The organism is Pseudomonas sp. 20-5 (assembly GCF_056782835.1).
In genome coordinates this window covers 224,835-279,933 of record NZ_CM165584.1, presented here as the reverse complement: position 1 = coordinate 279,933, position 55,099 = coordinate 224,835, and the positions used below count along the sequence as shown (strand labels likewise).

The window sequence follows — 55,099 nt, the reverse complement described above, 5'->3', positions numbered from 1 at the left end:
CATCGACCTCAAGCGCCTGAGCGGCGGCAAGACGGTGATGGTCTACGGCCAGACCGAGGTCACCCGCGACCTCATGGAGGCCCGCGAAGCCTGCGGCGCCACTACCGTCTACCAGGCCACCGAGGTGCGCCTGCACGACCTGCAAGGTGAGCGCCCCTACGTGACCTTCGAACGCGACGGCGAACGGCTGCGCCTGGATTGCGACTACATCGCCGGCTGCGATGGCTTCCACGGCATCTCGCGGCAATCGATCCCGGCGGAGCGGCTGAAGGTCTTCGAGCGGGTCTATCCGTTCGGCTGGCTCGGCCTGCTCGCCGACACCCCGCCGGTCAGCCACGAACTGATCTACGCCAACCATCCGCGCGGCTTCGCCCTGTGCAGCCAGCGTTCGGCGACCCGCAGCCGCTACTACGTGCAGGTGCCATTGTCGGAGAAGGTCGAGGACTGGTCCGACGAGCGCTTCTGGACGGAACTGAAGGCGCGACTCCCGTCCGAGGTGGCGGAGAAACTGGTGACCGGACCTTCGCTGGAGAAGAGCATCGCGCCGCTGCGCAGCTTCGTGGTCGAGCCGATGCAGCATGGCCGGCTGTTCCTCGCCGGCGACGCCGCGCACATCGTGCCGCCCACCGGCGCCAAGGGACTGAACCTGGCGGCCAGCGACGTCAGCACGCTCTACCGGCTGCTGCTGAAGGCCTACCGCGAAGGGCGGGGCGAACTGCTGGAACGCTACTCGGCAATCTGCCTGCGGCGGATCTGGAAGGCCGAACGCTTCTCCTGGTGGATGACTTCGGTGCTGCATCGCTTCCCCGACACCGACGCGTTCAGCCAGCGCATCCAGCAGACCGAACTGGAGTACTACCTGGGCTCCGAGGCGGGCCTGGCGACCATCGCCGAGAACTATGTCGGCCTGCCCTACGAGGAAATCGAGTAGGCCGCGCCACCCCGGCGCAACGCCGGGGCACCTTTCCCAAGGCGGGACGCAACGTTGGCGCAGGCGGATATCGACGAAAGACGGCCCACGGATCGATTCTCCCCGGCACCTGTCCTACCCCAGGCGCAGTATGATGCCCGCTGCCTTCGCGTTCCGTCCGCCCCAGGTGCCGTCTTGTCCGATCTCGCCCAGAACCCGCCCGCCGTCCGTACCGTCCTCGCCGGCCTGATGCTGTCGATCTTCCTCAGCGCCCTCGACCAGACCATCGTCGCCGTCTCCCTGCCGGCGATCTCGGCCGACTTCGCCGACCTCGACCTGCTGGCCTGGGTGATCTCGGCCTACATGGTGGCGATGACCGTATCGATGCCGATCTACGGCAAGCTCGGCGACCTCTACGGCCGCCGCCGTCTGATGCTCTTCGCCATCGTCGTGTTCACCGCCGCCTCGCTGCTTTGCGGGCTCGCGCAGAGCATGGGCCAACTGGTGCTGGCGCGAGTGCTGCAGGGGATCGGCGCGGGCGGGCTGATGGCGGTGAGCCAGGCGATCATCGGCGACATCGTCCCGCCGCGCGAGCGCGGCCGCTACCAGGGTTACTTCAGCAGCATGTACGCCATCGCCAGCGTCGCCGGCCCGGTGCTCGGGGGCCTGCTCACCGAGTACCTGTCGTGGCGCTGGGTATTCTGGATCAACCTGCCGATCGGCCTTCTCGCGCTGGCCATCTCGCGGCGAACCCTGGTCGGCCTGCCGGTGCCGCGCCGGCAACCGGTGATCGACTACCTGGGCATCGTGCTGATGGTGGTGGGCCTCACCGCGCTGCTCCTGGCCATCACCCAGATCGGCCAGGGCGCAGCCTGGAGCGACCCTGCGCTGCTCGGCCTGTTCGCCCTGGCGGCGCTCGCCCTGCTGCTGTTCGTCGCCCAGGAGCGGCGCTTCCGCGAACCGCTGGTGCCGATGCAACTGTTCGCCGTCCGCGCCGCCACCCTCAGTTGGCTGGTTGCGTTCTTCGCCAGCTTCCAGGCCATCTCGCTGACCGTGCTGGTACCGCTGCGCTACCAGAGCGTTACCGGCGCCGGCGCCGACAGCGCCGCGCTGCATCTGCTGCCGCTGGTCATGGGCCTGCCGCTGGGCGCGTACTGCTGCGGGCGGCTGACCGCCAGCCTGGGACGCTACAAGCCGCTGATCCTGCTCGGCGCCGTCCTGTTGCCCTGCGGCATCGCCGGCCTGGCCCTGGTCCCGGTCGGCGACCACTGGCTGTCCGGGCTGTGCATGCTGCTCACCGGGATCGCCATCGGTACCCAGTTCCCGACCAGCCTGGTGGCCGCGCAGAACGCCGTGGAGCAACGCCACATCGGCGTCGCCACCAGCAACGCGACGTTGTTCCGCTCCCTCGGCGGGGCAGTCGGGGTGGCGCTGATGTCGGCGATCCTGCTGGCCCTGCTCAAGCACCTGCGGATCGGCGGCGGGCTCGACCAGGGCTTTTCCGAGAGCGCCCTTCTGAGCAGCCTGGACGCCGCCAGCGGGCCGGCCCGGGTGATCCTCCAGCATGTCCTCGCGGATGCCTTCAAGGTGCTCTTCCTGGTCAACGCGGCGGTGGCGCTGCTCGGCCTGGCGGTGGCCTCGGCACTGCCCGACATGACCCTGCGCGGCCGCGGCGCGACGCAACCGACGGCAGGCGAGTGAGCGGACGCCGATAATCGAACGCTTTCGTCCCGTCGGCGACGGCGTCCGGTTTACAAAAGTAACCGTTCGGTACATTTTCCCGGCATCGATGACATCATTGCTGTGGAGGCTGCGCCATGACGCGCACGGTACTGGTCCTGAACGGCCCCAACCTGAATCTGCTCGGCACCCGCGAGCCACAGACCTACGGCCGGCAGACCCTGGGCGAAATCGCCGACGAATGCGCGGCCTTCGCCGAGACGCGCGGCTTCGCCGTGGACTTCCGCCAGACCAACCAGGAAGGCCAACTGCTCGACTGGATCCACCAGGCCCGCGGCCGGGTCGCCGGCATCGTCATCAACCCCGCCGCCTGGACCCACACCTCGGTGGCGCTGCGCGACGCCCTGGCCGCGGTGGAACTGCCGGTGGTCGAAGTGCACCTGTCCAACGTCCACCAGCGCGAAGCGTTCCGCCACCACTCCTACGTCTCGCCGGTGGCGCTGGGAGTGATCTGCGGATTCGGCAGCCTCGGCTACCGCCTGGCCCTGGAACATTTCGCCGAGCGTTTCGAGGCGGCCGCATGAGCGCGCCGCGATCGGTTCTCGCCGGCCTGATCGGTGCCGGCATCCAGGCGTCGCGGACCCCTGCCCTGCACGAGCGCGAGGGCGACGCCCAGGGCATCCGCTATCTGTACCGGCTGATCGATCTCGACCCGCTGGGCAAGTCGGCGGACGACCTGGAGTTCCTGCTCGCCGCCGCCAGCGACCTCGGCTTCACCGGGCTGAACGTCACCTTCCCCTGCAAGCAGGCGATCATCCCCCTGCTCGACGACCTCTCCGCCGAGGCACGCGGCATCGGCGCGGTGAACACCGTGGTGCTGCGCGATGGCCGGCGCATCGGCCACAACACCGACTGCCTGGGCTTCGCCGAGGGCTTTCGGCGCGGCCTGGCCGGCGCGCCGCGCCAGCGCGTGGTGCAGATGGGCGCGGGCGGCGCCGGCGCGGCAGTGGCCCATGCGCTGCTCGCCGAGGGCGTCGAGCGGCTGGTCCTGTTCGACGTCGACCCGGCGCGGGCCCAGGCCCTCGCGGACAACCTCAACCAGCACTTCGGCGCGCCACGAGCGCTCGCCGGCAGCGACCTGGCCGGCGCCCTGGGCGACGCCCAGGGATTGGTCAACACCACCCCGGTGGGCATGGCCAAGCTACCCGGCATGCCGGTGCCGGCGGAACTGTTGCGCGCCGACCTGTGGGTCGCCGAGGTGATCTACTTTCCGCTGGAAACCGAGCTGCTGCGCCAGGCCCGCGCCCTCGGCTGCCGCACACTGGACGGCGGCACCATGGCGGTGTTCCAGGCGGTGAAGGCATTCGAACTGTTCAGCGGGGTGGCGGCCGACGCCGCGCGCATGCAGGCGCACTTCGCCAGCCTGGGCGACTGAATGGCGCCCCTCTCCCGCCAAGGGGAGAGGGGACCGGAGTCAGGCACGGATGTAGCGCAATACCGCCTCGCCAATCATCCGCCGGTGCCGCTGGCGAACCTCGGCGTCGTGCAGGTCGGTGCGAAAGATCCGCGACACGGTGTAGCGATTGGACACCCGGTAGAAGCAGAACGAACTGATCAGCATGTGCACGTCGAGCGCCTCCAGCCCGGCGCGGAACACCCCTTCCGCTTCGCCGCGGCGGAGAATCTCGGCGATGCTCTGGACGATCGAGCTGTTGACGCTCTGCACCAGTTCGCTGCTGGCGATGTGCTCGCCCTTGTGGATGTTCTCGATGCTGATGATGCGCACGAAATCCACATGCCGGTCGTGGTAGTCGAAGCTGAACTCCACCAGCTTCTCCATCGCCTTGGCCGGCGGCAGCGCGCCCAGCCGCAGGGTGCCCTCGATACCGCGGATGTCGCTGTAGAGCTTCTCCAGCACGGCCTGGTAGAGCTGCTCCTTGCTGCCGAAGTAGTAATAGATCATCCGCTTCGAGGTATGCGTGCGCTCGGCGATGGCGTCCACCCGCGCACCCGAGAGGCCCTGGGCGACGAACTCGTCGATGGCGGCGCGGAGGATGTCCTGGCGGGTCTTCTCGGGATTGTTCTTGCGTCCCTTGCCGCGCGGAGCGGATTCCTCCACGACGGCGGGATCAGGCTTGGACATCGGTGACTCACTCGTGGCCGGCGGGAATTGCGGCCGATTATGCGGGGCCCGCCCGGCTGTAGGAAGAGCACCTGCCGGAGCCCCGACAATTCTCACAGCTTGACCCGGCGCACACCCCGCCGCGCTTGCGCCATCGCCGCCAGGCGCACCGGCACGTTGGCCGCGCCGTAGCCGGCGTAGCCGTGGCGGCGCTGGAGGATCTCGAAGAAGAAGCGCTCCTCGAACGGCTCGGTGAACACATGGAACAGCTCGCCGCCCTGGGCGTCGCGGTCGTAGAGGACGTTGTAGTAGGCCAGTTCGCTGAGGAACTCGTCGTCGAAGTCGAAGCGCGCGGCGAGGTCGTCGTAATAGTTCAGCGGGATTTCCAGCAGTGCGACCCCGGCCTCCTTGGCCTGGGCCACGGCGGCGAAGATGTCGGCGCAATCGAAGGCGATGTGGTGCACGCCGGAACCGCGATAGCTGGACAGCGAACGGGCGATGGCGGTGTTGCGGTCCTCGGAAATGTTCAGCGGCAGGCGCACGCTGCCGCAGGGGCTACGCACGGCGCGACTGGTGACCAGGCCATAGGGGTCGGGCAGCACCACCTCGTCATCGGCGCCGAAGTCGAACAGGCTCTTGTAGAACAGCACCCAGCTGTCCAGGCCTTCGGCGGGCAGCGCCAGGGCCACGTGGTCGACGCGCCGCAGGCCGAGGCCGGAGGTGTCGGCGTCGTTCGTCACGAAGTCGCTGTCGTAGATGCTGCGGCCCTCGGTGTGCCGCTCGACCAGATACAGCAGGCTGCCGTCGAGGGCGCGCACCGCCGGGATTTCCCGCTCGTTGGGGCCGAGCAGTCCGCGGTACGGCTGGCCTCCGTACGCACGAGCGCGCTCCAGCGCCTGGCCGGCGTCACGCACGCGCAGCGCGGTGGCGCACAAGGACGGTCCGTGGGCCTCGAAGAAACCGTGGGCGAAGGAATAGGGCTCGGCGTTCAGTACCAGGTTGATGTCGCCCTGGCGCAACAGGCTGACATTCTTCGAACGGTGCTCGCCGGCCCTGGCGAAGCCCAGTCGCTGCAACCACTGGCCAAGGCGCGCGCTGAGCGTCTCGTCGACGGCGAACTCGAGGAACTCGATGCCGTCGCAGAGGCTCGCCGGCGGCGGCGCGAACAGCTCGTCCACCGCCACGTGCGGCGTCTGGCGTTGCAGGTGCTCGCGGGTCTTCTCCTCGAGGTAGAGCAGCGAGCGCAGGCCGTCGACGGCGTTGGCGCGGGTCGGCGCGGCGCGGAAGCCGTCGTTGAAGACCTCCAGCGACAGCGGACCGCGATAGCCGGACGCGACGACCGGCGCGAGGAAGCCTGCCAGGTCGAAGCCGCCCTGACCCGGGAAGCAGCGGAAGTGCCGGCTCCATTCCAGCACGTCCATTGCCAGCAAGGGCGCGTCGGCCATCTGCACGAAGAAGATCTTTTCCCCCGGAAGATCGGCGATGCCGCGGGGATCGCCGTCCAGCGAGAGGGTGTGGAAGCTGTCGAGGATCAGCCCGAGGTTCGCCTGGTCGGCCCGCCGCACCAGGTCCCAGGCCTGCTCCCAGGTGTTCACCTGGCGCCCCCAGGCCAGCGCCTCGTAGCCGATGCGCAGGCCGCGGACGGCGGCGCGCTCGGCCAGCTGCCGGAGGTCATCGGCCAGCAGCGCCGGTTCGCCGAGGGCATCGGCAGCGACGTTGCTGCACACCAGCACCAGGTCGGTGCCGAGTTCCTGCATCAGGTCGAACTTGCGTTCGGCGCGCTCCAGGTTTCGCTCCAGGCGTTCCCGGCGGCAGCCCTCGAAGTCGCGGAACGGCTGGAATAGCAGGATCTCCAGGTCCAGGTCGGCACACAGCCGGCGTACGTCGCGCGGGCTGCCGTCGTAATGAAGCAGGTCGTTCTCGAAGATTTCCACCCCGTCGAAACCGGCGGCGGCGATGGCCTCGAGCTTTTCCGGCAGGGTGCCGCTCAGGGATACGGTGGCGATCGAACGCTGCATGCTTCGACTCCTCAATGCGCCCTACGGCGCCTGGCGCCGCGCGAGGGCCGGCGGCGGAACGGCGGAGGCGCGGATAGCCCGCGCGGGATGCGCCGGGAAGCCACTTCGGGTCGCTGAGACCGCTCGCCCGGCAAGCCGATTATTGGTTTGCGCCAACTGACGGGCAACGCAAAATGTACGAACTGGTTAGTATTCCGTTCGAATATCGAACGGAAGCACGATTATCGAATTGACGCTTTTTCGACCAATCGCGCACCATCGCTGCCACCCGTGCAGGCCGTCCCGATCTGCCGGAAGCGCTCCGCGCTTCTTTCCGGGCACCTGCGCAACCCACGCGACATAACAATTTCAAGAATCGGGTACCCGCTCATGTCCATCGCCGACCTCTCCGTCCGCCCTCCATCCCGTCCGCTGGCCGCTCGTCCGGCCCGACCGCCCCTGGCCCGCTGACACCGGCGCGGCCCCTGGCCCGCCCGCGTGCAACCCAGAACGACAAATCCAGGCCGGGCGCCCAGGCACCGGCCGCCGAAAGGATGGCCCCGTCAATGATCCACTCTTCCAGCTCTCGACTGCTCGCCGCCGACGCCCCGCGGGAATCCCGCGGCGGCAGGATCCGCAACGCCTTCGCCGTCGGCCGGACGCGCTGGGGCATGCTCGCCCTGGTGTTCTTCGCCACCACCCTGAACTACATCGATCGCGCCGCCCTCGGCGTGATGCAGCCGATCCTGGCCGAGAAGATGAGCTGGACGGCGATGGACTACGCCAACATCAACTTCTGGTTCCAGGTCGGCTACGCCATCGGCTTCATCCTCCAGGGCCGCTTCATCGACAAGGTCGGGGTCAAGCGCGCGTTCTTCCTCGCCGTGTTGCTCTGGAGCCTGGCCACCGGCGCCCACGGCCTGGCGACCTCGGCGGCGGGCTTCATGGTCTGTCGCTTCATCCTCGGCCTGACCGAGGCGGCCAACTACCCGGCCTGCGTGAAGACCACCCGCCTGTGGTTCCCCGCCGGGGAACGGGCGGTGGCCACCGGCATCTTCAACGCCGGCACCAATGTCGGCGCGATGGTCACCCCGGCCCTGTTGCCGCTGATCCTCGGCGTCTGGGGCTGGCAGGCGGCGTTCCTCTGCATGTCGGCGCTGGGCCTGGTCTGGCTGGTGTTCTGGTGGCGCAACTACTACAACCCCGAGGAGCATCCGCGGGTGAAGCAGAGCGAGCTGGAATACATCCAGCAGCAGGAGCCGCCCGCCACCCGCGTGCCCTTCTCGCAGATTCTCCGCCGCCGCGGCACCTGGGCCTTCGCCCTGGCCTACTCGATCACCGCGCCGGTGTTCTGGTTCTACCTCTACTGGCTGCCGCCGTTCCTCAACCAGCAGTACGGCCTGGGCATCAGCGTGACGCAGATGGGCATCCCGCTGATCCTGATCTGGTTGACCGCCGACTTCGGCAGCGTCGGCGGCGGCATCCTTTCGTCCTGGCTGATCGGCCGCGGCATGCCGGCGATCCGCGCGCGCCTGCTGTCGATGCTGCTGTTCGCCTGCACCATCGTCGGCGTGGTGTTCGCCGCCAACGCCAGCGGCCTGTGGATCGCCGTGCTGGCCATCGCCCTGGCGGTCGGCGCGCACCAGGCGTGGACGGCGAACATCTGGAGCCTGGTGATGGACTACACGCCCAAGCACCTGATGAGCACGGTGTTCGGCTTCGGCGGCATGTGCGCGGCGCTGGGCGGGATGTTCATGACCCAGATCGTCGGCGGCGTACTGACCGCGACGAACAACAACTACGCGGTGCTCTTCACCATGATCCCGGCAATGTACTTCATCGCCCTGACCTGGCTGTACTTCATGGCTCCGCGCCGGATCGAAGCCTGAGTCCAAGCGCCCGGCGCTCGCCGGGCACCTCCCTGCCTAAAGAACAAGAACGAAGGGACACACCCATGTCGCACCCGAACCACGTCCGCGCGCTCTGCGCTTCCCTCTGCCTGGGCGCCGGCCTGCCAGTCCATGCCGGGCAAGGTTTCCTCGAAGATGCCAAGGCCAGCCTCACCGCGCGCAATTTCCACCTGCACCGCAACTTCGTCGGCGATGCCAGCCAGGGCAAGGCCGAGGAGTGGACGCAGAGCTTCATCCTCGACGCCCGCTCCGGCTTCACCCAGGGCAGCGTCGGCTTCGGCCTCGATGTCCTCGGTCTCTACAGCCTGAAGCTGGATGGCGGCAAGGGAACGGCCGGCACCCAACTGCTGCCGATCCACGACGACGGCCGCCCGGCCGACGACTTCGGACGCCTGGCGGTGGCCGGCAAGCTGCGCGTCTCGAACAGCGAACTGAAGATCGGCGAATGGATGCCGGTGCTGCCGATCCTCCGCTCCGACGATGGCCGCTCGCTGCCGCAGACCTTCCGCGGCGGCCAGCTCAGCGCCAACGAGATCGCCGGCCTGACCCTCTACGCCGGCCAGTTCCGCGGCAACAGCCCGCGCAACGACGCAAGCATGCAGGACATGTCGCTGTTCGGCCGGCCAGCCGCCACCTCCGACCGCTTCGATTTCGCCGGCGGCGAATATCGCTTCAATGGCGAACGCAGCCTGCTCGGCCTGTGGAACGCCGAGCTGAAGGACATCTACCGCCAACAGTACCTGCAACTGCAACACAGCCAGCCGCTCGGCGACTGGCTGCTGGGCGCCAACCTCGGCGGATTCCGTGGCCGCGACGCTGGCAGCGCGCGCGCCGGCAAGCTCGATAACCGCACCGTTTCCGCGCTGTTCTCCGCGCGCTACGGGCTGCATACCCTCTATCTCGGCCTGCAGAAGGTCAGTGGCGACGACGGCTGGATGCGGGTCAACGGCACCAGCGGCGGAACCCTGGCCAACGACAGCTACAACGCCAGCTACGACAATCCCGGCGAGCGCTCCTGGCAACTGCGCTACGACTTCGACTTCGTTGGCCTCGGCCTACCCGGCCTGACCTTCATGACCCGCTACCTGCATGGCGACCATGTGCGCCTGGCCGGAGTCACCGACGACGGCAGCGAATGGGGACGCGAGAGCGAGCTGGGCTACACGCTGCAGAGCGGCGCCTTCAAGCGTCTCAACGTCCGCTGGCGCAACTCCAGCCAGCGCCGCGACTGGGGCAGCAATACCCGCTTCGACGAGAACCGGCTGATCGTCAGCTATCCGCTGAGCCTGTTGTGAAGCCTACGCGCCGACCCCGTTGCGTTCAGCGGCCACGGCGCCAGGCGACCACCAGGCCGCTGGCGCAGATGACGAGGATGCCGAGCAGCGCCCAGGCGTCCGGCACGTGGCCGAACACCAGCAGGCCGAGCAGGCCGGCGAAGATGATCTGGCCATAGCTGAACGGCGCCAGGGTCGCCGGCGGCGCATGGCGGAAGGCCTGGGTCAGCAGCAGGTGGCCGCCCATGCCGCAACCGCCCAGGGCGATCATCATCAGGCCGTGGAGAAGACTTGGGGTCTGCCAGAAGAACGGCACCAGCAGGCTCATGATGAGCGTATTGAAGATGCCGGCGAGGAAGTTGCTGGTGGTCGGGCTGTCGCTGTTGGCGAGCATCCGCGTGAGCAGCTGGTAGAGCCCGAAGCACAGCGCCGAGCCGAGCGGGAACAATGCCGCCGGGGTGAACAGCGCGCCACCGGGACGCACGATGAAGAGCACGCCGATGAAGCCGGTGAGCACCGCCAGCCATTGACCGAGGCTGACCTTCTCCTTCAGCAACGGCACGGATAACGCGGTCACCAGCAGCGGCGCCAGGAAGTTCACCGCGGTCGCCTCGGCCAAGGGCAGGTAGCGCAGGCCGGTGGTGAAGAACAGGCTGGTGCCGATCAGGCACAGCGCCCGCGCCAACTGCATGAGCGGACGGCGGCTGCGGATCACCGCGAGGCCGTTGCGCGGCACGAACACGGCGACCATCAACAGGGTGTGCACCAGGTAGCGGGCCCAGACCACCATGACGATCGGGTAGAAACCGGAAAGGAACTTGGACAACCCGTCGTGGCTGGCGAACAGGAACACCGCGGCACAGATCAGCAGGATGCCGCGCAGGGTCTGGTCGCTGGCGGGCAGCGGGGAGGTGGATGCGTTCATCGGAGGGTCCGGGCACCAGGGCAAATCGATAGCAGGCTATTTATTCTGACGGTACCCGCCATCGAGGAAAGAAACGATCGGCTTCAACGTTTGGAAACTATAGAACCCCGTTCCATTATGCAAACGGGCAACCTGCCTGCGCGGTGGCGCTACAGGCGGGCGAGCAGCGCCCGGGTCCGCTCGATCGCCAGCCGCGCCCGCTCCGTGCCATCCACGCCACGCGCGAGCAAATCCAGCGCGGGCACCTCCAGGCTCAGCGGCAGGTTCTCCGGCAGGGCGCGCAGCAGCGCCAGCAGATCGAGCCCGCCATCGCCAGGGAAACGCCGTTCCTCGCGGGCCTGGCGAAGGATTTCGTCCATCGACGTCGGACGCGGCCCGACGACATCGCAGAGTTGCGCGTAGCCCAGGCGCGCAGGCGGGATCGCCCGCAGGTCTTCCAGGCTGCTGGCCGAGCGGTCGAAATGGAAGGCGTCCAGCAACAGGCCGGCGTTGTCCCGCGCCGCCGCCTCGACCACCCGCGCGGCCTGCCGCAGGTCGCGGATCCCGGTCCAGGGCATGAACTCCAGGTGCGGGTCGAGGCCGAGCGGCCGCGCCAGGTCGCACAACGCGGCGAAATTGTCCGCGCTGCGCCGCTCGTCGTCATCGTTGCCGGCCACCAGCACATAGCGCGCGCCGAACTCGGCGCCGACCTCCAGCACCGCGGCGAACTCGCCGACGCGGGTGTCCGGACGCAGGCGCAGGATCTCCACGTCCAGCGTGCGCACTCCGCTGTCGCGCAGCCGCGCCAGGGTCCGCCGGCGCAGGCCGGCATCGGCCAGCAGCGGATAGTGGTGCTCTTCCACGGTGGCCGGCACCAGGCGCAGGCCGACATGACTGTAGCCGGCGCGGGCGGCAGCCTCGACCATGTCCGGGGGCGACAGCTCGAGCACGGTGAGCGCCGCCAGGGAAAGAATCCTCGATTCCATGCACTACCTCATCGTCAGCGGTTCAGAAACTGGCCGGCGCGCAGGCCCGGCCACTGCGCGCGGCCTCGCGAACCGCCTCGACCAGCGCCAGGGTGCGAGCGGCGTCGGTGGCATCCATCAATGGCGCTTCCTCGCCCCGCGCGACCCGGACGAAGTGCTCTAGCTGGCGTTGCAGGGGGTCGCCTGCCGCCACGGCCTCCACGCTGGCCGCCAGCGGGTCGTGCCAGCCCTGCCGGGCCTCGGCGTAGCGCCAGCGGCGGAGCTGGGGCAGGCTCAGGGCACCCTCGGTGCCGGCCAGCAGGTAGCAGGGTTGCTCGGCCTGGCGCGGATAGACCGGGTTCTCCCCGGCGGCCAGCTCCCAGCTCCAGGGCGCCGCCGCAGCGTCGCAACCGGTCAGGCTGCCCAGGGCGCCATTGGCGAAGCGCAGGAGCAGCGCGACGTTGTCTTCGTTGGGCAGGCCACGGATAGCGTTGCCGGCCAGCGCCTGCACCTCCCGCACTTCCCCGCACAGGTGGCGGAGCAGGTCGAGGTCATGGATCAGGTTGGTCAGCAACATTCCCGCGCCGGGCTCGCGACGCCAGGCCACCTCGAAATAACTGTCGGGCTTCTTCAACTGCCAGAGCGCGGTGACCGACAGCAACCGACCGAGCGCGCCCTCGGCGATCAATTGGCGCGCCCGCACGACCAGCGGATTGTGCCGACGATGGTGACCGACCAGCAGCGGAACGCCAGATCGCCGGGCGACGGCGACCAGCTCGCTCACTTCGTCGAGCTGCACGCCGACCGGTTTTTCCAGCAGCAGCGGCACCCCGGCGGCGAGGCAGTCGAGGGCGGTGGCGACATGCAGGTTGTTCGGATTGGCGACGATCGCCGCTTGCGGCCGGGCTTCTTCCAGCAACCTCCGATGATCGCCGAACCAGGGCACGCCGGCGTCCGCGGCGAACGCCTGGCCCTGGGGATCGGCCACCGCACACAGGCGCGCGCCGGCGATTCGCTGCAAGCGATGGTAATGCTGGCGGCCCATATTGCCGGCGCCGATGAGGGCGATGCGAAGCGGTGCGTCCAAGGCGGTCCCCAATCGTTGTTTTCTTGTTCGCTTCAAGATTCCAGAACGTCGTTCCAGATTTAGCGAGGGAGATTATTTGAACGAATGGCTGGCCCCGCGCAAGAGCGCTTCGAGACGGCACTACCGCCGGGGCATCCATGGAAGTGCGGAAAGGCCCGCCGCATGCGGGCTCGTGACAGGCAAGAAAGCGTTCGCTATTCGAACGCTGATGTCGGGAAAGGACTGGGGCCGGGCCGGATGGCTCAGCGGAACAGCTCGGACGCCTGGCTGGCGTGGGACAGGTCCTGCGCCGCGGCCAGGAGCAGGGGCGCCAGTTCGTGCATGCGCGCCTCGCCGAAGCGTGCGCTCGGCCCGGCCACGCTGAGCACGCCGAGAGCCCGTCCGTCCTCGGGGTGGCGCACCAGTGCGGCCATCGCCGCCATGCCCGGCGCCGAGCATTCGATCTGCCAGGCATAGCCGTGCTCGCGGGCGCGCTTCAGGTAGCGCAGCAGCTCGCTCCTGGAGCGCGGCGCGTTGGGACCGAAGTCCCGCGCCGCCCCTACGCCCTGGCGCTCCACCAGCGCCAGCGCCGCCTTGTCGCTCAGGCTGGCCAGCCAGGCGTGCCCGGATGCGGTGTAGAACAGCGGCGCCTCGCGCCCCATGTCGGGGTCGTAGCGTAGCCCGGAGGTGGCGCCCTGGGACTTGGCGATCCAGGTCTGGCGATCGCCTTCGATCACCCCCAGGCGCACCAGTTCGCCGGTCTCCCGGGCGAGCCCGTCGAGCACCGGCTGGACCAGGTCGACCACCCCGCTGGAAGCGAGGAAGCGGAAGCCCAGCGCGGCCAGGCGGGTGCTGAGGCGGTAGCGGCTGGTGTCGTCGTCCTGGCGCACGTAGCCGAGCCGGATCAGCTCGGCGAGCATGCGGTGCGCGGCGCTCTTGGGGATATCCAGGCGGTCCGCCAGTTGTTGCAGGGGCAGGCCACGGGCATCGCTGGCGAGGAGTTCGAGCAAGCCGAGGGCGCGTTCGATGAGGCTACCGGCCATGGAGGGGCGTTCCTGAGTCGAGGAAAGGCAGGATTCTAGAATCTGGTTCCGGATTTTCACAGCCTGGCGAAGGTCGAGATTTCACAGGGTTTCGTTCGATCAGCGAACCGATAAACGATTATCGGATTGCCACTCCCCATGGCCCTCCGTAATGTGTCTGCACCCCGGCAGGCCGAGCGCCTCCGCTACAAAAACAACAGGGGAATCCCGACATGCCGCAGCACGCCTTGCCTTCCGCCGCCTGCACCTGAGCCACGCGTCCGACCCTCGTCCCACGCCCTCACTCTCGCCGCGGAACCCGTCCCATGAACAGCCCCAGCCTGCCCGCCGTCGAACGACTCGACGTGCAAGCCTTCATCAATGCCCAGCCGCTTTCGCCGTACCAATGGCGGATCGTCCTGCTGTGCTTCCTGATCGTCTTCCTCGATGGCCTCGACACCGCCGCGATGGGCTTCATCGCTCCGGCGCTGACCCAGGACTGGGGCATCGACCGCGCCAGCCTCGGGCCGGTGATGAGCGCCGCGCTGATCGGCATGGTCTTCGGCGCCCTCGGCTCCGGACCGCTGGCCGACCGCTACGGACGCAAGCTGGTATTGGTCGCGGCGGTCTTCCTCTTCGGCCTGTTCAGCCTGGCCTCGGCCTACAGCACCAACGTCGAGCAACTGCTGGCGCTGCGCTTCCTCACCGGCCTCGGCCTCGGCGCGGCGATGCCCAACGCCACCACCCTGCTTTCCGAATACACCCCCGAGCGCCTCAAGTCGCTGCTGGTGACCAGCATGTTCTGTGGCTTCAACCTGGGCATGGCCTGCGGCGGATTCGTCTCGGCGAAGCTGATCCCGCTGTTCGGCTGGCACAGCCTGCTGCTGCTCGGCGGCCTGCTACCGCTGGTCCTGGCGGTAGTCCTGCTGTTCCGCCTGCCGGAATCGGCGCGCTACCTGGTGGTGCGCAACCGCGGCAGCGAGCGGGTACGCCAGGTGCTGGCCCCCATCGCCCCGGCGCAGGTGGCGCTGGCACGGAGTTTCCACGTCCCCGAGCAGCAGACGGTGCAGGCCCGCAACGTGTTCGCGGTGATCTTTTCCGGTACCTACAGCGCCGGCACCCTGCTGCTCTGGCTGACCTACTTCATGGGCCTGGTGATCGTCTACCTGCTCACCAGCTGGCTGCCGACCCTGATGCGCGATAGCGGCGCGAGCCTGGAGCAGGCGGCGTTCATCGGCGCGCTGTTCCAGTTCGGCGGGGTGCTCAGCGCCGTAGCGGTGGGCTGGGCGATGGATCGCTTCAACCCGCACAAGGTGATCGGCCTGTTCTACCTGCTGGCGGGGGTGTTCGCCTGGTGCGTCGGCCAGAGCCTCGGCCAGGTCACCCTGCTGGCGACCCTGGTGCTGCTGGCCGGCATGTGCATCAACGGCGCGCAGTCGGCGATGCCGTCGCTGGCGGCGCGCTTCTATCCGACCCAGGGGCGGGCCACGGGGGTCTCCTGGATGCTCGGTATCGGCCGCTTCGGCGCCATCCTCGGCGCCTGGATCGGCGCCACCCTGCTGGGCCTGGGCTGGAACTTCGAACAGGTGCTGACCGCCCTGGTGCTGCCGGCTGCACTGGCCACCGCCGCGGTGCTGCTGAAGGGGTTGGTCAGTCACGCGGATGCGGGGTGAGACTGCCCCATCGCGTAGGACGCATAACCGCTTGCGGTTATCCGCCGCCGGGCTTCGGTGTATCGGCGGATAACGCCGATGGCGTTATTCGCCCTACCCCAGGGGTCGGCATCGCGTAGGGCGCATAACCGCTCGCGGTTATCCGCCGTCGGGCTTCGGTGTATCGGCGGATAACGCCGGTGGCGTTATTCGCCCTACCCCAGGGTTGGCGGCATAGCGTAGGGCGACGGCGCTTCGCTTCAGAAGGTGAATTCCATATTCAACGTCGGCGTCGAGGTGCGGCTGCCGGTGCCACCGTCGACGCCGAACTTGTTGTGCCAATACTCGTAGCCGACGCCGAGCCACAGGTTCGGCTGGCGCTTGTCGCCTGGCAGGGCGGCGACCATCAGGGCGGTGCGGACCAGGGTTTCCGCCGCGGTGTCCTTGTCGTTGTAGTCCTCGCCCTTCTCTCCCACGTAGTTGACGAAGCCCTGGAACTTCGCCGCATGGTTGCCGACCTTGAACGGCCGCATCCAGGTCAGGTTAAGCATGTAGGTGGTGTCGAAGGTGTGGTCGGGATGGCGCGCGCCGGGCACGCCGAAGTGGTTCTTCTCGCGGTAGTAGAGCAGGCTCAGGTCGAGCACGCCGGGACCGTTGAACTTGAGGGTCGGGCCGAACACCAGGGCGCGCTTCTTGGCCGAAGCCAGGTTGTTGTTGCGGCTGGCGTCGAAGCCCAGGGTGAAGGCGTAGTCCTTGACCAGGCCGGTGCCCAGCGGCCGGTCGAACACCCGCGAGGCGTAGAGCTGGTGGCGGTAGACCGCATAGACCTCGCTGCCACCGTGGTCGGTGCCCTTGCGCGGGTCGCGGCTGTCGGAAAGGAACACATCGAGATTGAAGAAATTGCTGCCGTAGCGATAGCCGTCGGCGTGGGTGAAGCTGTAGATGCGCTTGGCGAACTTGTCCGGGTTGTTCGGGTTGGTGAATTGCTGGCCGTAGCGGAAACCGACGCTGTTGCTCATCCATTCCAGCGCCATGCTCTCCCCGGCGCCGACGAGCGCGATCAGGGCGGCGGCGCCCTGCATCATCTTCTTCATGCTGTGTGTCCTGCTGGTTGCTTGTTGTTCTTGTGGCGACTCAGCCCCCGGTTTCGCGCCGGGGTCGCGGGGCAGTATCGGCACTTCGCCGCGCTGACCAAAGAACAGAATATCGAACATACCGATGCCGAAACGGCATCAGCGAACGAGCAAGCTCGGGCAAGCCGTCTGGCATCGGCGCGAGCGCCGCTCAGGCCTCGTTCAGGCGCGCTTCCTCGCGCTCGCGCAGGCGCACTTCCTCGGCGATCTGCCGGGCCAGGGCGTCCACCGCCACCGGCAGGTAGCGGCCGGTGCGCACGTAGAGGCCGAGGTCGCTGTGGATGCCGCCATTGTCTTTCAGCGGCAGGAAGCGCAACTCGCCCTGGGCGATGTCGGCTTCGATCCCCAGGCGGGTCTGGAAGGCGACGCCGAGCCCGCGCCGCGCCAGTTGTCGCGACAGCTCCAGGGAGCTGCTCTCCAGCACCGCCCGGCGCGGTTCGCGCAAACGGCGCTGGAGCGGCGCCAGCAGGTGATGGATGGACAGCTCGCTCTTGGCCATGATCAGGCCATGTTCGACGCAATCGGCGAAGGCGATGGCCTGGTGTCGCGCCAACGGGTGCTGCGGGGAGACGATGGCACCGAGGCGGAAATGGCCGACGCTGACCTGTTGCAGGTCGGCGCTGCGCGGCAGGGCGAAGGCCAGGCCGAGGTCGACCGCGCCGCTGCTCACCGCCTCGGGTATCGCCTGGGAACCGAGCAGGGTGACGCCGACGGTGATGTCCGGGTAGCGTTCGCGCATCGCCTTGAGCACGCAGGGCAGCAGGTCGCTGGTCACCGCCTCGATGGTGGCGATCTCCACATGGCCGGTGCGCAGGCCTTGCAGCGCGTCCAGTTCGGAACGCACGCGCTCCATGTCCTGCAGGACCACGGTGACGTGGCGCGCGAAGATCTCCCCGGCTCCGGTCAGGCGCAGGCCCCCGGGCAGGCGGTCGAACAGCGGCGCGCCGATCTCGTCCTCTAGCTTGAGGATCTGCCGGTTCACCGCCGACGAGGCGACGTTCAGGCGTCGCGCGGCTTCGCGGATCGAATGGCAGCGGCGCACCATGTCGAAGTAGTGGATCGCGGGCGCGTGGATATGCAGCTTGCGGCTCATGGCGGACCGAAGGGATGACGGAGCTGTCGACCTTCCGGGAAACGCCGGCGAATGGCAAGGGGAAGCGCCGCCTCGGCGGATAACGCCTGCGACGCCATTCGCCCTACCGCTAGCGCCGCCGGCGACCTACCGGGACGCCTGCTGCGACTCCACGCCAAGCTCGTCCCACACCGATTCGGCCAGGTGGAAGGTCGCGTTGGCCGCGGGAATACCGCAGTAGATGGCGCTCTGCATGATCACTTCCTTGATCTCGTCGCGGCTCACCCCGTTGTTCTTCGCCGCGCGCAGATGCAGCTTGAGTTCCTCGTTGCGGTTCATGCCGATCAGCATGGCGATGGTGACCAGGCTGCGGGTGTGTCGCGGCAGCCCCGGACGGGTCCAGATGTCGCCCCAGGCGTGGCGGGTGATCATCTCCTGGAACTCTTCGTTGAACGGCGTCAGGTTGGCCAGGCTGCGCTCGACATGGGCGTCGCCGAGCACCGCGCGGCGCACTTGCATGCCGGCTTCGTAGCGTTGTTTCTCGTCCATCGGCGGCTCCTCAGGCGGACAGCAGGAAATCGACCAGGCGGCGGCTGAAGGCGTCGCCCGCTTCGACGTTGGACAGGTGCGCGGCGGCGAACTCGACCAACTGCGCGTCGGCGATGCGCGCCTGCATGAAGCGGGCGTTGTCCGGAGTGGTCACGGCATCGTGGCTGCCGGCGACGATCAGCGTCGGCGCCTGGACCAGCCCGAGCTGCTCGCGGAAATCGGCGTCGCGTACCGCAGCGCAGTTGGCCGCGTAGCCCTGCGGCGAGGTGGCCGCGAGCATCGCGACGATGCGCTCGACCTGCGCCGGTTCGCGCTCGGCGAAGCCCGCGGTGAACCAGCGCGCCACCGAGGCGTCGCGCAGGTCACGCATGGCCTGCTCGCCGCCTTTCAGGACGGTATCGATGCGGGTGTTCCAGACCTCGTCGCTGGCAATCTTCGCCGCGGTGTTGCACAGCACCAGCCGGCCGAGCCGCTCGCCGGCGTGGATGCCCAGCCACTGGCCGATCAGGCCGCCCATGGACAGCCCGCAGAAATGCACGCGCGGCAGCTCGAGGGCATCGAGCAGGGCAAGCACGTCGGCGCCGAGCTGGCCGATGGCGTACGGTCCGGGGGTGACCAGCGAGGCGCCGTGGCCGCGGGTGTCGTAGCGCAGCACGCGGAAATGGGCGGTGAGTGCGGGGATCTGCGTGTCCCACATGCCCAGGTCGGTGCCCAGCGAGTTTGACAACAGCAGGACCGGCGCGCCGGCCGGTCCTTCCAGGGAGTAGTTCAGGTCGCCGTCGGCGAGGCGTACGGTTGGCACGAAGGGATCTCCAGTCAGGCGGGATGGGGTTCGTAGCCCAGGGCATGGTGTTCGGCGAGCGCGCGCTCGACCCAGGCGCGGGCCTGGCCGAGGTAATGGGCGGGATCGAGCAGGCGGTCCAGTTCGTCGCCGGACAACTCGGCGCTCACCCGCGCCTCTTCGCCGAGCACCGCGCGCAACTCGCGGCGCTGCTCGACGGCGCGGCGGCAGCACTGTTCCACCAGATGGTGCGCGGCTTCGCGGCCGATACGGCGGGCCAGGGCGATGCTCACCGCCTCGGCGAGCACCAGGCCGTGGGTCAGGCCAAGGTTGCGGCGCATCCGCTGGGCGTCCACCTCCAGGCCTTCGAGCAGGCCGATCGCCTGTTGCAGCGCGCCGGCAACCAGGCAACAGAGTTCCGGCAGGGTTTCCCACTCGGCGTGCCAGAGACCGAGGCTGCGCTCGTGTTCCTGCGGCATCGCCGCGAACAGGGTCGAGACCAGCCCCGGCGCACGGGTGGCGGCGGCGATCAGCACCGCGCTGCTCACCGGGTTGCGCTTGTGCGGCATGGTCGAGGAACCGCCGCGCCCGGCGCCGGCCGGCTCGAAGACCTCGCCGGCCTCGGTCTGCATCAGCAGGCTGACATCGCGACCGAACTTGCCGAGGCTACCGGCCACCAGGCCGAGCACGCTGGCGAATTCCACCAGGCGGTCGCGCTGGGTGTGCCAGGGTTGTTCGGGCAAAGCCAGGCCCAGCTCCTCGGCCAGCGCCGCGGCCACCGGCAGGGCCTGTTCGCCGAGCGCGGCGAGCGTCCCCGAGGCGCCGCCGAATTGCAGCACCAGCAGGCGCGGGCGCAACTCGCGCAGGCGCTGGCGGTGCCGGGTCAAGGCACCGAGCAGGCCGGCGAGCTTCATGCCCAGGGTCACCGGGGTGGCGTGCTGCAACCAGGTGCGCCCGGCCAGCGGCGTGTCGGCATGCCGTTCGGCCTGGTCCGCCAGGACCTCGGCAAGACGTTGCAGATCCTGCTCGAGCAAGGCCAGCGCACGGCGCAGTTGCAGCACCAGGCCGCTGTCCATGGCGTCCTGGCTGGTGGCGCCGAGATGCACGTAGCGCTCGGCCTCGGCGTCGCCAGCCGCCACCTGGCGGCCCAGCGCCTTGACCAGCGGGATCGCCGAGTTGCCGGCAGTGGCGACCGCCTCGGCCAGCGCCAGCGGGTCGTACAGTTCGGCGCGGCAGGCCGCCTCGATCGGCGCCACCGCCGTCGCGGGAACCACCCCGGTGCGCGCCTCGGCGCGGGCCAGGGCGGCCTCGAAGTCGAGCATGCCTTGCAGGCGGCCGCGGTCGGAGAACACCGCGCGCATCGGCGCCGCCGTGAAATAGGCATCGAACAACTGGTTGGCGGGTACGTCGCTCATCGGTTTTCCTTTTCCCGGCCCGTCAGGGCTCGTCGTTCAGGTAGCTGACCTTGCGCAGGTCCGGCAGGCTCACGCAGACCAGCAGCGCCAGCAGGCACATGGCTGAAACATACCAGTAGAAGACGTTCTCCATCCCTACCGACTTCAGCCCCAGGGCGACGTACTCGGCCGAGCCGCCGAAGATCGCGTTGCCCACCGCGTAGGACACTCCGACGCCGAGGGCGCGCACCTCCGGCGGGAACATCTCGGCCTTGATCAGGCCGCTGATGGAGGTGTACAGGCTGACGATGGCCAGCGCCAGGATGATCAGGAAGAAGGCCATGTAGGGACTGCTCACGGTCTTCAGCGCGAGCAGGATCGGCAGGGTGCAGAGCGTGCCCAGGGTGCCGAACCAGAGCATCGAGGTCTTGCGCCCGATGCGATCGGAAAGCATGCCGAACAGCGGTTGCATCAGCATGTACGCCAGCAGGGCGAAGGTCATCACCGCGCTGGCGGTCTTGGCGCTCATCCCGGCGGTGTTGACCAGGTACTTCTGCATGTAGGTGGTGAAGGTGTAGAAGATCAGCGAGCCGCCGGCGGTGAAGCCGAGCACGGTGAAGAAGGCCCGCTTGTGCTTGAACAGCTCGGCGAAGGTGCCGGATTCCTTGCGCTCCAGGGTCGACTTCGAAGCGGTCTCGTTCAGCGAGCGCCGCAGCCAGAGGGCGATCACCGCGGTGATCGCGCCGATCACGAAGGGAATCCGCCAGCCCCAGGCGCGCAGTTCGTCTTCGCTCAGCAACTGCTGCAGGATCACCACCACCAGCACCGCCAGCAACTGTCCGCCGATCAGGGTGACGTACTGGAACGAGGCGAAGAAGCCGCGCTGGCCCTTGAGCGCCACCTCGCTCATGTAGGTCGCGCTGGTGCCGTACTCGCCGCCCACCGACAGGCCCTGGAACATCCGCGCCAGCAACAGCAGCGCCGGCGCCAGGGTGCCGATGCTGGCGTAGGTGGGCATGCAGGCGATCGCCAGGGAGCCGGCGCACATCATCACCACCGAGATCAGCATGGCGGTCTTGCGCCCGTGCTTGTCGGCGATGCGGCCGAACATCCAGCCGCCGATGGGGCGCATGAGGAAGCCGGCGGCGAAGACCCCGGCGGTGTTCAGCAACTGCACCGTGGGGTTGTCGGAGGGGAAGAAGGCCGGTGCGAAGTAGATCGCGCAGAAGGCGTAGACGTAGAAGTCGAACCATTCCACGAGGTTGCCGGAGGAGGCGCCGACGATGGCGAAGATGCGCTTGCGGCGTTCTTCGTTGCTGTACTGGTGAACAGGGACAGTCATGCTGTTGTTCTCTCGACAGGGTCCGTTTCATCCTGACCGTGCGACGGAGCGTCCTGTTCCGCTGCACACGCGCCGCGCCGCCGCCGAAACATGGGCAGCGCCGCGCGACGCGCGCTCTTGATACCGGGCGGGCGACCCGGTTGTGCAAGTCAGACCCGCTCGATGGCCAGCGCCAGGCCTTGGCCGACGCCTACGCACATGGTCGCCAGGCCGCGCCGGCCGCCGCTCTTCTCAAGTTGATGGAGCGCGGTGAGGACCAGCCGCGCACCGCTCATCCCCAGCGGGTGGCCGAGGGCGATGGCACCGCCGTTCGGGTTGACCTTCTCACTGTCGTCGGCCACGCCCAGTTCGCGCAGGCAGGCCAGGCCCTGGCTGGCGAAGGCTTCGTTGAGTTCGATCACGTCGAAGGCGTCGATCGCCAGGTCCAGGCGCCGCAGCAGCTTGCGCACCGCCGGCACCGGGCCGATGCCCATGATCCGTGGGGCGACGCCGGCGCTGGCCATGCCCAGCACCCGCGCGCGCGGAGTCAGGCCGTGCTTCTCCACTGCCTCGGCGGAGGCCAGGACCAGCGCGGCGGCGCCGTCGTTGACCCCGGACGCGTTGCCGGCGGTGACGGTCTTCTCCGGCCCGTTGACCGGCTTGAGCCGGGCCAGCGCCTCCAGGGTGGTGTCGGGACGCGGATGCTCGTCGTGCTCGACCAGGGTGTCGCCCTTGCGCCCGCGAATCGTCACCGGGACGATTTCCTCGGCGAAGAAACCGGCCTCCTGCGCCCTGCCGGCGCGCTGCTGGCTGCGCAGGGCGAAGGCATCCTGGTCGGCACGCGACACGCGATAGTCGTCGGCGACGTTGTCGGCGGTCTGCGGCATCGGGTCGATGCCGTACTGCTCCTTCATCAGCGGATTGACGAAGCGCCAGCCGATGGTGGTGTCCTCGATCTTCTGGCCGCGCCCGAAGGCGCTATCGGCCTTGCCCATCACGTACGGCGCGCGCGACATCGACTCGACGCCGCCGGCGATGGCCAGCTCCATCTCGCCGCAGGCGATGGCGCGGAACGCCGTGCCGATGGCGTCCATCCCCGAGGCGCAGAGGCGGTTGAGGGTGACGCCGGGCACGCTCTCCGGCAAACCGGCCAGCAGCAGCGCCATGCGCGCCACGTTACGGTTGTCCTCGCCGGCCTGGTTGGCGCAGCCGAGGAACACCTCGTCCAACGCCGACCAGTCGACCCCCGGGTTGCGCTCGACCAGGGCCTTCAGCGGCACCGCCGCGAGGTCGTCGGCGCGCACCGCGGAAAGACTGCCGCCGAAACGGCCGATCGGCGTGCGCACGGCATCGCAGATGAATACCTCGCGGCTCATTCGTCGCTCCCCTTCTGTCCATGGGCGGCCGCGGTGCGCGCCTCGAGGTCGCGCAGCGCGGCGAGTTCGACCTCGCTCGGCGCGGGCGTCTCGGCGACCCGCTCGGCGAAGCGGATCGCCCAGCCGGTGGCCTCGACCACCTGCTCGCGGGTCACGCCCGGATGCAGCGAAGTGACCACGAACTCGTTGCTGCCGGCTTCCGGCTCCATGATGCACAGGTCGGTGATGATCGCCACCGGCCCCTTGCCCGGCAGGCCCAGGCGCTGGCGCGAGTCGCCGCCCTCGCCATGGCCGACCGAGGTGACGAAGGCCAGCTTGTCGACGAAGGTGCGGTGCGATTGCTTGAGGATGATCAGCACTTCCTTGGCGCTGCCGGCGATTTCCGGCGCGCCGCCGGCTCCCGGCAGGCGCACCTTGGGCTGGCGGTAGTCGCCGATCACGGTGGTGTTGATGTTGCCGAAGCGGTCGACCTGGGCCGCGCCGAGGAAGCCGACGTCGATCCGTCCGCCCTGCAGCCAGTAGCGGAAGATCTCGCCGGTGGGGACCACGGTATCGGCGGTCTCGGCCAACTCGCCGTCGCCGATGGACAGCGGCAGGACGCTGGGCTTGGCGCCGATCGGCCCGGACTCGTAGATCAGCACGACGTCCGGCGAGGAAGTCAGGCGCGCCAGGTTGGCGGCCTTCGACGGCAGGCCGATGCCGACGAAGCACACCGCGCCGTTGTGCAGGCGGCGGGCGGCGGCCACGGTCATCATCTCGTTGGTGCTGTAGCTGCTCATCGCTTGCCCTCCGCGAGCTTGGCCTGGAAGGCGCCGAAATCCTCGGTCCCCCGGATGTATTCGTCGATCCACGCGGTGAAGCTTTCGCGGTCGCGGGCGATCGGGTCCCAGTCCTGGTAGAAGCGGTTGTCGCGCTCGTAGTAGCCGTGGGCATAGGACGGATGCGCGCCGCCGGGCACCAGGCACACGGCGCTGAGCGCCCAGCTCGGCAGGACGCAGGCGTTCATCGGGGCGTCCAGTTCGTCGACGATCTCCTCGACGGTGACGATGCAGCGCTTCGCCGCCAGGGCCGCTTCCTTCTGCACGCCGAGGATGCCCCAGAGCAGCACGTTGCCCTTGCGGTCGGCCTTCTGCGCGTGGATCACGCTGACGTCCGGGCGCACCGAGGGCACCGCCGCCAGCACTTCGCCGGTGAACGGGCAGGTGACGCTGCGGATCAGCGGGTTGACCTTCGGCAGGTCGGAGCCGGCGTAGGCGCGCAGCACCGCGAAGGGCAGCCCGGAGGCGCCGGCGACATAGGCGTTGGCGAGGTCGGCGTGGCTGTGTTCCTCGATCTCCAGCGGTTGCGGCCAGCCCTTCTCCACCGCGTCGCGCAGGCGGTGCAGCGAACCGACACCGGGGTTGCCGCCCCAGGAGAACACCAGCTTCTTCGCGCAGCCTGCACCGATCAGCAGGTCGTAGACCAGGTCGGGAGTCATGCGGATCAGCGTCAGGTCTTTCCTGCCCTGGCGGATCAGCTCGTGGCCGGCGGCCGTCGGGATCAGGTGAGTGAAGCCTTCGAGGGCGACGCTGTCGCCATCGTGGACGAAGCGTCGCACCGCTTCGCGCAGGGAGAGGATTTCAGCCATCGGTCGGGTCTCGTCTTGTTGTGCGCTGCCTGGACGGCACGTGACGAGAACCTTACGCCGGGGTCCGAGGGCTCACAATCCGATAATCGATTAACAGTTCGATAATCGAACAGAACGTTAGCAAGCATCCGATCGACCGAAGCCGCCGCCTCATTCGTCGCTGTGGATCACCACCAGCAATTCCGCCTGGGTCTCCCCCAGGGAGCGGATGCGGTGCGGCTTCTGTGCGTTGAAATGCAGGGCGTCGCCGCGCTCGAGGATGATCCGCTGGTTCATGAAGTCGACCTCGACCTGGCCCTCATGGACGAAGATGAACTCTTCGCCGAGGTGCTCCTTGAACGTCGAGTGACTGAAATCGCGCGGGGGGTGGACGATGAACGGCAACAGCGCGCGGGCGCCGATCTGCTGCGCGAGGGAGGCGTAGGCCGGGCCGTCGTCGCCGCTGGACAGCGACTTGCGCTGGTCGCGACGAACGATGCTGTAGCCGTCGACACCGTCGCTTTCCTCGGAGAACAGCTCCTCCACCTGCACGTTCAACGCCTTCGCCAGCTTCAGCGCGGCGGCAATGGACGGCGTGTTCAGCCCGCGCTCGACCTTGGACAGGTAGCTCTTGGTCAGGCCGGTCTTCTCGGCCAGGGTCTCCAGCGTGACCCCGAGTTTTTTTCTCAGCAATTTCAAGCGCATGGACATTGAGGACAGCCTTCTCCCGATGGCGATGAAACTTTTCTCTTGCTAATGACACTTTGTGTCATATAACTTGATCCGTGTCATTTACAGCCGGGTCGTTGCGTGGCGCGCAACTGCCTGGCGTTTCCCCCGACTCGCTCCGTCAAAGGAACCTCGCATGGCTACGACACTGGAATTACCCAAGGATCAACTGATCCAGCACGCGCTGAAGCAGATGAAAAGCAGCCTCGGCGATAATACGTGGACTGACCGGCAAAAGCTGGCCCTGACCTGCCGGATTCTCTTCGAGGCCGGCCACGACTCCGGGCTCGCCGGGCAGATCACCTCGCGCGGCCCGGAGGCGGGGACCTACTACACCCAGCAACTGGGCCTGGGCTTCGACGAGATCAGCGCCGGCAACCTGCTGCTGGTCGACGAAGACCTCAACGTCCTCCACGGGCACGGCATGGCGAATCCGGCCAATCGCTTCCACAGCTGGGTCTATCGCGCCCGCCCGGACGTCAACTGCATCATCCACACCCACCCGCTGCACATCGCCGCGCTGTCGACCCTGGAAGTACCGCTGCAGGTCTCGCACATGGACCTTTGCCCGCTATACGACGACTGCGCCTTCCTCAAGGACTGGCCGGGCGTGCCGGTAGGCAACGAGGAAGGCGAGATCATCTCCGCCGCCCTCGGCGACAAGCGCGCCATCCTGCTCTCCCATCACGGCCTGCTGGCCACCGGTGCAAGCATCGAGGAGGCCTGCGTGATCGCGGTGCTGCTCGAGCGCGCGGCGAAGATGCAGTTGCTGGCGATGGCCGCCGGGGAGATCAAGCCGATCCCGCCGGCCCTGGCGCGCGAGGCCCACGACTGGATCTCCACCCCGAAGCGCCACGGCGCCGCATTCAACTACTACGCCCGGCGCTGCCTGCCGCGCAACAGCGACTGCCTGAGCTGAACGACCTTTCCCACCAGGTCCGTCCTGGCATTTCCCACTCAATGTCACAGGTACATCCAATGTCCGCATCCATCCACGGCATCATCGGCTACACCATCACCCCCTTCGCCGCCGACGGCGGTCTCGACCTGCCGGCCCTCGGCCGCTCCATCGAGCGCCTGATCGACGGCGGCGTGCACGCCATCGCCCCGCTCGGCAGCACCGGCGAAGGCGCCTACCTGAGCGACCCGGAATGGGACGAGGTGGTCGACTTCACCCTGAAGACCGTCGCCCATCGCGTGCCGACCATCGTCAGCGTCTCCGACCTGACCACCGCCAAGACCGTGCGCCGCGCGCAGTTCGCCGAATCCCTCGGCGCCGAGGCGGTGATGGTCCTGCCGATCTCCTACTGGAAGCTCAACGAGGCGGAAGTGTTCCAGCACTACCGCGCGGTGGGCGAAGCCATCGGCGTGCCGGTGATGCTCTACAACAACCCGGGCACCAGCGGCATCGACATGTCGGTGGAACTGATCCTGCGCATCGTCCGCGAAGTGGACAACGTGACCATGGTCAAGGAGAGCACCGGCGACATCCAGCGCATGCACAAGCTGCGCCTGCTCGGCGAAGGCCGGGTGCCCTTCTACAACGGCTGCAACCCGCTGGCGCTGGAGGCCTTCGTGGCCGGCGCGAAAGGCTGGTGCAGCGCCGCGCCGAACCTGATCCCGACGCTCAACGGCCAGCTCTACCAGGCGGTGCTCGACGGCGACCTGGAGAAGGCCCGCGCGCTGTTCTACCGGCAGTTGCCGCTGCTCGACTTCATCCTCCGCCGGGGCCTGCCGACCACCATCAAGGCCGGCCTGGGCCTCTCCGGCCTGGAGGTGGGGGCGCCGCGCCTTCCGGTGCAGGCGCTGGATACCGAGGGCTGTCGGTATCTGCAGGGGTTGTTGGAAGAGCTGCGCTGATCACCCCGTCAGCGCTTTGACCCGACGGGCCCGGACGACTTGGGGCCCGTCGTTTTTTTGCCGACGCGCAGCGCGCTCAGCGCGCCGCCCAGGCATTGAAACGCTGTTCCAGCTCCTCGCCGTGGTCCACCCAGAACTCGGCATCCACCGCCCGCGCGCCTTCGAGGTTGGCCGGCGCGGTCGGCAGCGCCTCCTGCACCGTCTTCGGCAGCAACGCCAGGGTGCCCTTGTGTACCGGCCCGTAGGGGATCTGCTCGGAGAACACCTTCTGCGTCTGCGGCTGGCTGGCGAAGGCGATGAATTTCTCCGCCAGCGCCTTGTTCGGCGTGCCCTTCACCACCGCCCAGTACTCCGGATCGTAGAGACTGCCGGGCCAGACGATGGCCAGTTTCACCCCCTCCTTCTGCGCAGCGGCGATGCGCCCGTTGTAGGCCGCGCTCATCACCACGTCGCCGGCCGCCAGCCATTGCGGCGGCTGGGCGCCGGCCTCCCACCACTGGATGTTCGGCTTGAGCTGGTCGAGCTTGGCGAAGGCGCGGCTGACCCCCTCCGGGGTGGCAAGTACCTTGTAGAGGTCCTCCGCCTTCACCCCGTCGGCCAGCAACGCCACTTCCAGGGTGTACTTGGCGCCCTTGCGCAGGCCACGCTTGCCGGGGAACTCGCGGACGTTCCAGAAATCCGCCCAGGACTGCGGCGCCCTGGCCAGCTTCGTCGAGTCGTAGGCCATCACCATCGACCAGACGTAGGTGGCCACCCCGCACTCGCTGAAAGTGCCGGGGACGAACTGCGCGGGGTCGCCGAAACGCGCCGGGTCGAGGCGTTCGAACAGCCCCTCGTCGCAGCCGCGGAGCAGTTCGGGGCTCTCCACCTCGACCACGTCCCAGCTGACCTTGCCGACGTCGACCATGGCCTTCACCTTGGCCATTTCGCCGTTGTATTCGCCGGCGACCACCTGCCCGCCGCCGCTTCGCTCGAAGGGTTTGAAATAGGCCTGTTCCTGGGCGGCCTTGGTCGCGCCGCCGAAGGAGATCACCGTCAGGCTCTGGCTCTGCGCCTGGGCCGCCGCGGCGAACGCCAGGCCGAACAGGGACAACCGGGAAAACACGTGTGCGTACTGGTGCAAGGACTTGAACATGGAACACTCCCACAGCCGATTGGCATTGTTGTGATGTTGCTGAGGCAGTTGCCGGCCAGAGGCCGAAACGGTTCCGCGCGCGGTCGCCAGGCGCCGCATCGTCGTTATGGGGGGACGCTCCGTGTCGCAGGCGACCCGGCCGAGGCCGGGCCGCCGGGGCGCGTCAGAGCACGCCGATCTCGCGCGCGGTGCGATCCACCGCGATACGGGTCTTGTCGATCAGTTCGTCGATCTCGGCACGCCCGGCCACCAGCGCCGGGGCCATGATCATGCGGCCGAGGGTGGAGCGGATGATCACGCCCTCCTCGAAGCCGATGGTGCGGCAGCGCCAGGCCAGATCGTTCTCGTTGGCGAAGCGCTTGCGGGTCGCCTTGTCCTCGGCGAACTGCAGCGCGGCGACGAAGCCGGCGCCCTGGACCTCGCCGACCAGCGGATGGTCGCCGAAGACCTCGCGCAGGCAGCGTTGCAGGTAGGGTCCGGTCTCCTCCCTGACCCGCGTGACCACGCCCTCGTCGCGCAGCGCCTTGAGGTTGGCGATGGCCACCGCCGCCGCCACCGGGTGCCCGGAATAGGTCAGGCCGTGGGCGAACACCCCGCCCTGCTCCACCAGCACCTCGGCGATGCGCTTGCCGAGTACCAGGCCGCCCATGGGGATGTAGCCGGACGTCAGGCCCTTGGCGATGGACAGGGTGTCCGGCTGGAAGCCGAAGTGTTCGTGGGCGAACCATTCGCCGGTGCGGCCGAAGCCGCCGATCACTTCGTCGGCGCACAGCAGCACGTCGTACTGCCGGCAGATGCGCTGGATCTCCGGCCAATAGCTTTGCGGCGGGAAGATCATGCCGCCGGCGCCCTGGAAGGGCTCGGCGACGAAGGCGGCGACGTTCTCCGCGCCCAGTTCGAGGATCTTCTCCTCCAGTTGCAGCGCCGCGCGGCGACCGAACTCGGCCGGGCTCAGCTCGCCGCCGTTGGCGTACCAGTAGGGTTCGTCGATGTGGGCGAAGTCCGGCAGCATGCCGCCCATCTCGTGCATGAACTTCATCCCGCCGAGCGCGGTGCTGCCCAGGGTCGAGCCGTGGTAGCCGTTCCAGCGGCCGATCATGATCTTCTTCTGCGGCTTGCCGAGGATCTGCCAGTAGCGCCGCACGGTACGGATCAGCACCTCGTTGGCCTCGGAGCCGGAGTTGGTGTAGATCGCGTGGCTGTAGTGGTCCGGCAGCAGGCTGAAGAGCATCTCGGAAAGCTCCACCACCGCCGGGTGGGTGGTGTGGAAGAACATGTTGTAGTACGGCAGTTGTTCCAGCTGGCGGCTGGCGGCGGCGGCGAGGTCCTGGCGGCCGTAGCCGAGGTTGGTGCACCAGAGGCCGGACATGCCGTCCAGGTAGCGCTTGCCGTCGTTGTCCCAGAGCTGCAGGCCATCGCCGCGGACCATCACCCGCGGGCCTTCGCGGTTCAGCGCCTTCTGGTCGAGGAAGGCGTGGATGTGGTGCGCGGCGTCCAGTTGCTGGTAGTCGCGGGTGTCGCGCTGCGGGTTGAGCTGAGCGGTCATCGTCTGTGTTCTCCTTGTTCCCTTGGCGCGTCAGGCCGAAGGGGATTGCAGGGGATCGAGGGCGACGGACTTGCCCTGGGCAGTCTCACCGGCCGTCTCGAGCGGTTCGGGTACGAAGAGGGGCTTGCGCATCACGCCCTTGATCCACACCACCGCCACCAGCGAGACCACGCCGAGCACCACGCCGGCGCTGGCGAAGATCCGTCCGGTCATTTCCGGGGTCGGCGAGACGTGGACCACCGCGTAGATCATCCCGGCGATGCCGAACAGTTGCGGCAGCGGGTAGAACGGCGTGCGGAACGGACGGGCGATGTGCGGATAGCGACGGCGCAGGGCCAGCACGTCGACGTGGGCGATGATGTAGGCCAGCAGCCAGGCCAGCGCGGCGGCGAGCAGCAGCAGGTTGATCGAGTCCGGGTCCTGGCCGAGGATCAGGATCGGCAGGCCGGTGATCGCGGCGACGAACAGCACCGCCACCCAGGGCGTGCGCGCCCGCCGGCTGAGCTGCTTGAATTGCGGGAAGGCCTGGCCGTTCTGCGCCATCCCGTAGAGCATCCGCGGGATCGCCGCCAGCGACGAGTTGAGGGTGCTGCAGGTGGCGGTGATCGCGGCGATCACCAGGAACAGCTGGCCGTACTCGCCGAACACGCGGTTGGCGAAGAGGAAGTGTGGCAGCGGGTCGCCGGCCAGTTCCGCCTGCGGGATGCACAGCAGCGCACCGAAGCAGTAGAGGGCGATGGTCAGGAAGATGATGCTCAGGCCGAGGATCATCGAACGCGGGATGTTGCGCTCCGGACGCCGCGTCTCCTCCACCAGCGGGCAGACGAACTCGGCGCCGACGAAGCCCCACACGGCCATCGCGGTGAGCGCCAGGGCGCTTACCCCGAGCGGGTTCCAGCCGCTCGCCAGGGCGGTCTGCGCGGAAGCGTGGTCGCTGCTCACCGCACCCAGGCCGAGCACCAGCAGGACGATCATCATCAGCAGCGCCAGGGCGCTCTGCAGGCGCGCGAAGATGTCGATGCCGAGCAGGTTGAGCAGGGTGAACAGGCCGAGCACGCCGTAGGCCACCAGCATCGGCGGCAGCGCGCCGGGGTAGACCTTGCCGATGATCAGGTCGAGCAGCAGCAGTTCCGCCGAGAGGGCGAACATCGCCACCACCACGTAGCCGGAAAAGGTCGCCAGGATCGCCGGGAAATGCCCGATGGCCACCTCGGTGTAGCTGCTCAGGCTACCGGCGCGGGGAATCATCAGGGCCAGCTCGGAAAAGGAAAAGGCGTAGCTCAGCGCCAGCAGGTAGGCCACTCCCAGCGGCACGATGAAGCCCAGGCCGGCCGTCCCGGCGCCTTGCAGCATCAGTACCATCACGCCCTGGGAAACCACCAGGCCGATGGCCACCGCCAGCAGCGGTCCCAGCCCGAGCACGCGGCGCAGGGCCGGCTCACGCACGTTCGGCGTGTCGTTCATTCGATCGTCCTCTTGTTGTCGTTATCGGCATCGAGTTGTGTCGCGTCCGTCGCGTCTTCAGCGCAACTGGAACCAGGTCGTCTTCAACTGGGTGTACTTGTCGAAGGAATGCAGCGACAGGTCGCGACCGAAGCCGGACTGCTTGCCGCCGCCGAAAGGCACCGCGACGTCCAGCGCGTCCACGGTATTCACCGACACCGTTCCGGCATTCAAGCGCCGCGCCACCCGGTGTGCACGGTGCAGGTCGTCGCTCCACAGCGAGGCGGCGAGGCCGTAGCGGCTGTCGTTGGCCAGGCGTATGGCCTCGTCCTCGGAGTCGAAGGCGCTGATCGCCAGCACCGGACCGAAGATTTCCTCGCGGGCCAGCTGCATGTCCGGGCGTACGTCGCCGAACAGGGTCGGTTCGATGAAGTTGTCCGAACCGTTGATCGTCAACTGGCGGCCACCGCCGAGCATGGTCGCGCCCTCGCCTTGCGCCCGCTCGATGGCGGCGAGAATCCCGGCGGTCTGCCGGCGGTCGACGATGGCGCCGGCGCGGCTGGCCGGGTCCAGCGGATCGCCCGGCTGCCAGTCGCGGGCCTTGGCCAGCAGGCGCTCGACGAACTCGTCGTGGATCGAACGCTCCACCAGCAAGCGCGAGTTCGCCGAACAGACCTCGCCCTGGTTGAAGAAAATGCCGAAGGCGGCCTTTTCCGCCGCCAGGTCAAGATCGCGGCAATCGGCGAACACCAGGTTCGGACTCTTGCCGCCGCACTCCAGCCAGACCTGCTTGAGGTTGGATTGCGCGGAATACTGCATGAAGTACTTGCCGACCTCGGTGGAGCCGGTGAACACCAGTGCGTCCACCTCCGGGTGCAGGCCGAGGGCCTTGCCGGCCTGCTCGCCGAGGCCCGGCACCACGTTCAGCACGCCTTCCGGCACCCCCGCCTCCAGGGCCAGCTCGGCCAGGCGCAGGGCGGAGAACGGCGACTGCTCGGCCGGCTTGAGCACCACCGAGTTGCCGGCGGCCAGGGCCGGGGCGAGCTTCCAGGCGGCCATGTCGAGCGGGAAGTTCCACGGCACCACCGCGCCGATCACCCCCAGCGGCACGCGGGTAATGGTGGCCAGGGTCTGCTGGGCGGTCGGCGCGACCTGGTCGTAGAGCTTGTCGAGGCTTTCCGCATACCAGGCGAAGACGTGGGCGGCGCCGGGTACATCGATGTTCCAGGCGTCCATCACCGGCTTGCCCATGTTCAGCGAGTCGAGCAGCGCCAGCTCTTCGCGATGGGCCAGCATCAGCTCGGCCAGGCGCAGCAGCACGCGCTTGCGCTCGACCGGGGCGAGACGCGCCCAGGGGCCTTCGTCGAAGGCGCGGCGGGCGGCGGCCACTGCCGCGTCGACGTCGGCCGCATCGCAGGCCGCGACCCGCGCCAGCAGGCGATTGCTCGCCGGATCGATGGCGTCGAAGGTAGCGCCGCTGGCGGCTGGACGCTGGCGGCCGCCGATCAGGGCCTGGTCGATGAAGCGCTGTGTCGCGGCGCGCCGTTGCCAATCGCTGAGTTCGAACACCCCACCTTCTCCTTGTTATCTCGCCGGTCTGCGCCGGTCGTGGTTCTGCACGCATGGCCCGGACCGCCGGGAGGCGGACCGCTGTCCATGGGGTCGATGGGGAAGGATGGTCGCGCAAGCCGCGGCGAAGGAAAATTATTAAAAATGTCCTCGGGACATAAGAAAAAGCTGGCCAGGCGTGCCCCGGCAAAGTGCGTCGTGCTGGGTTATCGTGCAGGCGGGCAATCGTCGTCGCGGCCAGCGCCGCGACGCTCGGCAGCGGCCTGCAACTTGCTTGCAGCGCGGCGGACACAACAATCGAGGCGCGCACGCCCGGCCCGGGGAGGATGATGCGCCGATGAGGTCTTGCAGTGGCGTCCTATACCTTGCGGCAACTCAAGTATTTCGTGACCACCGTGGAATGCGGCAGCGTGGCCGAGGCCTCGCGCAAGCTGTACATCGCCCAGCCGTCGATCTCCACGGCGGTGAAGGGTCTGGAGGAAAGCTTCGGCGTGCAGCTGTTCATCCGCCACCACGCCCAGGGCGTGTCGCTGACCCCCGCCGGCGCGCGCTTCTACCGCAAGGCGCAGGAACTGCTGCGGATGGCCCACGAGTTCGAGCAGAACGCCCTGGCCGACAACGACGTGATCGCCGGGCAGATCGACATCGGCTGCTTCGAGACGGTCGCCCCGCTCTACCTGCCGGGCCTGATCGCCGGCTTTCGCCAGGCCTATCCGGGGGTGGAGATCCGCATACGCGACGGCGAGCAGCAGGAACTGGTGCAAGGCCTCACCTCCGGGCGCTTCGACCTGGCCTTCCTCTACGAGCACGACCTCGACTCGACCATCGAGACCGAGCCGCTGATGCCGCCGCAACGACCCCACGCGCTGCTCCCCGAAGGGCACCGCTTCGCCGGGCAGGCGCAAGTGTCGCTGCGCGACCTGTGCCTGGAACCGATGATCCTGCTCGACGTGCAGCCCAGCCGCACCTATTTCGTCAGCCTGTTCGAGGAACTCGGCCTGACGCCGAACATCGCCTTCAGCTCGCCGTCCATCGAGATGGTGCGCGGCATGGTCGGCCAGGGCTTCGGCTTCTCCCTGCTGGTCACCCGCCCGCATTCGGAATGCACCTACGACGGCAAGAAGGTGGTCATGGTCGACCTCGCCGAGCCGGTGTCCACCTCCGGGCTCGCCGCCGCCTGGCTGAAACGCGCGCAACTGACCAAGCCGGCACGATTGTTCGTCGACTACTGCCGGGAGCGACTGGGCAAGCTTGCCGAGCGCCGGCACTGACCCTCAGCTTTCCGACATTCCAAGAGGAACTTTCTTTCTGACAAAGACGAATCCGATGACTGTGGCAAAAAGCCTCCGTTGCTAGGGTGGCCGGCGCTCCGGACCACCCCGGTCCGGCAGTCCGGCAGCGCCCAGGGATCGATGGACATTCGGGCCTGCCGCCTCATCGATGAATCATCATGGAGAGTCAGATGAAGAAGTTCCTGTTGCCCGCCCTGCTGTTCGCCGCAGCCTCGCTGACCGGCTGCGCCAGCTACAACGTCAGCCAGCCCATCGCCCCGGTGGCCGGCGCGGTGAAAACCGACCTCAAGGCCGACGTCGCCGTCGGCGAGCCGATCAGCGGAGACTCCTCGGTCAATATCCTGTTCGGCTTCCTCAAGTTCGGCGGCGACAGCCAGTTCGCCGACGGCGTCACCTACGGCGCAGAAAGCGGCTCGGGCCTGAGCCTCGGCGCCTTCGACCCGGTGTCCTCGGCCAAGGCCGCCGCCGCGTTCAAGGCGGTGAAGAACTCCAATGCCGACCTGATCGTGGCGCCGCGCTACGAGGTTTCGGTGAACGACTACTTCCTGTTCAAGAAGGTCGACGTCAAGGTCACCGGCAGCAAGGGCTCCATCCGCTCCATCCGCTCCATCCGCTGAGTTCCGTTAGCCTATCGGCGGCTCAGGCTGCCGAAGCGAGATTCCATCCGGTCAGTGCAACTCCGCCTTCCCCAAGGCGTTTCCAGGCCGTCATGCTCCGCCACGCGCTAGGACATGACGGCCCTTTTTACCCCTCCCGCGCCGCCTCAGGCACAATCCCCCGACGCCACCGGCCAGGGGAACGCGGATGCTGATCGACGAAGAAATCACCCTCAAGAAGCTGGAAACCTTCCTCGCCTTCATGCGCACCGGCAACCTGGCGCGCGCGGCGGCGGAACTGGGCACCAGCAACGTCAGCGTGCACCGCGCCATCCACTCGCTGGAAAGCGCCCTGCGCTGCCCGCTGTTCAAGCACGAGGGACGCAACCTGACCCCGCTGGAAAGCGCCTACGTGCTCGAGGAGCGCGCGCAGAAGCTGGTCCAGGAGGTACTCGACACGGTGCGCCTGACCCGCGAGGCGGCCGGCTTCTCCGCCGAGCGTTTCAAGCTCGGCGCGCTCTATTCGCTGACGGTGAAGACCGTGCCGCAACTGATCATGGGCCTCAAGCTGCGACGCAGCGCGCTGAACATCGACCTGATCCTCGGCTCCAACGTCGATCTGTTCTACCAGCTGAAGAACATGGAGCTGGACGCCATCCTGGTGTCGCTCAACGACAGCGTCAGCGATCCCGACTGCGAGCACCTGCCGCTGTTCTCCGATGACATCTTCCTCGCCGTGCCGGTGGACTCGCCCTACGCCAGGCTCGCCGAGATCGATCTCAGCACCCTGCGCGACACGCCCTTCGTCACGCTCACCCAGGGCTTCGCCACCCATCAGGACGGCACCCGGGTGTTCCAGCAGGCCGGCTTCGAACCGCAGATCGCCATGCAGGTGAACGACATCTTCACCCTCCTCAGCATGGTCAGCTCGGGGGTCGGCCATGCGCTGCTGCCCAAACGCATCGAGGCGGTCTACGAGAACCGCGTGCGGCTGATCCCGCTGCAACCGCGCTATCGCCTGCAGCAGCACATCGGCGTGGTGTTCCTCAAGGCCAAGGAGCGCGACCCGAACCTGCTGGCGTTGCTCGCGGAGTGCCGGATGTACAGCCTGCGCCTGGAGCAGGAGGCGGCGGGATAGCGGACGGAAGTCCACATTACCGCTGGCCCGCTGACCTCTCCCCAACCCTCGCCCTTCAGGGAGAGGGTGCCCGGACGAGCCCGCTCACCCAACCAGGCCGCGCACGCTGAAATACAGCAGCGACGGCCCCAGCAGGCAACCGATGGCGGTATAGAACGCCGCGGTCAGGCAACCGTAGGGCACCAGCTTCGGGTCGGTGGCGGCGAGGCCGCCGGCGACGCCGCTGGAGGTGCCCATGAGACCACCGAAGATCACCGCCGTACGTGGATTGTTCAGGCCGATGTAGGGCGCGACGAAAGGCGTCAGGACCATCACCAGGATCGCCTTCACCAACCCGGCGGCGATGCTCAGCGCCATCACCTCGGAGCTGGCCCCCAGGGCGGCGCCGGTCACCGGTCCGACGATGTAGGTGACCGCACCGGCGCCGATGGTGGTCAGGCTGACCGCATCGGTGTAGCCGAACGCCATGGCCACCGCGACCCCGGCGACGAACGACGAACCGACCCCGAGGAACAGCGACACCACCCCGGAAACCCCTGCCCGACGCAGTTCCTCGACATTCACCCCGAAGGCCGTGGCGACGATGGCGAAGTCGCGCAGCATGGCGCCACCCAGCAGGCCGATACCGGACATCAGGGGCACGTCCACCAATCCTTTCTGCCCGCCGGTGGCGACGCCGCCGACGTAGGACAGCACCAGGCCGAGGAAGATCGCGATCGCCGAGCCGTGCAGGCGCCCGCGGGTGAGGCGCGCCGACAACCAGTAGGACACCGCCATGGTCACGCCGATGATGGCGAAGCCGCTGATCAGGCCGTAGCCATTGATGACTTTGTTCAGGGACTCGAACATGGCGCTCACCCCTGCACGCTGGTGCGCGGTTTCAATGGCCGGGCGCCTTCGGCTTTCTTCCGGCCGAAGCGGTCGAGCAGCGGGACCAGGGCGAAGGCCACGGCGACCGCGGCGATGCCGGCGAGGATAGCGGCCGGCCCGCCGCTCAGCGCGCCGAGGACATTCTGCTGGGCGGCCATGGCGACCACGATGGGAATGTAGACCGCGCTCCAGAACTCCACGCCCTGCTCGGTCTTCGCCGAGAGCAGGCCACGCTTGCCCAGGTAGCTGCCGACGAAGATCAGCAGCAGCATGGCGATGCCGACGCCACCGACGTTGGCCGGCACGCCGAGCAGCACGCCAAGGATCTCGCCGATGAACAGCCCGGCGAGGGTACACAGAGACAGCAGTGCGACACCGTAGATAATCATTATTGTTGTCCTCGGTTGCGGATCGATGTTGTTGTTTTTATGCCTCGAACGAACGCTTATCGGGTTCTCTTTTCCTCCTCGCGCAACAGCGCGTCCAGGGTATCCGCCCGGGAGCCTTCGAAGGCCGGCGTGGCGCAGCCGAACAGAGGCCGCGCCAGACCGCTGAGGACCCGTCCCGGCGGCAGCTCGAGATGCAGGCGGGCACCGCGCTCGTAGGCGCTGCGCAATGTCGCCAGCCACTCGACGCGGCGCGCCATGTTGCCGGCGAGATCGTCGGCCAGCGCGGCCGGTTCGGCGACCAGGCGCGCCCGGCTGCTGCTCAGGTAGGGCACGCGCGGCCGATGCAGGCGGATGCCGGCGAAGGCTTCGGCCAGGCGCGCGGCCGGTTCGTCGAGCAGCGCACAGTGCGACGGTACGCTCACCGCCAGGCGCTTCGCCGCGCTGGCGCCGGCGGCACGGGCGCGTTCGGCGAGGGCGGCCAGAGCCGCTTCGCTGCCGGCCACCACCAGTTGCCGCTCGGCGTTGACGTTGGCCAGGTAGAGCGGCGGGTGCTCGCGCCGCACCGCCAGGATCAGCGCTTCCAGTTGCGCCTGTTCGAGACCGAGGATGGCGCTCATCCCGTAGCCCTCGGGCCAGGCGGCCTGCATCAGTTCGCCACGCAGCGCCACCAGACGCAGCGCGTCGTCGAAGTCCAGCGCGCCGGCTACCACCGCCGCCGGATAGGCGCCGATGGACAGCCCGGCGACCAGCCCCGGCCGATGCCCGCGCGTCTCCAGCAGGCGGCTGGCGGCGACCCCGGCGATCAGCAGGCACAACTGCACCGCGCGGGTGCCGCGCAAGGCCTCGGCGCTCTCCAGTTCGGCCGGCGCCTGGCCGAGACAGTCCGCCGCCTGCTCCAGGCAGGCGCGCACCGGCGGTTCGTCGGGCAAGGCCGCGAGCATGCCGGGACGTTGGGCGCCCTGGCCGGGATAGGCGAACAGCACGCTCATGCCTCGACCTCCGCGATCCGCCAGGGGTCTTCCAGCAACAGCGGCGCCTCGCTGCCTTTCGCCAGCACCCGGGGCCGACCCTCGGCCCATTCGCGCAGGGCCACGCCGCCCGCCGGGGTCTGCAGTTGCAGGTCGATCCGGCAGGGACACTGCTCGAAGCACTGCAGCAGGCGCAGCGCGTCATCGCGCGGGAACGGGCGCGGGGTGCGCAGCAGCAGGTCGAGGTCGCTGTCCGGATGCAGCACGGCGACCCCGCTGGCCAGCTCGAAACCGGCGCCGCCGGTCACGCCCCAGGCCAGTCCCAGCGCGTTCAGCGGCGCACGCAGGTCGCGCAAGGCACGCCAGGCCGGCAGATCGCGCAGCATCGCCGGCTCGCGCTGGCCCAGCGCTTCCGGGCGCAAGCGCCGGGTGATTGCCGCCAACGGCATCCAGCCGGCCCAGCGCTGCTCCCGCGCCAGGCCGCGCACGCCGATGGCCACCCGCGCAGGATCTGCCGGCGCACGGCGCACCACCACCGGCCAGCCGGCCTTCAGTGCCGCGCAGACCCAGGCCGGAGCATTCTCCGGCAAATGCGCCGGCGCCATGCCCAGGAGCAAGTCATGGGGTTCCGGCCCTGCCCTGCGACGCATCGGATCAGGAGCGAGCCGTCGCCGGCTGGAGCCCCGCTGTGAGCTGTTCGCGATGACCACGGCTCGCTCCTGAATTCACCACTGCTCGCGCAGCAGCCGGCGCACCCGCGCCGACGCCTCGCGGTTGGCCGCGCCGAGGCGGCCGCCGAGGTCGCGCGGGCCGCCGAGGATATCGGCCAGGGCCTCGCCCAGGCAGGTGCGGACCCGCACCAGGTCCGCCGTCGACGGCACCTCGACGGTCTCCACCGGAAGGGTCCTCCAGAGCAGGCCGAGCGACGCGTAGCTGTCGATGTCGTAGGCCATCGGCGGCACCTTCGCCGCCAACGCCTCCAGTTCCTCGACGCTGCGCAGGGTGATCCGCGCGGCGGCGGCCTTGCCCATGGCGTGGACCATCACCCCCGGATCGTGCAAGGCGATCAGGCGGTTGGCCTGGTAGCCGTGGGCGAGGAACGCGCCGGACATCGCCTTGCCCACCAGCAGGCCGATCAGCGGATGCCCGGCGAGTCGGGCGCGGGCGTAGGCATCCACCGCCCCGGCCAGCGCCTGGTGGATACCCAGGGCCTCCTCGCGGCGGCCGTAGGCCTGGCTCGGCACGTCGACGATGGCCAGCAGCGCGCGCTTGCGTGGCGCCTCGCGGTCGGCCTCCAGCGCCTCGTCGACGGCGGCGGCCAGGCCCCAGCCCTCGAGCAGCCCGACCTCGCCCTGGCGAGCGCGCGGGAACGGATTGTCGGGATCGGGCACGACGGCCAGGAAACGCACCGGGTAGCCGTCCAGCTCGGCATCGGCGACGCGCAACGAAGCAGGATCGCCGGGACGCGGCGCGAGGCTACCGGCCAGCGCCTGGAACCAGGCCAGGCCACGGGAAGCGAACGGTTGGCTCATGTTGCATCTCCTTGGCCCAGCCCCTGGTACAGCCAGCGCACGCCGGCGGCATCCGGTTGCTCGGCGGTATCGAGGTCGCCCAGCCGCCGCAGGTAATCCTCGGCGCGGCGGCAGCGCGGCCGTGCCGGCAGGCCCTTGGCGAAATACGCGAGTACCGAGGTGCGTACCTCATCGAGGTCGTCGGCCAGGTAGGCGTCGGCGAGACCGCTGGCGAAGCGCTGCTCGCCGCCGGTGAGGCTCCAGATGAACGGCCGGTCGCGCGAGTCGTATTCAGCGATGCCGGCCTCCTGTTCGATCACCTGCGGACCGTTCAAGCCGAGGCGCGCCTCGCGGGTCACCAGCACGTAGCTGCACAGCCCGGCGGCGATGGACATGCCGCCGAAGCAGCCGACCGGTCCGGCGATCACCGCCACCACCGGCTGGTAGCGCTGCAGATCGACGATGGCCGCCTGGATCTCGGCGATCGCCGCCAGTCCGAGGTTGGCTTCCTGCAGGCGCACGCCACCGGTTTCCAGCAACAGCAGGGCCCGGGTCGGAACGCCGTTGCGATTGTCCTCGGCGGCCAGCTCCAGCGCGCCGGCAATCTTCGCTCCGCTGACTTCGCCAAGGCTGCCGCCCTGGAAAGCACCTTCGATGGCGGCGAGCACCGCCGGCTGGCCGTCGAGGAGGCCACGGGCGACCACTACCCCATCGTCGGCCTGGGGCACGATGCCCTGTCGTTCCAGCCAGGGCGACTGCACGCCGGCGAAGGGATCGAGCAACTCGCGGAAGCTGCCCGCGTCAAGCAGGGCGCGGGCGCGTTGGCGCGCTCCCAGTTCGGTGAAGCTGCGCAGCGCCAGCAGGCGGGCGACGTCAGTCATGGCCAGCCTCCTCCAGTGCCTGCTCCAGGCGCAGGCGGATCACCCCGGGAGTGGCGCCGAAATCGTGGATGCGGATCGACGCGGCCGGCGCCGTGGACGCCGCGAAGACCCGCGCGAAGAGTTGTTGCCAGCGCGGGCCGCTGCCGTTTACCGAGGTCACCACCTGGATGCTCAGCGCGCCTCCGGCGGCCGGCTCGAGCAGCACCTCCAGGTCGCCGGAGCCGACACAGCCGGCCAGGGCGCGACCGCGCGCCGGAGCGCCGGCGGGAAATTCGAAGGTCAGGGTTTCCATCTCAGAGACTCCCAGCCCACCCACCGGACACGGCGGGCAGGCGATCGAGGAAAAGACAGGCGGCCAGCAGGTCGGCGGCGCCGCCGGGCGAAGCGTTCAGCGCCAGCAGGCGGCGGTCCAGCTCGCACAGGCGGCGACGACCGGCGAGACTGGCGCTGCCGCCGGCGGCGAGCACCGCGCGGGCGCCATCCTGCATCGCGGCGAGGCCGACGCGGCCGGCGCGGTGCAGCACGCAGGTATCGTCGAGGACGCTCATGATCGCCAGCAGCGCATCGAGCCTGGCGTTCTGCTCGCCAGCGCCGCCTTCGCGGCTGCGCCATAGCTGCGGCAGGCCGTGGCGCACTGCGCGGGGGAAGCCGAGACGCGCCTCCTCGCGGGCGCCGCCGACGCCGTAGCGCCGACGGACGCGCTCGCCGTGGCTGTCGCCGATGGCGGCCGCCGGATCGTCGAGCAGGGCGATGCGTCCTGCGCGCGCGGCCACTTCGCCGGCCTGCGTGCGGCGCGGTTCGAGAGCGGCGGCCGCGACCAGCAGGCCGAGCGCCCAGATCGCTCCGCGATGGGTGTTCACGCCTTCGGTGGTACGCAGCATCGCCGCCTCGCCGTCGCGCCCCAGTTGGCCAAGGACGCCGCGCAGGCGCGCATCGATGCGCCCATGCCGCTGGGCGGCGTCGGCCATTTCCTTGAAACACGGCCACAGGCTCAGCGCCGAGGCCTGCATCAGGCCCAGGTGCAGGTCGGCATGCGCGCCATTGCCGCGGCGGTCCACCAGGGCCGGCTTGGGCGACAGTTCGGCTTCGTCGATGAGGGCGTCCACCGCCAGGTCGGCCAGGCATTCGCCGAGGTCGGCGCACGGCGTCGCCGCGAGGTTCGCGATGGCGTTCATCACCAGCTCCTGAAACGCGCCGGCGGCTGGTACAGCCCGCCGGACCACTCGACCAGCTCGGCGATGCTCTTCGCCGCCAGCAGCTCGCGCGAGGCGTCGGTGCGGCGGATGCCGAGGTCCTCGGGCAGCGCGATCAGCCCTTCGCGGCGCATCCGCTGGGTCTCGCGCGGATCGTGGCGCAGGCCGATCGGACTGATCCCCGCCACCGCCGCGATCATCGCCTGGCGTTCCTCCAGGGAGCGCGCCTTGTACAGGTAGGCGATGCCTTCCTCGGTGAGCACATGGGTGACGTCGTCGCCATAGATCATCACCGGCGCCAGCGGCATGCCGGTCTGGCGCGCCACCTCCAGCGCGTCGAGGCGCTCGACGAAGGTCGGCTTGCCGCCGTCCTGGAAGGTCTCGACCATCTGCACCACCAGCTTCCTGCCGCGCTCCAGCAAGGCCTCGGGTTCGCCCCGCATGTCCAGCCAGGCCGGCGTCGAGTGGCGCCGGCCGCGCGGGTCGTGGCCCATGTTCGGGGCGCCGCCGAAGCCGGCCAGGCGTCCGCGGGTGACGGTGGAGGAATGGCCGTCGCCGTCGACCTGGAGGGTAGCGCCGATGAACAGGTCGACGGCGTATTGTCCTGCCAGTTGGCAGAACATCCGATTGGAACGCAGCGAGCCGTCGCGACCGGTGAAGAACACGTCGGGACGCTGGGCGATGTAGCCCTCCATGCCCAGCTCGGTGCCGAAGCAGTGCACGCTCTCGACCCAGCCGCTCTCGATGGCGGGGATAAGGGTCGGGTGCGGGTTGAGGGTCCAGTGTCGGCAGATCTTGCCCTTCAGGCCGAGGGACTCGCCGTAGGTCGGCAGGATCAGCTCGATGGCCGCAGTGTTGAAACCGATGCCGTGGTTCAGCGACTGCACGTTGTGCCGCTGGTAGATGCCGCGGATCGCCATCATCGCCATCAGCACGTGGACCGGCTTGATGTGGCGCGGGTCGCGGGTGAACAGCGGCTCGATGTAGAACGGCTGGTCGGCCTCGACCACGAAGTCCACCCAGGACGCCGGGATATCCACTCGCGGCAGGTCGCGCGGGTCGTCGACGATACGGTTGACCTGGACGATGACGATGCCGTCGCTGAACGCGGTGGGCTCCACCAGCGCCGGGGTGTCTTCGGTGCTCGGCCCGGTGTACACGTTGCCTTCGCGGTCGGCGACGAAACCGGCGACCAGTGCGACGTTGGGGATCAGGTCGACCACCAGCCGCGCGTACAGCTCGATGTAGGTGTGGATCGCGCCGATCTCCAGCAGGCCGTCTTCGAGCAACTGGCCGATGCGCAAGCTCTGCGGGCCGGAGAAGGAGAAGTCGAGCTTGCGCGCGATGCCCAGTTCGAACAGGTCGAGATGCTCCGGGCGGCCGACGCTGGGCATGATCATGTGCAGGTCGTGCAGCTTGCCGGGATCGACCCGCGCCAGCGAACGGGAGAGGAAATCCGCCTGCTTCTGGTTGTTGCCTTCCAGCACCACCCGATCGCCCGGCGCGATCAGCGCCTCCAGCGCGGCGACCAGGCGTTCGCGCGGCAGCACCGCGCCGTCGGCCAGGCCGCGCACGCGCTCGAGGCGCCGCTGCTTTTCCTGGCGGCGCCGCGACCACTGCGGCGGGGGAGAGATCGGTGTCGTCATGTCGGCTCCAGGTTTCACGCTGTCGTGAGGAGCCACGTTAGGCAGGCCGCCAGGCCTGTTCAATCAAGCAGCCGCCATGATCGTTACGCTTGGGTTAACGATGCAGCGCTGGCGCTGCGTTCAGGACGTCACGGCGTCCGGAAACTCTTCGCGCAGGGCCTCGCCCAGCCAGCCGATGAACCACTCGACGTCCGCCGAGGGCGTGCCGGGCGGGGTCAGCACCTGGTAGCACTCCAGTGCCGCCTCGGCGGCCAGGGGCCGCACCAGAGCGCCGCTGCGCAGTTCCTGGCGGACCAGCACCTCGTTGGCCAGGGCGATGCCGAGACCCTCCTCGGCCCGCGCCAGGGCATGGTCGTTGCTCAGGTAGAGCACCGCCGGACGGACCTCGACGTCGACCCCGATGGCGGAGAACCAGAGGTTCCACCACTCGCCGTCGTCGACATGGATGAGCTTGTGCGCGACCAGTTGCTCCGCCGACTCCAGCGGCCCGGCGGCGGCCAGGTAGGCCGGCGAACACACCGGGAACACCTTGGGCCGGATCAGCAGCGCGCGCGGGTTGGCGTACTGGCCCGGCAGGCCATAGACGATACCGAGGTCGGCGCTGCGCTCCTCCACGTGGTCGAAGGTGGGATTGGGTTCGAGGGCGATCTTCAGCCCCGGCCGCTGTGCGCAGAGGGTTTCCAGGCGCGACGTCAGCCAGCGCCGGGAGAACGCCGGCACCGCCATGATCCGCAGCCAGCGCGCGCCACTGAGCTGGCCGCCGGCCTCGGCGATCTGCTGCAACGCGGTGGACACCGCGGCGTAGTACTGCCGCCCGGCCGGGGTCAACAGCACGCCACGCGAAGTACGTTCGAACAGACGCGCGCCGAGCCAGTCTTCCAGCAGCCGGACATGCCGGCCGACCGCCGGCTGGGTTACGTGCAGGGCTTTCGCCGCCGCCACGTAGCTACCCAGGCGGGCGGCGGCCTCGAAGGCGCGCACAGCGTTCAACGGGGGCAAACGGGGGATCGACATGGGCCTTGCGAACCTCGCTAGATGTTAATTTTTTTAACACCTTATATAAGAAAATTGAGCTTTCGACAGCCGCCCCTTTTCCGCATCATCCGCTCCAGCCATCGGCGACCACAAGCCGGCGCTACCCTTCCGCCACCTCGCGGAAGCCTACTTTCCAGCCCTGCCATAAGAACAACAACCATCGTCGCGCCGCATTGCGGCACGCACGAAGGGGAATCGGAGGTAAGTCCATGAGTGCCCTGCATTCGCTGCGTACCCATGCAGTGTCCATCCGCGCGGTACGCAAGGTGTACGGCGATCCCGAGAGCGGCCCAGTGGCACTGAAGCGCGTCGACCTGGATATCCGCGACAATGAGTTCTTCACCCTCCTCGGCCCGTCTGGCTGCGGCAAGACCACCCTGCTGCGGATGATCGCCGGCTTCGAGTTTCCCACGGAGGGCGAGATCCTCCTCTACGGCGAGAACATCGCCGCGCGACCGCCCTTCGAGCGCCCGGTGAACACCGTGTTCCAGCACTATGCGCTGTTCCCGCACATGAGCATCGCCGAGAACCTCGCCTTCGGCCTCGAATCGCGCCCACTGGGACGCAGCCTGGGCAAGGCGGAGATCGCCGAGCGGGTCCGCGAGATGCTCGCCCTGGTGCAGATGGAACGTTTCGCCGATCGCCGTCCCGGGCAGCTTTCAGGAGGCCAGCAGCAACGCGTGGCACTGGCCCGTGCGCTGGCGCCGCAACCGCGGGTGCTGCTGCTCGACGAACCGCTCTCGGCCCTCGACCTGAAGCTGCGCCAGGCGATGCGCGAGGAACTCAAGGCGATCCAAGCGAAGACCGGGATCACCTTCATTTTCGTCACCCACGACCAGGAGGAGGCGCTGACCATGTCCGATCGCATCGCCGTGCTCTCCGAGGGCCAGGTGCAACAGGTCGGACCGCCGGAAGAGATCTACGAGCGCCCCGGCAACCGCTTTGTCGCCGACTTCATTGGCGAGACCAATTTCATCGAAGCCGAGCTGCTCCAGCGCGACGGCCCGCTGGCGCTGTACCGCGGTCCCGGCGGTGAAGCGTTCGAGGCCGCCGCGCGCGACGGCCTGGCAGCCGGAGCCCGGGTCTGCCTGTCGATCCGCCCGGAACGCCTGGACCTGCTGGCGGCCAACACCGGCGGCGGCCTGCCCTGCACGGTGGAAAGCCAGGTCTACCTCGGCACCGACCTGCAATACCGGGTGCGCCTGGCCGACGGCAGCCTGCTGACGGTGCGCACACCGAACGGCACGGCACGGCGCTTCGCCACCGGCGAAGCTGCCTGCCTGGCCGTGGCCAAAGACAGCGCCAGCGTCCTGCTGGATTGATCCCCTTCGGCAACGGACCCCAGCCATGCATCCGATCCCTTCCCCCGGCGCAGCCTTGCAGCGTCGCCAGGCCCTGCGCAGCTTCCTCGGCGTCACTCCGGCGCTGGTCGCCATCGGCCTGTTCCTGGTGTTGCCCATCCTCATCGTCGCCGCCTATTCGCTGATGGAGGCCAACCCCTATGGCGGGGTCGACCGGGCCTTCAGCGGCGAGGCGTACGTATCCCTGCTCTTCGAACGGCAGATGGACGACAGCCTGGCCTTCGCCGACTCCTACCTGACAATCGCCCTGCGCTCGCTCGGCATCGCCGCGCTGACCACCCTCATCACCCTGTCGCTCGGCTTCCCGGTGGCGGTCTGGCTGGCCATGCAGCCGCCGCGTCGGCGCGGCCTGCTGATCTTCCTGATCACCGTGCCGTTCTGGGCCAACCTGCTGATCCGCACCTACGCCTGGATTCTCCTGCTGCGCGGCAGCGGAGTGATCAACAACGGCCTGCTCGGCCTCGGCCTGGTCGACCACCCGTTGCCGCTGCTCTACAGCGACGGCGCGGTGCTGCTCGGCCTGGTCTACACCTACGCGCCCTTCGTGGTACTGCCGATCTACGCGACCCTGGAGAAAATGGACATGCGCCTGCTGGAAGCCGCCCAGGACCTCTACGCCGGCCGCCTGCGCACGCTACGCAAGGTGGTCCTGCCGACCGCCCGGCCGGGCATCCTGGCCGGCGCCATCCTGACCTTCGTGCCCTGCCTGGGCGCGATGATCGCCCCGGAACTGCTTGGCGGCGGCACCCGCATGATGCTTGGCAACCTGATTTTCCGGCAGTTCGCCGACGCCCGGAACTGGCCGTTCGGCGCCGCCCTGTCGCTGGTGCTGATGGCCGCGGTGATGCTGATCCTGACCGTCTACGCCTGGCGCGCCGAACGTCTCGCACGGGGGATGGGCCGATGATCGCGCGCCTGTGGAAAGGCAGCCGCCATAACGTCCAGGACTTCCCCGGCTTCGGTGCCTTCAGCTTGTTGTTCTACCTGTACCTGTACGCGCCGATCCTGGTGCTGGTGGTGTACTCCTTCAACGCCAACCAGTCGGCCACCGTCTGGACCGGCTTCAGCCTCGACTGGTACCGCGCCGCCTTCGCCAACCAGGCGCTGCGCCAGGCCGCCGGCAACAGCCTGCTGATCGCCGTGTGCGCCAGCGCCGCGGCCACCGCGATCGCCACCCTGGCCGCCCTCGGCACCTCGCGTGGGGCGAAGTTCAGGGGCCTGCGCCTGTCGATGGGAGCGATCATGCTGCCCCTGGTGCTGCCGGAAATCGTGGTCGGGGTCGCCACCCTGGCGCTGTTTTCCACCGTCGGGCTGTCTCTCGGCTACGGCAACCTGATCATCGCCCACACGGTGTTCTGCATCCCGTTCGCCTACCTGCCGATCCGTGCCCGCCTGGATGACATGGACCTTTCCCTGGAGCAGGCCGCCGCCGACCTCTACGCCGGTCCGTGGCGGACCCTGCGCAAGGTGACGCTGCCGCTGCTGGCGCCGGGCATCTTCTCCGGCCTGATGCTCGCCTTCATCGTCTCGCTGGACAACTTCGTGATCTCGATGATGGTCTCGCAGGCCGGCACCACCACCCTGCCGATCTTCATCTTCGGACTGCTGCGGATGGGCGTCACGCCCGACGTCAACGCCGTGTCGACGTTGATCCTCGGCGTCTCCGTGATCTTCGTCAGCCTTTCCTACCTGCTCGGCAAGCCACGCGCCTGAGCCCTACGTCGGAGAAATCCCCATGCATCAACGGATCGCAAGCATCGGCCTCGGCCTCACCCTGGCCCTGGGCGGCAGCGCCCAGGCCGCCGGGCAACTCAACGTAGTCAGCTGGAGCGGCTACTTCTCGCCGCAGTTGCTGGAGAAATTCGAGAAGGAAAGCGGCATCCGCGTCACGGTGGACTCCTATGACTCCAACGAAACCCTGCTGGCCAAGCTCAAGCAGGGCGGCGCCGGCTACGACGTGGCGATTCCTTCGCAGCAGTTCGTTCCGATCCTGGTCAAGGAAGCATTGCTCGAGCGCTTCGACCCGGCCGCCGAGCCGTACTACGCCAACCTGCTCGACAACCTGAAGAAGCCCGCCTGGGACCCGGAGGGCGCCTACAGCGTGCCCTTCATCTGGGGCACCACCAGCGTGGTGCTGGATGGCGCGCGCTACGCCGGCCCGGCCGACAGCTACGCGGTGCTCTACCAGCCGCCGGAAGAACTGCGCGGTCGGATCAACATGTTCGACTCGGTGAGCGAGGTGGTCGACATGGCCAGCCTGTACCTGGGCATCCCGCTCTGTAGCGCGGACCCGAAGCAGATGCAGCGCGTCCTCGAACTGCTCAAGGCGCAGAAACCCTTCGTCAAGACCTACAGCTCCAAGGCCGGCTCGATCCGCGAGAACCTCGCCGCAGGCGAGGTGGACATGTCGATGTTCTGGGGCGGCTCGTCGATGCGTGCGCGCGAACTCAAGCCGAGCCTGAAGTACCTGTATCCGAAGGAAGGCGTGCTGGCCTGGGTGGACAACCTGGTAATCCCGCGCGGCAGCCGCAACCCGGACAACGCGCGGCGCTTCATCGCCTTCCTCGCTCAGCCGGAGAACGCCGCGCTGACCCAGAACTTCCTCAAGCACCAGAGCCCGGTGAAGGGCGTCGAGCCCTACCTCGACGCCAGTCTCAAGGACGCCCCGGAGCTGCACGTCCCCGCCGGTACCCGCGTGGTGTTCAGCCAGACCTGCGGCGAAGACGCGATCCGCCTCGCCGACCGCCTGTGGACCAACCTGATGCGCTGAGCGCAGCGCCGTTTCGCGCCCCTGGCATAGGGGCGCCCCTTCTCGACTGCCAAGGCCCAACCCCGATGAAGCCCAACCCTCCGATCAACGAGCTGGTCCTGCTCCAGGCCCACCAGCTTGCCGAACGCATCCGCCTGCGCCAGGTGTCCTGCCGCGAGGTGATGCAGGCCTACCTGGCGCATATCGAGCGCTTCAACCCACGGGTCAACGCCCTGGTCAGCCTGCTGCCGGCGGAACGCCTGCTGGAAGAGGCGGACGCGCGCGACGGCGAACTCGCCCGTGGCGAATGGCGTGGCTGGATGCACGGTCTGCCACATGCCATCAAGGACCTGTCGCTGACCCGCGGCATCCGCACCACCCTCGGCTCGCCGCTGTACCGCGACTACATTCCCGAGCGCGACGGGATCATGGTGGAGCGGATCAGGGCCGCCGGCGCGATCCTCATCGGCAAGACCAACACCCCCGAGTTCGGCCTCGGCTCGCAGACCTACAACCCACTGTTCGGCGCCACCGCCTGCGCCTACGACGAACGCCTCAGCGCCGGCGGCAGCAGCGGCGGAGCCGCCGCTGCCCTCGCGCTGCACCTGGTACCGGTGGCCGACGGCAGCGACATGATGGGCTCGCTGCGCAACCCGGCGGCCTTCAACAACGTCATCGGCTTCCGCCCTTCCCAAGGCCGCGTACCGTTCGACGACAGCGCCGACCTGTTCTTCGACCAGCTCGGCTACGAAGGCCCGATGGGCCGCAGCGTGCGCGACACCGCCCTGCTGCTCTCGGTGCAGGCCGGCGCCGATCGCCGCGCGCCGCTATCCATCGCCGAACCCGGCGCGCGGTTCGCCGCACCGCTGGAGCGCGATTTCGAAGGCACCCGGCTGGGCTGGCTGGGCGACCTCGACGGCTACCTGCCTATGCAGGACGGCATCCTCCAAATGTGCCAGCGCGCGCTAGGCGATTTCCGCAGCCTCGGCTGCGAGATCGAAGAAGCGAACCTCGGCTTCGCCCCGGAGCGCCTCTGGGAATGCTGGCGCACCTTGCGCCACTGGCTGGTGGCCGGCTCGCTCGGCGGCGTGCATGCCGATCCGGCGAAGCGTGCCCTGCTGAAGCCGGAAGCGCTCTGGGAGGTGGAGAACGGGCTGCGCCTGGGCGCCGACGCGGTCTTTCGCGCGTCGGTCATCCGCAGCGACTGGTATCGCGCCATCGGCCGGCTGTTCGAGCGCTACGACTACCTGTTGCTGCCCAGCGCGCAGGTATTTCCCTTCGCCAAGGAAACCCCCTGGCCGCGCAGCATCGAAGGCGTGGCAATGGACACCTACCACCGCTGGATGGAAGTGGTGGTTCCCGGCAGCCTGTCCGGCTGCCCGGTGGCCAACGTGCAGGCGGGCTTCAATGCCGAGGGACTGCCGATGGGCCTGCAAATCATCGGTCCGCACCAGGCCGACTTCGCGGTACTGCAACTGGCCCACGCCTACGAGCGGGCCAGCCGCTGGTTCGAGCGCCAGCCGTCGCCGCTGCTGGCGAACTGAAGTGGCCTCAGGCGCGGCGACGAGCCTGGCTGTCGATCAGGTACTGCAAGCGGAACAGGTGACGGTAGCCGGCCTCCCAGGCGCCGTGGCCGGACTTCACGTTGATGTGCCCGGCCTCGGGCAGGATCACCGTCTCCGCGCCCCAGGCGCGGGCCAGGTGCATGGCGCGCTGCGGGCTGCAGGCCTGGTCGTTGTCGGAACCCACCAGCACGCTGGGGAACGGCAACGGCTCGCGGCTGATCGGCGCGAAGTTGCGCAGCGCCTCGGCGCAGCTCTCGCGCTCGACGTCGGCCGGCGCCACCAGCAGGGCGCCGCGTACCTGGTCGCGCACCCGGCGCTCGGCCTGGGCCGCCCACAGCGCCACTGTCACACAACCCAGGCTGTGCGCGATCAGCACCACCGGCCCGGGCTGGCGGCGGATCTCGGCGTCCAGCTCGGCGATCCAGTCGGCGCGCAGCGGGGTGATCCAGTCCTGTTGCTCGACCCGTGAGGCATTGGGCAGCGCGCGCTGCCAGTGACTTTGCCAATGGGCGTCTTCCGAGCCGTACCAACCGGGCACCAACACATAACGGACGCGTTCGCTGTGCATGGAGATCCCTCCAGAAAAATTCATCACCAGGGAAGTGTAAGGGCGTAGCCTTTTTTATCTAAGGAATAAAAAGCAATTTTAATATTCTATTAATACATATATGCCAATCGAGTTGATCCAGCGCAAGCCGAAGCCACTTTTCCGCGGCAACGCCTGGGCGGCGCAAGCCATCGGCGGTATACCTGAGCGCAGGCATCAGGTATCGGGACAGGATCATGGCCAAGAAATTTCCTCTCCATCCCAGCCATCCGGAGCGCATCTGCTGGGGTTGCGACCGCTATTGCTCGGCGGAATCTATGGGGTGCGGCAACGGCGCCAGCCGCACCCAGCATCCCAGCGAACTGTTCGGCGAGGACTGGGCCGGTGAATGGGAAGTCGAAGGAACGGAGGACGCCAAGGAGCAGGAGGCGCCGGCACGCCAGGCCTGAGCGCCCAGGCGTGGGACGTGCGAGCGCCGGACAGGGTGCGCGACGCATTCGCGAGCCCGGCCTCGGCGGACACGCCCGAGGAGCGTCCATGCGGAATAAAAAAGACCGCTCTCCCCTGCCCGGATCGGAGCGGTCGAAACCGTTGCCCGCCCGGCCTGCGCCGGACGGCGTGGATTCGCTTCAGCGTGCGGTGATCACCGCCAGCCTGGTGATCCCGGCGCGCTCGATGGAAGCCATGGCCTTCGCCACCTGGCCGTAGTTCACCCCTTCGTCGGCCTGCAACTGCACGCGGACCTCGGCGTCCTTCGCCTTGGCCGCGGCCAGGTTGCTCTCCAGCAGCTCCGGCTGGATCTCGTCCTTGTTGACGAACAGCTTGCCGGCGCCATCGATGCTCACCACCAGGGGATCCTTCTGCTCCGGCGGGGCCACCGATTCGGTCTTCGGCAGGTTGATCGGGATCGAGTTGGTCAGCAGCGGCGCGGTGACGATGAACACCACCAGCAGCACCAGCATCACGTCGACCAGCGGGGTGACGTTGATTTCGGAAAGGACTTCGTCGCTGTCCTGGGTCGAGAAGGCCATGTCAGGACGCCTCCTTCACGTTGCGCGAGGGGTTGCCGGCCTGGCGCGCGGCGGAGGGATGGACGATGACGCGGAACGCGCTCTTCTGCGCCAGGCTGTAGAAGTCGTGGGCGAAGTCGTCGAGGTCGGCGGCGGTCAGCTTCAGGCGCCGCAGGAAGTAGTTGTAGACCAGCACCGCCGGCACCGCGACGGCGATTCCCACGCCGGTGGCGATCAGCGCGCTGCCGATCGGCCCGGCCACGGTCTCCAGGCTCGCCGAGCCGGCCGCGCTGATCCCCTTGAGCGCCTCCATGATGCCCCAGACGGTGCCGAACAGACCGATGAAGGGCGAGGTCGAGCCGATCGAGGCGAGCACCGCCAGGCCCGACTCCAGGGAACGCCGCTCGCGCTGGATCTGCTGGCGCAGGGCGCGTTCGAGACGGTCCTGGTGGTTGATCGACTGGGCCAGGTCGGGCTGGCCGTTGTCCTGCACCTGGATCGCGGCGAAGCCGGCCTGGGCCACGCGGGCGCCGGCGCCCTGCTTGTCCTGCGCCTGCTCGCCGGCGGAGTCGAGGCTGGTGGCGCTCCAGAACTGCTTCTGGAACTGGCGGTCCTGGCGCTTCTGCCGGGCGAACTGCACGCCCTTGACCAGGGCCAGGCCCCAGGTGACCACGGAAAAGCCGACCAGCAGCCAGATGACGGCGCCTTCGACGGATTCGAGCGGGGTGGTTAACAGACTCATGACGGATGCTCCTCGTGACGCTGCAGATTCAGTTCAACTTGAAATCGATCGGTACGCTGACCCAGCCGTCCTCGGCCTTGTCGCCGCGCTTGGCGGGAACGAAGGACCAGCGCTTGACCGCTTTCACCGCGGCCTGGTCGAGGGCTTCGCGTCCGCTCGACTTCTGCACCTGGATCTCGCTCGGGCTGCCGCTGGCGAGGACATGCACCCGCAACAGCACGGTGCCCTCCCAGCCGCGGCGCATGGCCAGGGCGGGGTATTCCGGCGCCGGGTTGTGCAGGTAGCCGGCGTTCGCCGACGGCGGCGTCAGCGGCGCCGGGGCGGCGGCCGGCGCCGGCGGGGCGGGTGGCGCGGCGGGTTGCGGCGGCGCGGGCGGAGCCGGCTCGACGGCCTTCGGCGCCGGCTTGGGCCGGGGTTGCGGCTTGGGCTTGGGTTTCGGCTTTGGCACCGGCTTCGGCGGCGGCGGCTTCACCGCGTTCTCGTCGACCACCGGCGGTGGCGGTTCCTCGACCACCGGCGGCAACGGCTCGGGCGGCGGCGGTTCCACCACCGGCGGCGCCGAGGCGGTGAACTCGATGGTCATCGGCGGCACCTGTGGCGGCACCTCGGGCAGCGCCGGGGTTCTCTGCTGGCTCAGCCAATGGATCACCGCTCCGTGCAGGGTCAGGGCGAACAGGACCAGCAGGATCGTCTCGCGCCGGCTGAGCACCCGACCCTGTGCCGGGTTGTGGCGAACCAGGTGCAACGCCTGGCGAACCGGCCGACCGAGCGCCACCAGGTCGCCGCCGGACGTCTCGCGCCAGGGCTGCGTGCGGGCATCGACGGGCTGGGGTGTTGCCATGAAAAGCTCCTTGCACTGACGAACTCGATGGCCGCTCAGGTCCGTGCTGGAGTCCTAGCGGCGCAGGGAGTTGCATGATTGGCAAGGAGGCTTAGCGCCTGAAGTAATTATTTTTGTTATGGAAATAACTTCTGGAGCTATGGGTTTCGCCCCTGTCGCCACAGGCCGCGTGGTTGGCGGGCTACAGCGATCCGACGAAAAACCCATGCCTTGCGGGCATGAAAAATATTCCTGAAAGGCTGGTGTTTTCGCCGTTGGAAGCGGCGGAGAACGCTGCGCGGACAACCCGCGAAAACGAAAAACCCCGGCCTGGGCCGGGGTTCTGGTGGACTCAGCGGGGAATCACTCCACCGCCTTGACCATGTCTTCGATGACTTTCTTGGCGTCGCCGAACACCATCATGGTCTTGTCCAGGTAGAACAGCTCGTTGTCCAGGCCGGCGTAGCCGCTGGCCATGGAGCGCTTGTTGACGATCACGGTCTTGGCCTTGTAGGCCTCGAGGATCGGCATGCCGGCGATGGGCGACTTCGGATCGTTCTTCGCCGCCGGGTTGACCACGTCGTTGGCACCGAGCACCAGGACCACGTCGGTCTGGCCGAACTCGGAGTTGATGTCCTCCATCTCGAACACCTGCTCGTAGGGCACCTCGGCCTCGGCCAGCAGCACGTTCATGTGCCCCGGCATGCGCCCGGCGACCGGGTGGATGGCGAACTTCACGGTGACCCCGCGATGGGTCAGCTTCTCCGCCAGTTCCATCAGCGCGTGCTGGGCACGGGCCACCGCCAGGCCGTAGCCGGGGACGATGATCACGCTGTCGGCGTTGGTCAGCAGGAACGAGGCATCGTCGGCTGAACCGGACTTCACCGGACGCTGCTCCTTGGAGCCCGCCGGGCCGCCGGCGTCGGCTTCGGCGCCGAAGCCGCCGAGGATGACGTTGAAGAACGAGCGGTTCATCGCCTTGCACATGATGTAGGAGAGGATCGCGCCCGAGGAGCCGACCAGCGAGCCGGCGATGATCAGCATCGAGTTGTTCAGCGAGAAGCCGATACCCGCCGCGGCCCAGCCGGAATAGGAGTTGAGCATCGACACCACCACCGGCATGTCGGCGCCGCCGATGGGGATGATGATCAGCACGCCGAGGACGAAGGCCAGCGCCAGCATCACGGCGAAGGCGGTGAGGTTGCCGGTGAACATGAACACCAGGCCCAGGCCGAGGGTTGCCAGGCCGAGCACCAGGTTCAGCAGGTGCTGCCCGGAGAACTGCACCGGGGTGCCCTGGAACAGGCGGAACTTGTACTTGCCGGAGAGCTTGCCGAAGGCGATCACCGAACCGGAGAAGGTGATGGCGCCGATGGCCGCGCCGAGGAACAGCTCCAGGCGGTTGCCGGTGGGAATGGTGTCGCCCAGGTGCGCGACGATCCCCAGCGACTGCGGCTCGACCACCGCGGCGATGGCGATGAACACCGCGGCCAGGCCGATCATGCTGTGCATGAAGGCGACCAGCTCGGGCATCTTGGTCATCTCGACGCGCTTGGCCATGATCGAGCCGGCGGTACCGCCGACCAGCAGGCCGACGACGATGTAGCCGACGCCGGTGGTGGCGATCTCCGCGCCCAGCTTGAACACCAGGCCGACGGTGGTGGCCACGGCGATGGCCATGCCGACCATGCCGAAGAGGTTGCCGCGGCGCGAGGTGGTCGGGTGCGACAGGCCTTTCAGGGCCTGGATGAAGCAGACCGAGGCGATGAG

General features: G+C 68.4%; 53 protein-coding genes (2 of these 53 only partly in view). 18 read left to right on the top strand and 35 right to left on the bottom strand.

Annotated features, from left to right (window positions below; genetic code table 11):
• The 4 genes from pobA to AC1RB9_RS01265 form a co-directional block, all read left to right on the top strand.
• Window positions 1–931 carry the 3' portion of a 4-hydroxybenzoate 3-monooxygenase gene (gene pobA, locus AC1RB9_RS01280; protein WP_003161832.1) on the top strand. It extends 254 nt beyond the left edge of the window, so 931 of the gene's 1,185 nt are visible here — the last part of the coding sequence; the start codon falls outside the window, past its left edge; the stop codon is at window positions 929–931.
• A 174-nt stretch (window positions 932–1,105) separates the two neighbouring features.
• The gene (locus tag AC1RB9_RS01275; protein WP_003123834.1) at window positions 1,106–2,611 is read left to right on the top strand and encodes an MDR family MFS transporter; all 1,506 of its coding nucleotides are present in this window, start codon (window positions 1,106–1,108) and stop codon (window positions 2,609–2,611) included.
• Between the two features lie 116 nt (window positions 2,612–2,727).
• Window positions 2,728–3,174, top strand: a complete 447-nt coding sequence (gene aroQ, locus AC1RB9_RS01270; RefSeq protein WP_003111454.1) for a type II 3-dehydroquinate dehydratase — start codon at window positions 2,728–2,730, stop codon at window positions 3,172–3,174.
• On the top strand, window positions 3,171–4,025 hold the full coding sequence (locus tag AC1RB9_RS01265) for a shikimate dehydrogenase (protein WP_004346798.1): 855 nt from the start codon (window positions 3,171–3,173) through the stop codon (window positions 4,023–4,025). Before aroQ ends, AC1RB9_RS01265 begins: the two co-directional genes overlap by 4 nt.
• Before the next feature lie 39 nt (window positions 4,026–4,064).
• On the opposite strand, the gene AC1RB9_RS01260 is transcribed toward AC1RB9_RS01265, so the two are convergent.
• Together AC1RB9_RS01260 and quiC are read right to left on the bottom strand one after the other, a co-directional pair.
• Window positions 4,065–4,733: a TetR/AcrR family transcriptional regulator gene (locus AC1RB9_RS01260; RefSeq protein ID WP_003101858.1), complete on the bottom strand. Its 669-nt coding sequence runs from the start codon at window positions 4,731–4,733 to the stop codon at window positions 4,065–4,067.
• A 92-nt stretch (window positions 4,734–4,825) separates the two neighbouring features.
• Window positions 4,826–6,730, bottom strand: coding sequence for a 3-dehydroshikimate dehydratase QuiC (gene quiC / locus AC1RB9_RS01255; RefSeq protein WP_003162034.1), 1,905 nt, complete (start codon window positions 6,728–6,730; stop codon window positions 4,826–4,828).
• A 545-nt stretch (window positions 6,731–7,275) separates the two neighbouring features.
• On the opposite strand from quiC, the gene AC1RB9_RS01250 reads away from it, so the two are divergent.
• Both AC1RB9_RS01250 and AC1RB9_RS01245 read left to right on the top strand, forming a co-directional pair.
• Complete coding sequence (locus AC1RB9_RS01250; protein ID WP_003121658.1) at window positions 7,276–8,598, top strand: MFS transporter; 1,323 nt, start codon at window positions 7,276–7,278, stop codon at window positions 8,596–8,598.
• 65 nt (window positions 8,599–8,663) lie between these two features.
• Window positions 8,664–9,914, top strand: a complete 1,251-nt coding sequence (locus tag AC1RB9_RS01245; RefSeq protein WP_003162033.1) for an OprD family porin — start codon at window positions 8,664–8,666, stop codon at window positions 9,912–9,914.
• 25 nt (window positions 9,915–9,939) lie between these two features.
• Here AC1RB9_RS01245 and AC1RB9_RS01240 read toward each other — a convergent pair whose 3' ends face one another.
• The 4 genes from AC1RB9_RS01240 to AC1RB9_RS01225 all read right to left on the bottom strand — a co-directional run bounded on the left by AC1RB9_RS01240 (window position 9,940) and on the right by AC1RB9_RS01225 (window position 13,871).
• Complete coding sequence (locus AC1RB9_RS01240; RefSeq protein WP_003101866.1) at window positions 9,940–10,818, bottom strand: DMT family transporter; 879 nt, start codon at window positions 10,816–10,818, stop codon at window positions 9,940–9,942.
• 149 nt (window positions 10,819–10,967) lie between these two features.
• A complete protein-coding gene (locus AC1RB9_RS01235) occupies window positions 10,968–11,783 on the bottom strand; it encodes a sugar phosphate isomerase/epimerase family protein (protein WP_003101868.1) in 816 nt (271 codons plus the stop codon).
• Window positions 11,784–11,805: 22 nt separating this feature from the next.
• Window positions 11,806–12,849 (bottom strand): Gfo/Idh/MocA family protein, encoded by a 1,044-nt coding sequence (locus AC1RB9_RS01230; protein ID WP_003121655.1) that lies wholly within the window; start codon window positions 12,847–12,849, stop codon window positions 11,806–11,808.
• Window positions 12,850–13,091: 242 nt separating this feature from the next.
• Window positions 13,092–13,871, bottom strand: coding sequence for an IclR family transcriptional regulator (locus AC1RB9_RS01225; protein WP_003101874.1), 780 nt, complete (start codon window positions 13,869–13,871; stop codon window positions 13,092–13,094).
• A gap of 305 nt (window positions 13,872–14,176) precedes the next feature.
• On the opposite strand from AC1RB9_RS01225, the gene pcaK reads away from it, so the two are divergent.
• Window positions 14,177–15,523 carry a 4-hydroxybenzoate transporter PcaK gene (gene pcaK, locus AC1RB9_RS01220; RefSeq protein WP_003101875.1) on the top strand — a complete coding sequence of 449 codons (1,347 nt, stop codon included), beginning with the start codon at window positions 14,177–14,179 and terminating at the stop codon, window positions 15,521–15,523.
• Between the two features lie 239 nt (window positions 15,524–15,762).
• Here pcaK and AC1RB9_RS01215 read toward each other — a convergent pair whose 3' ends face one another.
• The 10 genes from AC1RB9_RS01215 to AC1RB9_RS01170 all read right to left on the bottom strand — a co-directional run bounded on the left by AC1RB9_RS01215 (window position 15,763) and on the right by AC1RB9_RS01170 (window position 25,445).
• Window positions 15,763–16,596, bottom strand: a complete 834-nt coding sequence (locus tag AC1RB9_RS01215; protein ID WP_003162029.1) for a hypothetical protein — start codon at window positions 16,594–16,596, stop codon at window positions 15,763–15,765.
• A 190-nt stretch (window positions 16,597–16,786) separates the two neighbouring features.
• Window positions 16,787–17,728 carry a LysR family transcriptional regulator gene (locus AC1RB9_RS01210; RefSeq protein WP_003084073.1) on the bottom strand — a complete coding sequence of 314 codons (942 nt, stop codon included), beginning with the start codon at window positions 17,726–17,728 and terminating at the stop codon, window positions 16,787–16,789.
• Between the two features lie 126 nt (window positions 17,729–17,854).
• Window positions 17,855–18,256, bottom strand: a complete 402-nt coding sequence (gene pcaC, locus AC1RB9_RS01205; RefSeq protein WP_003084072.1) for a 4-carboxymuconolactone decarboxylase — start codon at window positions 18,254–18,256, stop codon at window positions 17,855–17,857.
• A 10-nt stretch (window positions 18,257–18,266) separates the two neighbouring features.
• Entirely contained in the window at window positions 18,267–19,058 is a 792-nt protein-coding gene (gene pcaD / locus AC1RB9_RS01200; RefSeq protein WP_003084070.1) for a 3-oxoadipate enol-lactonase, read from the bottom strand.
• A 14-nt stretch (window positions 19,059–19,072) separates the two neighbouring features.
• The gene (locus tag AC1RB9_RS01195; protein WP_003162026.1) at window positions 19,073–20,452 is read right to left on the bottom strand and encodes a 3-carboxy-cis,cis-muconate cycloisomerase; all 1,380 of its coding nucleotides are present in this window, start codon (window positions 20,450–20,452) and stop codon (window positions 19,073–19,075) included.
• A gap of 22 nt (window positions 20,453–20,474) precedes the next feature.
• Window positions 20,475–21,773 carry an MFS family transporter gene (locus AC1RB9_RS01190; RefSeq protein ID WP_003162025.1) on the bottom strand — a complete coding sequence of 433 codons (1,299 nt, stop codon included), beginning with the start codon at window positions 21,771–21,773 and terminating at the stop codon, window positions 20,475–20,477.
• Between the two features lie 149 nt (window positions 21,774–21,922).
• Entirely contained in the window at window positions 21,923–23,128 is a 1,206-nt protein-coding gene (gene pcaF / locus AC1RB9_RS01185) for a 3-oxoadipyl-CoA thiolase (RefSeq protein WP_003101891.1), read from the bottom strand.
• Complete coding sequence (locus AC1RB9_RS01180; RefSeq protein WP_003084062.1) at window positions 23,125–23,907, bottom strand: CoA-transferase subunit beta; 783 nt, start codon at window positions 23,905–23,907, stop codon at window positions 23,125–23,127. The genes pcaF and AC1RB9_RS01180 overlap by 4 nt, the downstream gene beginning before the upstream one ends.
• Window positions 23,904–24,755 (bottom strand): CoA transferase subunit A, encoded by an 852-nt coding sequence (locus AC1RB9_RS01175; RefSeq protein WP_003084060.1) that lies wholly within the window; start codon window positions 24,753–24,755, stop codon window positions 23,904–23,906. Before AC1RB9_RS01175 ends, AC1RB9_RS01180 begins: the two co-directional genes overlap by 4 nt.
• A 150-nt stretch (window positions 24,756–24,905) precedes the next feature.
• On the bottom strand, window positions 24,906–25,445 hold the full coding sequence (locus AC1RB9_RS01170) for a helix-turn-helix domain-containing protein (RefSeq protein WP_003112674.1): 540 nt from the start codon (window positions 25,443–25,445) through the stop codon (window positions 24,906–24,908).
• Between the two features lie 154 nt (window positions 25,446–25,599).
• On the opposite strand from AC1RB9_RS01170, the gene AC1RB9_RS01165 reads away from it, so the two are divergent.
• Entirely contained in the window at window positions 25,600–26,382 is a 783-nt protein-coding gene (locus AC1RB9_RS01165; protein WP_003084054.1) for an aldolase, read from the top strand.
• A gap of 59 nt (window positions 26,383–26,441) precedes the next feature.
• A complete protein-coding gene (locus AC1RB9_RS01160; RefSeq protein ID WP_003101895.1) occupies window positions 26,442–27,323 on the top strand; it encodes a dihydrodipicolinate synthase family protein in 882 nt (293 codons plus the stop codon).
• Between the two features lie 76 nt (window positions 27,324–27,399).
• Here AC1RB9_RS01160 and AC1RB9_RS01155 read toward each other — a convergent pair whose 3' ends face one another.
• The 4 genes from AC1RB9_RS01155 to AC1RB9_RS01140 form a co-directional block, all read right to left on the bottom strand.
• Entirely contained in the window at window positions 27,400–28,458 is a 1,059-nt protein-coding gene (locus AC1RB9_RS01155; RefSeq protein WP_003101898.1) for an ABC transporter substrate-binding protein, read from the bottom strand.
• A gap of 163 nt (window positions 28,459–28,621) precedes the next feature.
• On the bottom strand, window positions 28,622–30,004 hold the full coding sequence (locus AC1RB9_RS01150) for an aspartate aminotransferase family protein (protein ID WP_003101901.1): 1,383 nt from the start codon (window positions 30,002–30,004) through the stop codon (window positions 28,622–28,624).
• Between the two features lie 30 nt (window positions 30,005–30,034).
• Window positions 30,035–31,468 (bottom strand): APC family permease, encoded by a 1,434-nt coding sequence (locus tag AC1RB9_RS01145; protein ID WP_003084045.1) that lies wholly within the window; start codon window positions 31,466–31,468, stop codon window positions 30,035–30,037.
• Between the two features lie 57 nt (window positions 31,469–31,525).
• Window positions 31,526–33,016 carry an aldehyde dehydrogenase gene (locus AC1RB9_RS01140; protein WP_003162024.1) on the bottom strand — a complete coding sequence of 497 codons (1,491 nt, stop codon included), beginning with the start codon at window positions 33,014–33,016 and terminating at the stop codon, window positions 31,526–31,528.
• Between the two features lie 350 nt (window positions 33,017–33,366).
• On the opposite strand from AC1RB9_RS01140, the gene AC1RB9_RS01135 reads away from it, so the two are divergent.
• The 3 genes from AC1RB9_RS01135 (at window position 33,367) to AC1RB9_RS01125 (ending at window position 36,042) form a co-directional block, all read left to right on the top strand.
• Window positions 33,367–34,287: a LysR substrate-binding domain-containing protein gene (locus AC1RB9_RS01135; RefSeq protein ID WP_003162023.1), complete on the top strand. Its 921-nt coding sequence runs from the start codon at window positions 33,367–33,369 to the stop codon at window positions 34,285–34,287.
• 191 nt (window positions 34,288–34,478) lie between these two features.
• A complete protein-coding gene (locus AC1RB9_RS01130) occupies window positions 34,479–34,925 on the top strand; it encodes a hypothetical protein (protein WP_003459061.1) in 447 nt (148 codons plus the stop codon).
• Between the two features lie 187 nt (window positions 34,926–35,112).
• Complete coding sequence (locus AC1RB9_RS01125) at window positions 35,113–36,042, top strand: LysR family transcriptional regulator (RefSeq protein ID WP_003084019.1); 930 nt, start codon at window positions 35,113–35,115, stop codon at window positions 36,040–36,042.
• A gap of 84 nt (window positions 36,043–36,126) precedes the next feature.
• On the opposite strand, the gene madM is transcribed toward AC1RB9_RS01125, so the two are convergent.
• From madM to AC1RB9_RS01075, 10 genes are all read right to left on the bottom strand, one after another.
• Entirely contained in the window at window positions 36,127–36,891 is a 765-nt protein-coding gene (madM, locus tag AC1RB9_RS01120; RefSeq protein ID WP_003084016.1) for a malonate transporter subunit MadM, read from the bottom strand.
• A 5-nt stretch (window positions 36,892–36,896) separates the two neighbouring features.
• On the bottom strand, window positions 36,897–37,301 hold the full coding sequence (madL, locus tag AC1RB9_RS01115; protein WP_003112671.1) for a malonate transporter subunit MadL: 405 nt from the start codon (window positions 37,299–37,301) through the stop codon (window positions 36,897–36,899).
• 56 nt (window positions 37,302–37,357) lie between these two features.
• On the bottom strand, window positions 37,358–38,290 hold the full coding sequence (gene mdcH, locus AC1RB9_RS01110) for a malonate decarboxylase subunit epsilon (RefSeq protein ID WP_003112670.1): 933 nt from the start codon (window positions 38,288–38,290) through the stop codon (window positions 37,358–37,360).
• A complete protein-coding gene (locus AC1RB9_RS01105) occupies window positions 38,287–38,979 on the bottom strand; it encodes a malonate decarboxylase holo-ACP synthase (RefSeq protein ID WP_003118606.1) in 693 nt (230 codons plus the stop codon). The genes mdcH and AC1RB9_RS01105 overlap by 4 nt, the downstream gene beginning before the upstream one ends.
• A gap of 15 nt (window positions 38,980–38,994) precedes the next feature.
• Entirely contained in the window at window positions 38,995–39,801 is an 807-nt protein-coding gene (gene mdcE / locus AC1RB9_RS01100) for a biotin-independent malonate decarboxylase subunit gamma (protein ID WP_003112668.1), read from the bottom strand.
• Entirely contained in the window at window positions 39,798–40,661 is an 864-nt protein-coding gene (locus AC1RB9_RS01095) for a biotin-independent malonate decarboxylase subunit beta (RefSeq protein WP_003161986.1), read from the bottom strand. Before AC1RB9_RS01095 ends, mdcE begins: the two co-directional genes overlap by 4 nt.
• The gene (locus AC1RB9_RS01090) at window positions 40,654–40,953 is read right to left on the bottom strand and encodes a malonate decarboxylase subunit delta (protein WP_003161987.1); all 300 of its coding nucleotides are present in this window, start codon (window positions 40,951–40,953) and stop codon (window positions 40,654–40,656) included. The genes AC1RB9_RS01095 and AC1RB9_RS01090 overlap by 8 nt, the downstream gene beginning before the upstream one ends.
• A gap of 1 nt (window position 40,954) precedes the next feature.
• Complete coding sequence (locus AC1RB9_RS01085) at window positions 40,955–41,836, bottom strand: triphosphoribosyl-dephospho-CoA synthase (protein ID WP_003117235.1); 882 nt, start codon at window positions 41,834–41,836, stop codon at window positions 40,955–40,957.
• Window positions 41,836–43,500: a malonate decarboxylase subunit alpha gene (gene mdcA / locus AC1RB9_RS01080; protein ID WP_003145070.1), complete on the bottom strand. Its 1,665-nt coding sequence runs from the start codon at window positions 43,498–43,500 to the stop codon at window positions 41,836–41,838. Before mdcA ends, AC1RB9_RS01085 begins: the two co-directional genes overlap by 1 nt.
• A gap of 120 nt (window positions 43,501–43,620) precedes the next feature.
• The gene (locus AC1RB9_RS01075; protein WP_003106182.1) at window positions 43,621–44,514 is read right to left on the bottom strand and encodes a LysR substrate-binding domain-containing protein; all 894 of its coding nucleotides are present in this window, start codon (window positions 44,512–44,514) and stop codon (window positions 43,621–43,623) included.
• Between the two features lie 230 nt (window positions 44,515–44,744).
• Between AC1RB9_RS01075 and AC1RB9_RS01070 the strand changes: the two genes are divergently transcribed.
• From AC1RB9_RS01070 to AC1RB9_RS01050, 5 genes are all read left to right on the top strand, one after another.
• Complete coding sequence (locus tag AC1RB9_RS01070; RefSeq protein WP_003106181.1) at window positions 44,745–45,857, top strand: ABC transporter ATP-binding protein; 1,113 nt, start codon at window positions 44,745–44,747, stop codon at window positions 45,855–45,857.
• A 25-nt stretch (window positions 45,858–45,882) separates the two neighbouring features.
• Window positions 45,883–46,803 carry an ABC transporter permease gene (locus AC1RB9_RS01065; protein ID WP_003106180.1) on the top strand — a complete coding sequence of 307 codons (921 nt, stop codon included), beginning with the start codon at window positions 45,883–45,885 and terminating at the stop codon, window positions 46,801–46,803.
• A complete protein-coding gene (locus AC1RB9_RS01060; RefSeq protein WP_003106179.1) occupies window positions 46,800–47,609 on the top strand; it encodes an ABC transporter permease in 810 nt (269 codons plus the stop codon). The genes AC1RB9_RS01065 and AC1RB9_RS01060 overlap by 4 nt, the downstream gene beginning before the upstream one ends.
• A 22-nt stretch (window positions 47,610–47,631) precedes the next feature.
• The gene (locus AC1RB9_RS01055; protein WP_003106178.1) at window positions 47,632–48,666 is read left to right on the top strand and encodes an ABC transporter substrate-binding protein; all 1,035 of its coding nucleotides are present in this window, start codon (window positions 47,632–47,634) and stop codon (window positions 48,664–48,666) included.
• 65 nt (window positions 48,667–48,731) lie between these two features.
• Window positions 48,732–50,189: an amidase gene (locus tag AC1RB9_RS01050; RefSeq protein WP_003112664.1), complete on the top strand. Its 1,458-nt coding sequence runs from the start codon at window positions 48,732–48,734 to the stop codon at window positions 50,187–50,189.
• Between the two features lie 7 nt (window positions 50,190–50,196).
• Here the strand turns inward: AC1RB9_RS01050 and AC1RB9_RS01045 are convergent, their stop codons facing one another.
• Window positions 50,197–50,778 carry an alpha/beta hydrolase gene (locus AC1RB9_RS01045; RefSeq protein WP_003106176.1) on the bottom strand — a complete coding sequence of 194 codons (582 nt, stop codon included), beginning with the start codon at window positions 50,776–50,778 and terminating at the stop codon, window positions 50,197–50,199.
• A 215-nt stretch (window positions 50,779–50,993) separates the two neighbouring features.
• Here AC1RB9_RS01045 and AC1RB9_RS01040 point away from each other — a divergent pair, with 215 nt between their 5' ends.
• Window positions 50,994–51,206 carry a DUF3079 domain-containing protein gene (locus tag AC1RB9_RS01040; RefSeq protein ID WP_003111981.1) on the top strand — a complete coding sequence of 71 codons (213 nt, stop codon included), beginning with the start codon at window positions 50,994–50,996 and terminating at the stop codon, window positions 51,204–51,206.
• Window positions 51,207–51,386: 180 nt separating this feature from the next.
• Here the strand turns inward: AC1RB9_RS01040 and AC1RB9_RS01035 are convergent, their stop codons facing one another.
• The 4 genes from AC1RB9_RS01035 to AC1RB9_RS01020 form a co-directional block, all read right to left on the bottom strand.
• Window positions 51,387–51,788, bottom strand: a complete 402-nt coding sequence (locus AC1RB9_RS01035) for an ExbD/TolR family protein (RefSeq protein ID WP_003106175.1) — start codon at window positions 51,786–51,788, stop codon at window positions 51,387–51,389.
• A gap of 1 nt (window position 51,789) precedes the next feature.
• The gene (locus AC1RB9_RS01030; protein ID WP_003083979.1) at window positions 51,790–52,509 is read right to left on the bottom strand and encodes a MotA/TolQ/ExbB proton channel family protein; all 720 of its coding nucleotides are present in this window, start codon (window positions 52,507–52,509) and stop codon (window positions 51,790–51,792) included.
• A 28-nt stretch (window positions 52,510–52,537) separates the two neighbouring features.
• A complete protein-coding gene (locus AC1RB9_RS01025; RefSeq protein WP_033942459.1) occupies window positions 52,538–53,350 on the bottom strand; it encodes an energy transducer TonB in 813 nt (270 codons plus the stop codon).
• A gap of 342 nt (window positions 53,351–53,692) precedes the next feature.
• On the bottom strand, window positions 53,693–55,099 hold the 3' portion of the coding sequence (locus AC1RB9_RS01020) for an NAD(P)(+) transhydrogenase (Re/Si-specific) subunit beta (protein ID WP_003083975.1). It continues 30 nt past the right edge of the window; only the last 1,407 of its 1,437 coding nucleotides appear in the window; its start codon lies beyond the right edge, outside the window — the gene reads right to left on this strand; the stop codon is at window positions 53,693–53,695.

Bases quoted from the DNA above. Each gene is read 5' to 3' on its own strand.
- AC1RB9_RS01225 (WP_003101874.1), bottom strand. From the start codon at position 13,871: ATGGCCGGTAGCCTCATCGAACGCGCCCTCGGCTTGCTCGAACTCCTC.
- AC1RB9_RS01145 (WP_003084045.1), bottom strand. From the start codon at position 31,468: ATGAACGACACGCCGAACGTGCGTGAGCCGGCCCTGCGCCGCGTGCTC.
- aroQ (WP_003111454.1), top strand. From the start codon at position 2,728: ATGACGCGCACGGTACTGGTCCTGAACGGCCCCAACCTGAATCTGCTC.
- mdcA (WP_003145070.1), bottom strand. From the start codon at position 43,500: ATGACGACACCGATCTCTCCCCCGCCGCAGTGGTCGCGGCGCCGCCAG.
- AC1RB9_RS01265 (WP_004346798.1), top strand. From the start codon at position 3,171: ATGAGCGCGCCGCGATCGGTTCTCGCCGGCCTGATCGGTGCCGGCATC.
- AC1RB9_RS01025 (WP_033942459.1), bottom strand. From the start codon at position 53,350: ATGGCAACACCCCAGCCCGTCGATGCCCGCACGCAGCCCTGGCGCGAG.
- madL (WP_003112671.1), bottom strand. From the start codon at position 37,301: ATGATTATCTACGGTGTCGCACTGCTGTCTCTGTGTACCCTCGCCGGG.
- AC1RB9_RS01190 (WP_003162025.1), bottom strand. From the start codon at position 21,773: ATGACTGTCCCTGTTCACCAGTACAGCAACGAAGAACGCCGCAAGCGC.
- AC1RB9_RS01155 (WP_003101898.1), bottom strand. From the start codon at position 28,458: ATGTTCAAGTCCTTGCACCAGTACGCACACGTGTTTTCCCGGTTGTCC.
- AC1RB9_RS01070 (WP_003106181.1), top strand. From the start codon at position 44,745: ATGAGTGCCCTGCATTCGCTGCGTACCCATGCAGTGTCCATCCGCGCG.
- pcaF (WP_003101891.1), bottom strand. From the start codon at position 23,128: ATGAGCCGCGAGGTATTCATCTGCGATGCCGTGCGCACGCCGATCGGC.
- AC1RB9_RS01210 (WP_003084073.1), bottom strand. From the start codon at position 17,728: ATGAGCCGCAAGCTGCATATCCACGCGCCCGCGATCCACTACTTCGAC.
- mdcE (WP_003112668.1), bottom strand. From the start codon at position 39,801: ATGAGCCAACCGTTCGCTTCCCGTGGCCTGGCCTGGTTCCAGGCGCTG.
- AC1RB9_RS01250 (WP_003121658.1), top strand. From the start codon at position 7,276: ATGATCCACTCTTCCAGCTCTCGACTGCTCGCCGCCGACGCCCCGCGG.
- AC1RB9_RS01160 (WP_003101895.1), top strand. From the start codon at position 26,442: ATGTCCGCATCCATCCACGGCATCATCGGCTACACCATCACCCCCTTC.
- AC1RB9_RS01085 (WP_003117235.1), bottom strand. From the start codon at position 41,836: ATGAACGCCATCGCGAACCTCGCGGCGACGCCGTGCGCCGACCTCGGC.
- AC1RB9_RS01030 (WP_003083979.1), bottom strand. From the start codon at position 52,509: ATGAGTCTGTTAACCACCCCGCTCGAATCCGTCGAAGGCGCCGTCATC.
- AC1RB9_RS01060 (WP_003106179.1), top strand. From the start codon at position 46,800: ATGATCGCGCGCCTGTGGAAAGGCAGCCGCCATAACGTCCAGGACTTC.
- quiC (WP_003162034.1), bottom strand. From the start codon at position 6,730: ATGCAGCGTTCGATCGCCACCGTATCCCTGAGCGGCACCCTGCCGGAA.
- AC1RB9_RS01040 (WP_003111981.1), top strand. From the start codon at position 50,994: ATGGCCAAGAAATTTCCTCTCCATCCCAGCCATCCGGAGCGCATCTGC.
- mdcH (WP_003112670.1), bottom strand. From the start codon at position 38,290: ATGAGCGTGCTGTTCGCCTATCCCGGCCAGGGCGCCCAACGTCCCGGC.
- AC1RB9_RS01050 (WP_003112664.1), top strand. From the start codon at position 48,732: ATGAAGCCCAACCCTCCGATCAACGAGCTGGTCCTGCTCCAGGCCCAC.
- AC1RB9_RS01035 (WP_003106175.1), bottom strand. From the start codon at position 51,788: ATGGCCTTCTCGACCCAGGACAGCGACGAAGTCCTTTCCGAAATCAAC.
- AC1RB9_RS01125 (WP_003084019.1), top strand. From the start codon at position 35,113: ATGCTGATCGACGAAGAAATCACCCTCAAGAAGCTGGAAACCTTCCTC.
- AC1RB9_RS01215 (WP_003162029.1), bottom strand. From the start codon at position 16,596: ATGAAGAAGATGATGCAGGGCGCCGCCGCCCTGATCGCGCTCGTCGGC.
- AC1RB9_RS01240 (WP_003101866.1), bottom strand. From the start codon at position 10,818: ATGAACGCATCCACCTCCCCGCTGCCCGCCAGCGACCAGACCCTGCGC.
- AC1RB9_RS01055 (WP_003106178.1), top strand. From the start codon at position 47,632: ATGCATCAACGGATCGCAAGCATCGGCCTCGGCCTCACCCTGGCCCTG.
- AC1RB9_RS01260 (WP_003101858.1), bottom strand. From the start codon at position 4,733: ATGTCCAAGCCTGATCCCGCCGTCGTGGAGGAATCCGCTCCGCGCGGC.
- AC1RB9_RS01170 (WP_003112674.1), bottom strand. From the start codon at position 25,445: ATGTCCATGCGCTTGAAATTGCTGAGAAAAAAACTCGGGGTCACGCTG.
- pcaK (WP_003101875.1), top strand. From the start codon at position 14,177: ATGAACAGCCCCAGCCTGCCCGCCGTCGAACGACTCGACGTGCAAGCC.
- AC1RB9_RS01235 (WP_003101868.1), bottom strand. From the start codon at position 11,783: ATGGAATCGAGGATTCTTTCCCTGGCGGCGCTCACCGTGCTCGAGCTG.
- AC1RB9_RS01065 (WP_003106180.1), top strand. From the start codon at position 45,883: ATGCATCCGATCCCTTCCCCCGGCGCAGCCTTGCAGCGTCGCCAGGCC.
- AC1RB9_RS01090 (WP_003161987.1), bottom strand. From the start codon at position 40,953: ATGGAAACCCTGACCTTCGAATTTCCCGCCGGCGCTCCGGCGCGCGGT.
- madM (WP_003084016.1), bottom strand. From the start codon at position 36,891: ATGTTCGAGTCCCTGAACAAAGTCATCAATGGCTACGGCCTGATCAGC.
- AC1RB9_RS01130 (WP_003459061.1), top strand. From the start codon at position 34,479: ATGAAGAAGTTCCTGTTGCCCGCCCTGCTGTTCGCCGCAGCCTCGCTG.
- AC1RB9_RS01075 (WP_003106182.1), bottom strand. From the start codon at position 44,514: ATGTCGATCCCCCGTTTGCCCCCGTTGAACGCTGTGCGCGCCTTCGAG.
- AC1RB9_RS01245 (WP_003162033.1), top strand. From the start codon at position 8,664: ATGTCGCACCCGAACCACGTCCGCGCGCTCTGCGCTTCCCTCTGCCTG.
- AC1RB9_RS01150 (WP_003101901.1), bottom strand. From the start codon at position 30,004: ATGACCGCTCAGCTCAACCCGCAGCGCGACACCCGCGACTACCAGCAA.
- AC1RB9_RS01175 (WP_003084060.1), bottom strand. From the start codon at position 24,755: ATGGCTGAAATCCTCTCCCTGCGCGAAGCGGTGCGACGCTTCGTCCAC.
- AC1RB9_RS01180 (WP_003084062.1), bottom strand. From the start codon at position 23,907: ATGAGCAGCTACAGCACCAACGAGATGATGACCGTGGCCGCCGCCCGC.
- pcaC (WP_003084072.1), bottom strand. From the start codon at position 18,256: ATGGACGAGAAACAACGCTACGAAGCCGGCATGCAAGTGCGCCGCGCG.
- AC1RB9_RS01165 (WP_003084054.1), top strand. From the start codon at position 25,600: ATGGCTACGACACTGGAATTACCCAAGGATCAACTGATCCAGCACGCG.
- AC1RB9_RS01095 (WP_003161986.1), bottom strand. From the start codon at position 40,661: ATGACTGACGTCGCCCGCCTGCTGGCGCTGCGCAGCTTCACCGAACTG.
- AC1RB9_RS01045 (WP_003106176.1), bottom strand. From the start codon at position 50,778: ATGCACAGCGAACGCGTCCGTTATGTGTTGGTGCCCGGTTGGTACGGC.
- AC1RB9_RS01195 (WP_003162026.1), bottom strand. From the start codon at position 20,452: ATGAGCGACGTACCCGCCAACCAGTTGTTCGATGCCTATTTCACGGCG.